We start from the raw sequence: 40,556 nt of genomic DNA, 5'->3' as shown, positions 1-40,556 counted from the left end.
CGTCACGCTTACGGGAAATAGACCAGGTTGATACTTGGGCGCAGCGCTGCTTGGTCAAGGGATATCTGATCCATACGTAACTTGAGATTCTGGCCTGCAAGGCCGTTTACTCCGCACGCAATCGTACAATTTCTACAACTAATCCACTGACCGAACGCTTCTAAAAACCACGCTACCGCCCTAACGATGACCAAATACAGTCCCGCAATGCAGGCAGAGCCAGGGAGAACGGAGGAATTGAGATTGGAGGGGAGGATTCACCCAGCCTGGCTTCCGTTGCTCAGCTGACGATTTGCAATATTGACAATCAAAATACCGCACCGATACTCCCTTGGTGCCTTGAGCATAATGCCCAAAACAGGTCCAAGTTGAAAGGATAAAGGCCGCAGGGGCAAGGTTAAAGAAGCAACAGCACCGTAACCTGGTGCAATCCACACAGCAGTTGGCCCGAGCTTGCGTCAAATCTACATAGATCGCGGCCATGCGCTATTCGTGATTTGTCATGGCGGCGTACCGCCGCACGGTGCAATTCGCAAGCTCATTGACACCCTACCAAAGCCAGTGCTTATCTACCCCTTTACCACCAAGACATCAAAACGGCTCACACTTCCCCTTATGAGCAGAAAATTGCTCCTGCAATTTCTGGCTACCGGCCATCCATGGCCGTATGCCGGCGATCACGGGCATCATTGTGCGATAAGGCCCGCAGGGGCGAGGCAGGGGCTGTATCGACGCCGATTAGCAAATGGATGTACCGACTCTTTAACTTGAAGGCAGTACCACCAGCACAATGGCGGCAGAGCGCAGCGAAAAGGCTTCATCGGGGCGCATTCTTGAAGGTAAAAACCCAGTTCCCGATGGGCACGCTCCGCTTTGCCCATCCTACCAACTACCAAGGGATATCAAATCGTCGGGATTTAATCCAACTGACCACGTCAGTTCCGGTCACGGGCGCTCTCATGCAGGTTTGGTGGCGGCAACAACCAGTACCTCTGCTGGTGCTTCGAATCCTGTCGCAGTTTCAAAGGCCTTAAGGGTCTGCGCAACCTCGGTCCAGGCCGCAGCCCGAACCGCCTCAGGCGTATCGCTCAACACAGCCCGATAGGCGCCAAACGCCTCCTGCATCATTTCCAAAGCCTGCGTGACGGATGCCATCTGCAACGGAACATCAAGCGTGCGCTGCTCGACATCCACGAAGCCGCAGCCCGTAAACAGGCGCTCGATAACCCCGGAAGCACCCAGCGAAAAGATACCGGGTTGCCCCGGCGATGGCGGCGCCTTGCCGGCATGGCGAAGGAGAATCTGCATCGGCTTTGCCATGAACGGATTGCTCGCAGGTGTGGTGAACACCACAACGGCAATCTTTCCACCCGGTTTTACAGCGTCTCTCACCGCCGCGAGCGCTTTCGCAGGTTCCGCAAAGAGCATGAGACCGAGACGGCAAATGACCGCATCGAAATGATCGCGGCTCACTTCGAGATCCTCTGCGGCGCCCGCGAGCGTGGTGACATTGTCCAGGCCGGCAGCGCGGGCATTCTCCTGCACGCATTGCAGCATCGTTTCAGAAATGTCGCTGGCAACAACGTGCCCCTCTGGACCCACTCTGTGGGCCGCGCTCAGGGTCTGGCTCCCCGCGCCACTGGCGAGGTCAAGCACCCGAGCACCGAGTTTCATATCGGCCATGGCGAGCATGGCCATGGTGGCGGGCTCCATCCAGCTGGCCACCGTTGCTTCCCATTTAGCCCAGCCGGGAGCGGCGCCTTCCCACTGTTTACGGATGTCGACATTCTGCATGCTTGTTTTCCTTACCTGGGCCAGGTTCGCTCACGGGTCACCAACGGGTGATCAAGTCTTGCCTTTTGCCTCATTGATAATAGGACTTACCCGCGAACAGTGCCGGCCGAAGAACTCGCTTGTTGTCTTAATGCCATAGCCGCCGCTGGCCTCTGGTTGAACCCTACCGGGTCGCCGAGAGGCGATATACGGATTCGCAGAATACGGTAAGTGTTCTGTTGGCCGATTCGATCCGGGGTGGTCGTTTGCCTGGGCGTCGAATAATCCATCATGCCATCCGCTACGACCAAAGATGGGTTACGGCGCGCTCAAGGCTTCGTGCAATGCTAAAAGGCTTGTGCAATGCGCGCCTCACCACATCCTACGCACTGCCACCACCACTTGGCGGCGTACCGCCTGACGGTGCAATTCGCACGCTCATTGGCACCCTACCAAAGCCCGTGCCCCGCTTCCCGCTTACCGCCTATACATCAGAACGGCTTACGGTCGCCGAAAGGCGAACTACGGACTCGGGAAAATCAGCGGAGCTTCCGCCTACCAGCGCAATCCAAGCTTCACAGCGGCGTATTCTTCAAGGCAAAGCTCTGGCTAAAGCTGCGCAAAGCGATCCACCGCCACCGCTTCAGCAATGGCCTTATCGGCACTGCGCAGCGCCTCGGCCTCCTCCTCGGTAATCACCCCCTGCTCCTGCGCCGCTTCAATCGACTCAATGCCTGCACTGTGCAGCCGGGCCCGCAGGGGCTCTGTTGCCACCACCTGCACAAAGGCCTGCTCAACACGGTCAACCCCATCGCCTGGATTGCCGGGATAGACGCCTGCGGTAAGACGGTCCCGCGTGGGCGACGGCGCCAGCAGCAGCTGTGCACAGGCCTGTGTCACCTTATCGGTAACGGGCTGTTGCCAGCGACCCAGCGGGAAGATGCTCAGGCGCAGCAGCCATGACAAGGCTCGGTTGGGAAAGTTTGCAATCACCCCATGCAGCGACTGCTCGACCTGAAAAAGGCCACGCTGCATGCAGGCATCCAGTAACGGGCGATCCGCGGCGGGACGCCCATCGTCCTCGAAGCGCTTGAGCGCACAGCTGAGCAGGAACAGTTCGCCCAACACATCCCCGAGGCGGGCCGAGATCATTTCCCGGCGCTTGAGCTCGCCCCCCAGCGCCAGCAGCGATACTTCCGCCAGCCAGGTAAGCGATGCGCTGTAACGACTGACCTGGCGGAAATAGCCCGCATAGTCTCCCCGGTGGCGCGGAGCGGCCGCAAAACGGCCCAGTGTCAGGCCATGGCCGACACTGCGCAACAATGTCTTGAGCGCGAAACTGGCGTGCCTGCACAGCAGCGGATCAAACGCGGCGACAGCCTTTTCGTCATCGGGTTGCGCAGCAGCCTGCATCTCGTCCAGCAGATAGGGATGACAGCGCACCGCCCCCTGACCAAACACGATCAGGCTGCGGGTCAGGATGTTGGCACCCTCCACAGTAATGGCCACCGGAATGGCGCGATAGACGTTGCCCAGGTAATTCAGCGGCCCGTCACAGATCGCCTTGCCGCCGTGAATGTCCATGGCATCACTGACGATCACACGCATGCGCGCGGTCGCCTGCACTTTCATGATGGCGGACACCACCGCCGGTACCTTGCCTGCATCCAGCGCCTGGGTCGTCGCCAGGCGCGCCGCATCAATCAGGTAAAGATTGCTGGCCATGCGTCCCAGTCCTTCCTGCACGCCCTCGAACCGTCCTACCGGCAGGCCAAACTGATACCGCACACGGGCATAGGCGCCGGTCGTACGTGCGGCCAGCTTGCCGGTGCCCACACTGAGCGAGGGCAGCGAAATACTGCGCCCGGCCGCCAGCGCGCTCATCAGCATTCGCCAGCCCTGGCCGACGCAGTCTACGCCACCGAGTACCCAGTCCATGGGCATAAACACTTCGTGCCCTTCATTGGGGCCATTCAGAAACGCCTGCAGCGCCGGAAAGTGTCGCGCACCGATGGTGATTCCCGCCGTGTCGGTAGGCACCAGCGCAACGGTAATGCCGATGGATTCGACATCCCCCAGCAGGTGATCGGGGTCATAGAGCTTGAATGCCAGCCCCATCAGGGTCGCAGCGGGGCCCAGGGTGATGTAACGCTTGCCCCAGCTGACCCGCATGCCCAGTGTTTTCTCGCCGTTATGCTCGCCATAACAGACGATACCCCGGTCCGTCATGGATGCGGCATCGGAGCCGGCCTCGGGGCTGGTCAGGGCAAAACAGGGGATCTCCCGCCCATCGGCCAGGCGCGGCAGGTAGTGGTTCTTTTGCGCATCGGTACCGTGGAGCAGCAGCAACTCGCCAGGGCCTAAAGAGTTGGGCACCATCACGGTCACGGCGACCGCCGTACTGCGGGTAGAGATGCGCATCACCACGGCGGAATGCGCCGAGGCCGAAAAGCCCAGACCACCGTACTGTTTGGGAATGATCATGCCGAAAAAACGCTGCTGCTTGAGGAAATCCCAGATGGCCTGGGGCACAGCGCGCTGCTCAACGGTAATGGCCCAGTCATCGATCATCGCACACAGCGCGTTGACCGGCCCTTCAAGAAACGCCTGTTCCTCTTCCGTCAGGTGCGGTGGCCCCGACGCCAGCCATTCAAACCAGTCCGGCTTGCCGGACAGCAGCTGGGCATCCCACCACAGGCCGCCTGCCTCCAGCGCTTCGCGTTCAGTGTCGGAAATGGGCGGCAGCAGCGTTCTCATGCGCCGCAGTACCGGCCCGCTGATATAGCGCCGGCGCCAGCGTCCGATCGAGCTATTCACCCCTGTAGTGTTCTCCCGGTCGCCGCTCATGGCCGACATCCTGGCTGGTTGCTGTGCTGCATGCTCCCGCTCCCGCGCTGTCGAAAGGTCTGCTAAGCATAGCAACCTGTCGATGCACGGCAGCGTGGCACGTCGTCACAAACAGGCGGACTTGCTCATACCTCCTAGTCCGTGACCATCTCCTGCAGCTTTGTCACTATATGGGCACCGATCGGAATGGCGGATGTGGCCGCCGGCGAGGGTGCATTGCAGACGACCAGCGCCCGCGCGGTGCTCACGAACAGGAAATCATCCACCAGGGATCCGTCCGGCGTCACAGCCTGGGCGCGAATACCGGCCGGGTAAGGCGTCAGATCATCCAGGGTCAGCGTTGGGCAGTATTTCTGTACCAGCTTCAGGTAGCCGCGCTTGCTCAGAGAGTTGCGAAATTCGGCCAGACTGGCGCGAAAGTTCTTCATCAGCACGCGACGCAGACCCGAATAGCAGAGCATTTCCAGGCTGTCCCTGAGACTGATATCGGTCTTGCGATAGCCCTCGCGCTTGAACGCCAGCACCGCATTGGGCCCCACCGTCACGGTGCCATCGATCATGCGTGTCAGGTGGACCCCCAGGAACGGCAGCTCGGGGTCCGGAATCGGGTAGATCAGATGATTGACGATGCGGTTGTGCTCCGGCGGCAGCAAAAAGTACTCGCCGCGAAACGGCAGTATCTTGAAGTCCGGCTCCAGTCCCAGCAGGCGCACGATGCGATCCGCCATAAGCCCGGCGCAGGCGACAAGATAGCGTCCCTTGAAGGTGCCACCCGACGTATTCACCTCAACGCCGGCGGCGGTTTCATTGATGGCGGTCACCTCGGTGGCAAAGCGCAGGGTACCACCGGCCTGCTCCACCAGCGCGCCCATCTGCATCGTAATCTCGGTGAAGCTGACAATACCGGTGGATGGAACAAAGATGGCCCCTACTCCGCTGATATTGGGCTCGCGTTCATGCAGCTGCGTCTCGGACAGCACCTCGATCTCGATGCCGTTGTCCTTGCAGCGGGACACCAGCCCGAGCATGCGTTCGTACTCAGTCTTGTTGGTGGCCACCAGCAGCTTGCCGCAATTATCGTACTTGATACCGTACTGGTCACAGAAGGCGCGGGTCGCCGCATTGCCTTCACGACAGAACCGCGCCTTCAGGCTGCCGGGTTTGTAGTAGACGCCGGCGTGAATCACACCGGAATTGTGACCCGTTTGATGCTGCGCCGGCCCGCGCTCCTTTTCGAGCACCAGAACCGAACGCCCGGGATAGGCCTGTTGCAGTTGCCATGCGGTGGACATGCCCAGAATGCCGCCGCCGATGACGATAAAATCAAAGTTGTTGTTCATGCCATGTCCTGTTACGTCTGGGGAAAACCCTGCTCTCGCACATCCCTGTGCCCGCAGGATGACCGCCAAGGAGGGTGGAAATCCGAACGCGGCCCGCCTGAAAACGCAGGAGCGGTATTTCAGTGAAGTACATCCCTGATCAACCCTGCTCTCGCACATCCCTGTGCCCGCAGGATAAGTACGTCCCTGTACAAAAGGCCGGATTTCGGACGAAACCGGCCTTGATCAATGCATCGCCTTGTTAAAAAGACATCGGCTTACACGGTCGCGCCCGCTGCAGCGATATTGCGCCGGCTGTACATGAAGAGCGCGACAAAGACCGCCAGGCCCGCCAGATCCACCGACCACATGCCATGCGGCCAGAGCATGGCCAGCCCCGCTGCGCCGCACACCAGGCGCAGCAGCAGGTTCAGCTTGCTCTCCAGGTAGCCTTCCATGAAGCCGACGAAGGCATAGAGACCAAAGAGCGCGAACACGAACACCCGCAGCACCTCTTCCGCCGAGCCACCAATCAGGCTGGTATAGCCAAACAGCAGCGGCACCACATAGAGGCCCTTGGCGATCTTCCAGGCCGTAAAGCCGGTTGCCATCGGCGGCGTCTTGGCGATGGCCGCCGCGGCAAAGGCCGTGAGGCACACCGGCGGCGTGACATTGGAATCCTGCGACAGCCAGAAAATGATCATGTGGGCCGACAGCAGCGCCATGGACAGCACCACCGGATCCACGGCCTGGGTCATCAGCTGTCCCAGGAAGTCCGGCGGCACCAGCGCCAGCAGGGCCCTTGCATCGGGCTCGGACATCGGCGACGCCAGCAGCGCTACCTTCTCCGGGTCCACCAGCATGAAGATCATGCGCGCCGCTTCCGGCAGGCCACCGCTGACCATCAGTTCTATCAGCTTGGTTTCGGCGATCAGGTTGTACAGCGCCGGCGCCGACAGGGTAGCCAGTACGATATAGGCCGCGGTCACTGGCAGGCCCATGCCCAGCACCAGGGACGCCAGCCCCACCAGCAGAATGGTGATCAGCAGGCTGCCACCGGCCCAGTCGGAAATCATCAGCGAAAAGGTATTGCCGATGCCGGTCATGGCCACCACGTTGACCACCAGCCCCACGGCCACCAGCAGCATGGCCGTCGTTGCCATGTTGCGCGCCCCCTGTGCCAGGGCATCAAACACGGCTATGGGTCCCATGGGGTTCTTTGACAGCCAGGACGCCACCACCACGGAAATGATGGAGATACCGGCGGCATAGGTGGGCGTAAAGCCATAGATCAGCAGCCCCACCAGCACGGCGAGCGGCAACAGGAAATGCCAGCCTTCCTTCATCACCTCATTCAGCGGACGGGTATCCAGCTCAACGGAATGGGCATGACTGCGCATGGCCTCCACCCGCACGTAAAACCCTACCGACATGAAGTACAGCAGCGCCGGCAAGGCCGCCATGGCAACAATATCGACATACGGAATCTGGGTATAGGACGCCATGATGAACGCACCCGCCCCCATGACCGGCGGCATGAGCTGCCCGCCGGTGGACGCAGCCGCTTCAACGCCGGCGGCGAAGCGTGCCGGGAAGCCTGCGCGGCGCATCAGCGGAATGGTGATCACACCGGTGGAAACGGTATTGGCCACCGAGGACCCGGATACCGAGCCCATCAGACCCGATCCCAGCACCGCAACAAACCCTGGCCCACCCACAAAGCGGCCGGCGGCACAACGCGACAATTCAATGATGAAATCGCCGGCACCGGAGCGCACCAGGAAAGCGCCAAACAGGATAAACATGAAGACAAAGGTCCATGATATGCGGGCAATGGAGCCGAACATGCCATCGGAGCCGAAATAGGAACGGTACAGCAGGGTTTCGAGGCTCAGGCCGGCAAAACCGAACATGCCTTCAATAAAGGGCCCCCACCAGAAGACATAGGTCAGCGCCACCACGATCAGGCTGGGTATAAACCAGCCCGTGGTACGCCGTGCCATTTCCAATGCAAGAAAGATGGCCAGCAGGGAAAAGACCCAGTCCAGGGTGACAAACTCAACGCCGCGGTCATACAGGGCGTCTTCAAACCCGATCAGATACAGTGCACAGGCGATCGCCGCCAGCCCCACCAGAATATCCAGCAGCAGCACGGTGCGCTGACCGGCCAGTGTCTTGCTTTTGAACCCCGGTACCATCAGGGCGCAGATCAGCGTAAAACCACCGAAATGGATGGCCGAGACGTACAGCTCAGACCAGGTACCCAGGGTATTGAAATAGATGTGGGCCAGCGAAAACAGCACGCCGATCCAGTAAACGAAACGGCCGACGGTAGACTCCGCAGGACGCTGAGCCAGCTCAAGGCTCTTGAGTTTGTCCGCGGTTTCCTGATCGGTATCCGGGGTTACAGTGCTCATAGGACGTATCCGTAGACTAACAACCAAAAACGGGAAGTGTCGCAGGCAGAGCCTGCGACAGGCGCAACGTTAGGGGCACGGGGTCGATACCCGGTGCCGGTGGATCCCTTAGTTGGCGATCAGGTGCTCAGGAATCTCGACGCCCACTTCCTTGTAGTAACGTGCAGCACCGGGGTGCAGCGGCACCGGCAGACCCGCAATGGCTTTTTCCAGCGCCATGTCCTTGGTGGCCTTGTGAATACCGTTCAGGAACGCCAGGTTCTCGTACACGGTTTTAGTCAGCTGGTAGACATCTTCTTCGGGAATGTCGTCGCGCACCGCCAGGAAGTTGGGCTGTGCCATGGTCTGCACATCCTGAGTCTGGCCGGGGTAGGTGTTGGCGGGAATGGTGAAGCGCGTCCAGAGCTTGTAGCGGCCATTGGCCTTGATGATTTCCTCATCGGTAAAGTCCAGAATGCGGATGTCGTCGCCCAGTGCCGCAAAGGCACGGGTGATGGCAGAGGTCGGCACGCCGGACGGTATGTTCATGCCATCCACGGTGCCGTTCTGCAGCGCATCGGCGGACGGGCCATAACCCATGTAGGCCATGTCCATCTTGGACGCATCCAGCCCCAGATTACCGATAATGGTCAGACCCGAGCCCTCGGTGCCGGAGTTTTTCGGCCCGATGGAGAACTTGCGACCCTCCATGTTCTTGAGGTCCATGATGGTGCCGTTGGGCGCGTACTCGTTCTTCACCACGAACTGCTCGACGTTCTGCCACAGCATGGTCACCGAGCGCAGGCCTTTCTGCGGGCCCGAGCTGGCCAGATCGCCCTCGCCTTCCCAGGCCCAGGCACCGTAGAGTCCCTGCAAAATGGCAAACTGGGCTTCGTTCTCGCGCATCAGCTTGATATTTTCGCCGGAGCCGGCTGAATTGATGGCCGACATGGCCATGCCGATGGTTGGCTCAAGCTTGACCTTCGCCAGTGTGGCCAGTGCCACACCCACCGGATAATAAGTCCCGCCAGTGGAAGCGGTTGCCAGGATATAGGAGCGATTCTCGGCCGCCTGGCCCGTCGTGGCGACAACACCCAGGGTGCTGGCGACCAGTGCCATACCGAAACCTTTGAGAAGCGTGCGTTTTGTCAGACTCATATCGGTGTGTTCTCTTGTCATTATTGGGGAAACTCTATGCCGAATGTCTTAAAGCAATCTTGATACCAACATCAAAAAATATTTTAAGCTGTTGTTATTCAAAACTTTTATAAGATGACAGGGACGACAAAAGAGTAAACCAGCAGTTTTTCGCCTATCTATAGACTCATCGTCGGCAATAAATGGCCTATTGCAGACGAAACCAGCCTTATAGCGTTGCTCGGGGCCTTATTTGGCGATCCGTACAACAGGTATAGGCAAAAAACCGCCGAGTGCCCATGACAAGGCAACAATCAGACGCAGAATGCGTTCAGAAATAACAGGAGTGGAAGCCAACAGATGCAATCGGTACTGCCAGTCAGTGCCCAGTAATGCAGTACTGACTAGCAACCTGTCGGACTTAACACTGATCTACTGCGGAAAAGCCGATTTTCTCCGGTAAAGAGGGGTTATTTTTCGTACTCTTTATTACTCGTCGCCGGCTCCTCGGTCTGCGACCCCGCTAAAGCGGTTCTTTCCACTGCGTTCCAAGTGTTAAATAGAACCACTATTTGCCTCAAAAGAGTCCAAAAACTAACTCAAATCGGTCTTTCCCTCGCTACGACCGGCCAAGCCCAACAGGCTGCTGGGTGCTCAGTCCTCGGCGCTGCCTGGCACAAACTCGCTGCGGTTGATGCGATAGCGGGTCATTTTCTGATTCAGTGTGCGACGTGGCAGATCCAGCTCATCCATCACCGCCTTGATCGAACCGCCATGTCGGCCCAGAGACTGGCGTATGATCTCTGCCTCAAAGGCGCCCACCTGCACGGACAGTGGCTGGCAGGTCAGCTGTGTTGCTGGCTGCGAGGCACGCAACCCTTGCATGGGCGTTACCGCCGGAAACAGCAGATCGGCCAGCTGCACCCGGGCGTCAAGCGAGAACCGCAGGGCAATATTCTTTAATTCGCGCACGTTGCCCGGCCAGCTGTAACGCTGCAGGGTGCGGCGCTCCAGCTCCGTCATGGCGCGCGGCTCACGCTCATGCTGCAGCGCGCAGCGCTCGACGTAATACTCAAACAGCAGCGGAATATCGTCCGACCGGTCTCGCAGGGCCGGTATATGCAGCTGGGAGACATTCAGGCGGTAATACAAATCCTCGCGAAAGCCCTCTTCAACCCGCAGGTCCGCCTTGGCCGCCGCGACCACCCGCAGGTTGACGGCGATAGAACTGTTGCCTCCCAGGCGCTCAATAACGCCTTCCTGCAAGGTACGCAGTAACTTGATCTGCAGATGGGCCGGCATGCTTTCAATTTCATCGAAGAAGAAAGTGCCACCATCCGCATATTCGAATTTGCCGATACGCCTTTTCACGGCACCGGTGAACGCCCCCGCTTCATGACCAAACAGCTCGCTCTCGATCAGGGATTCCGGAATCGCACCGCAGTTGACGGGCACAAAGTTGCGCGAGCGCCGGTTGCTAAACTCGTGCAGACACTGGGCCACCAGCTCCTTGCCCGTACCGGTTTCACCGTAAATGATCACGTTGGTATCAATGGCGGCCAGCGACAGGATGTCCTGCTTCAGGCGCGCAATCGCCGGTGACAGGCCGATCAGGCGCGCATCAATACCGGACTGGGAAGCCAGGTCATGCTGCAGGCGGTCGTTTTCCAGCATCAGGCGACGCTTGTCACAGGCACGCTGCACGGTGGCGACCAGCCGTTCGGGCGCAAAAGGCTTCTCAATAAAGTCGTACGCACCCTCGCGCATGGCACGGGTTGCCATATCGATATCACCGTGACCTGTCACCAGCATGACGGGCAGGCCCGGCACCCGTGATAACGCCTCCCGCATCAGTGCGGTGCCATCCATGCCCGGCATGCGTACATCCGTCACGAGCACGCCAGCAAACCCCGGCTGCAGATACTCAAGCGCGCTCTTGGCATCACTGCAACTGATCACCTCATAGCCTGACAAACGCAGCCACTGCTCGGTCGCCTTGCGCACCATGGCTTCATCGTCCACCAGCAACACCGTACCCAACTCATGCATCGATCACGTTCTCCACCCTGTCTGTACCTTGTCCGTCAGATGTCACTCTGCATTCGCCATGGCGTGTGCATACTGCGGCAGGCGCAATATGAAACAAGCGCCACCGGCGGTCGGGTTCTCGGCGCGGATCTCGCCGCCGAGATCCTGCACAATGCTGCGCACGATCGACAAGCCGAGCCCCAGTCCACTGCCAATCTGCTTGGTGGTGAAAAACGGCTCGAACAACTTGCCAAGCGCCTCCTCGGCAATGCCGGGTCCCTGATCCGCCACCTGCAACTCCAGCCAGCCGTCCTGGGCCGACAGTCGCAATGCCAGCCGGCGTGGCGGACTGCTGTGCTGCATGGCGTCACACCCGTTCTTGATCAGATTCACCAGCACCTGCTCAAGCCGCGCACCGTCGCCGGCCACGCGATCGTCCGGGATATCGGGACTGAAGTCCACCTGCACCTTTTCTTCGGCAAAGCGTCCGCGGAAAAGCGCCAGCGCCTGCTCGATGGCCCCCAGCAGCGACACCACCTCGGTGCGCTCAGGCTTGCGATAGGCAAAGGTTTTCAGCTGGCTGGTAATCACCGCCATGCGGCCCACCAGGCCATCCACCTCATCCAGGCTTTCGTTCAGCAACAGGGGCTGCTGCACCATTTTCCGGCAAATGGCGACATAGGTGCGCATGGCCGTGAGGGGCTGATTGAGCTCATGTACCACCGCGCTGGCCATGCGACCGAGTGCCGCCAGTTTTTCGGCCTGCAGCAACTCCTGCTGCATGCTCTTTATTTCCCGGGTGCGGTCTTCCACCTTGGCTTCCAGGGTTTCATTGGCTTCCTGCAGCGCCCGTTCGAGCCGCTTGCGCCGCGATATATCGATCACCGTCACCAGGTATTGAGAGGCTTCCTTCGCCCTGCGTGCCCCCTGCATGGCACGGATCGAAACGAGCAGCGGAAACTCGCTGCCATCACCGCGCACCCCGACCGCTTCCTGCCCGATCAGAGGCGCAAATCCCGGCGTACCCAGGCGCCCCAGTGCGGCTTCGAGCACGTCGAGCGCCGCGGTTGGCGCCAGCAGCCGGCGCAGCGGCTGATCCAGTGCCTGCGCATCGGACAGGCCGAACTGCTGCAGCGCTGTACCGTTGAGAAACCGCATTCGGCCGCGTTCATCCACCGTGATGAGCCCCACCTGGGCGGTATCGATGATATCCCGCTGTTGCTGCTCGCTGCTGGCCAGCGTCTGCTGCGCCTGCTGTTGCGAACGCTGCTTCAGACGACGCTCGCGCAAGAACAGCAGCAGCAGCGCAACGGCGATGCAGCCCCCCAGTGCCGCCAGGATGGCGGAGCGCATGTTGCGTTGCGCGACAGCCGTGTCCTGCAGGATGGTGAGCGTCCAGCCAAGGTCATCCAGCGTCACCGACTGCGCCATTGACTCCCCGCCCTGCGGTGACGGCCAGAACTCAACCCGGGTGCCATCGTCCAGCGCATATGCACGCGATGCGGGCGCCAATGCGGTGACGGGCTGCTGCAGCCAGTCGGGTTCCGAGGCCGCAAACACGGTGCCATCAGCGCTGCTGAGCATCCAGGGCAGGCCTGCCCCCAGCCTTTCCTGCAACAGGTCCAGGCTGAGCCGCACCACGGCGGCGCCAATAAAGCGTTGCTCGTCATAGATTGGCGCCGACAGGTAAAACGCAGGTTGCTGCGGATCCGAATCAATGCCAAACCGCCGGCCCTGGTTGCCCTGACGGGCATCAACAAAATAGTTGCGTGAACTGTGGGAACGCAAATAGAAGTCGTGCTGATCGCGCCAGCGGCTGTAGGCCACGGCACGGCCGCTGCGATCAAGAATAAACAGTGCTGTGGAGCCTGCCACCAGACTGGTTTGCTCCAGATAGCGGCTGACACGCACCCCCATATCCTGGTTCGGGTACAGCAGCAGCGCCCGTACATCCCGGTTCTGTGTCAACAGAAACGGCAGATAGTCATAACTGTCGAGCCAACTGCGAATTTCACCAATACGGGTTAGCTGCACTTCGGTGCCCGAGCGTTGCAGCGTCTGCAGCGTCCAGTTGCGTGCCCGATCTGCCGCCAAAGAGGCCAACACGGTGGCAAGCACGAGCCCCGTGAGCCAGAACACCAGTCTGCGCCGGTTTCTGCCGGTGAATGCTATGCGCATGCCTCTCCTTTTAATGGGTTGTACAGGCCCAATGAACAAGGCCCCGCGTACGGGGCCTGTCTGTTACGCAATGGTCCTTACTGCGCCGCTTGCCACTGCAACGGCACAGCGCATCAGATCGCGATGATCTCGTAATCATCGCCCATTTTTGCAGCCCCGGCGGGATTGGTCACGACGGCAATACTGGCGTTATCACCGGTCAGGTAGCGCTCGGCCACCCGGGTGAGGTCTTCCAGCGTCACGGCCAGAATGCGCTGACGAAAGTCACGGCGCTGCTCCGGTGTGCGGCCAAAGAGCGCACTGTGATAGGCCTGTTTGGCCTCGCCTGCAGGAGAGCCCGGCTTGTCGATGGAGCTGACCACACCGAGGATCGCCTCTTCAAGCTTCTGCGGATCCTGCGGCGTGTCGAGCAGCCAGCGGACCGACGCATCGAAATCCGCCAGCGTTTCAGCCAGACGCGGGTCACGGTACGAGAAGAAACGGAACACCCCGTTGGACGAATCCTGCCCGGCGCCAGAGCCATAGGCGCCGCCTTTCTCACGAATGGCGCGGTGCAGATAACCGTTGCGCAGGAAGTCACCCAGCACGGTCAGCGCCGCCGCGTCTTCGTGCTCCACCGGCACCGTGGGATAAGCCTTGGCACAGAAGTTCACCTGGGTGCTGGTCGTCCAGAGCTGGCGCACGGATTCACGCACCGGCTCCAGCGCAAAAGCGCTGAACTCAGGTTGTACCGCAACGTCTTTCCAGCATGATTCAATCTGGCCCTGCATGCTCTCCAGCTGGTCGGCGTCTCCCACCAGCAGAAAGCGCCGCGGCGCGTGAAGGAACTTCTGCTTGATGGCTTCCATCTGGGCCGCCAGCTGTGCCAGCGCGCCGTCGTCCTTGAGGGATGCATCGAGCTCCTTGATAAAGCGAATGCTTTCAAGACCGCTGGATTCATGGCCCAGCTGGGCCGACGGGCTCATGCGGGCGACCGCTGCGGCCATCGCCAGTGAGTGCCCCTGACCGGTAATGCTCTGCTCCTTGCGGGTGCGGGTTTGGGCCACGATTTCACGCAGACGCTTAAGCTCGTCGAAGCGGGCATCTTGCAGTGTTTCGTGCATCAGATCAGCCAGCTCCTGCTGCTTGCTTGCCAGTGCCTTGCCGGACAGGACCAGGAACCCACTGACCTGCTGCTCATTATCGACGGCACCACGCACTTCGGTATAGGCGCCAATGCTGCCGCATACCTGGGACTGGTACTGCTGGTTCTGCTTGTAGTCACGCTCTCCGCAGCCCAGCTCCGTGAGGCAGTGGGTAAACAGCGGCAACAAACGGCGCTCCTGCGCATCCAGTACCGGCATGTCGATGATCAGCTGCTGGTACACCAGGCCGTTGGTGCCCTGAGCGTAACTGACCAGCGCCTGGGGCTGCTGCACCTGCGCCTGGGGTTGCGGAATTTTCATCTGCGCCGGCACATCACTGATACCGACCTTGGGCAGCATGCTTTCGTCGTCTTCCTGCATCTGGCGGGCTTCAAGTGCAGCGGTTTGTGCAATCAGCTGCTCTTTTTCGCTGTCGCTCAGACTCACGCGTATGGCCTCAAGCTGCGCCGCTTCCGCCGCTTCACGACGGCTCGCCAGGTGCTGGTCGGGGCGCAGTGTCAGGCGAACCTGGTGTGCATTGTCGAGTAACAGCTCACGCACCATTGTCTGAATGAAGTCCGGCTGCTTGATATCTTCGCGCAGCTTTTCCAGCACCGGGTCCAGGTTCAGCACGGCGATCGGGTCACCATTGTGGATGCCCGCCGAGATGGAGGACATGATCAGGTTCAGCCCGTACGGGTAACCATCACCGCTCAATTCACGCTGCGACAACTCCAGCTGGTGCAGCTGTGCCTCGAGCATTTCCTGCGGCACTCCGTTTTCAGCCACCGTATTCAGGGTGTCGAGCACCAGCTTTTCAAACGCCTCGGCATGCTGCGGATCACTGCCCTCGAGGCCGCACATGAAGCTCATTTGACGGTTGGAGTCTTCCAGCCCGCACAACGGCGACGGCGCACTCCCCAGCTCACTGGATTCCAGCGCATGGCGTAATGGCGAGGCGCTGTTATCGAGCAGAACACGGGACAGCAGGTGAGCCCGCAGCTGCGCTTCGAGGTCAATCGAATGCCCCAGCAACCAGCCCAGCACATGATGGGTCTTGCCGCTAAGGTCTTCTTCGTCCAGTGCGTAGGCTTCCTCGACACGGATGGGCGCGTACAAGCGTTTTTCGTCTGTTACCCGAATATGGCTGTCCAGCCGTTCGAACTGGGCCAGCGCCTGGGCATCAAAGCGTGACTGCAGCTCTTGCGCCGGGATATTGCCAAACGTCATGAAAACGGCGTTGCTCGGATGATAGTGGGTACGGTAAAACTCCAGCAGCTCGTCATAGCTGAGGTCGGTTATGCATTCCGGATCGCCACCACTGTTGTAGTGGTAGGTGGTGGTCGGGAACAGGTGCTTGCCGAGCGTCTGGTACAGTGTCGAGACGGCGGAGCTCATGGCCCCTTTCATTTCATTGAGTACCACGCCCTTGTAGACCAGCGGCGAATCCGGATTGCCGATTTCGCTGAACTCCATGCGATGACCTTCCTGGGCGAAGTCCAGCGGATCAAGCCGCGAAAAGAAGGTCGCATCCAGATAGACATCCAGCAGGTTGAAGTAATCCTTGCGGTTCTGGCTGGCGAACGGATAGGCGGTCCAGTCGGAGCTGGTAAACGCATTCATGAAGGTGTTGAGCGAGCGTCGCGTCATCATGAAGAACGGATCGCGCACCGGGTAACGCTTGCTGCCACACAGCGCCGTGTGCTCGAGCATGTGGGCCACACCGGTGGAGTCCATCGGCACGGTACGAAACGCCACCAGGAATACGTTTTCTTCGTTGTCGGCCGCTATGTGGTAATGCCGCGCGCCGGTTTGCTGATGCTCATACTCCGCCATTTCAATGTTCAATGACTCGATAACTTCACTGCGGAGAAAACGAAAGCTGGAATGACAGTTCTTTGTCTGCATGAAAGCGATGTGCCTCAACCTGTCCGTGGCCGTCACTGCGACCTTGATGAAAAAATGCAAACACCCATTCTATAGGCTCTGCGCGCGGTTTCAAAAAACTGTTGCATTGGAGTGCTAGATTGACACCGATGTTCCGTGCCAGGCAACGGTTTTCAACGTCCGCCGCCGCGTTGTTCGCATCTGCGTTCTGCATGGAAGGGGCACCCCGTAAAACCGGCATTACAGTCTCGGCCACAGGGACATCAGCACGTGTAAGACGCTCAAAAAATATTTTGTGCAGCGCAGCATTTTGGATTGACATACCGACACAGCCGCACTATATTTGATCTCAATTGCTGCAACGCACAAATTTGATTCCAGTGACCGCCGCCAATCTCACATTGAGGTAAAGAATATGTACAACGACGTGATGAAAGACCTTAAAGACAAGATGCAGCCTGTTGTTGATATCACCGAAATCAACAAGAAAGCGGCTGAGAAACTGTTCGCCCTGCAGTCTGCCTGCGTCACTGACCTGTTCAACAGCAGCATCGCTCAGATGACAGCCCTGACGACAGTGAAGGAGCCCAAGTCTGTCGTAGAACTGCAGGTTCAGTTCTTCAAGACTGTTGAATCCAAGCTGACCGACGTTGCTGAAAAAGAAATTGCTGCCCTGTCCGAAGCCAAGGACCAGGTGAGTGAAATCGTAGAGAAAAGCATTTCTGAACTGTCCGAAATGCCGGCTACCTACTTCACCGATTTCAGCAAGTTCGACATGGGCCAGTTCGCTGACTTCAGCAAATTCACCGATTTCAGCAAATTCGCCGATTTCAGCAAGTTTGCTGATCTGAGCGCCTTCACTGCCGCTCCGGTTGTTACTGAAGAAGCTGAAAAGAAAGCGCCTGCCAAGGCCGCGCCGCGCAAAGCCGCTCCTGCTGCTACCAGCGCCGCGTAATTATGTTCTCTGGGGATCCACGTCCCCAACCACTCGGGTCCGGCCCAGCCGGACCTTTTCAGGGCTACCCTCGGGTAGCCCTTTTTTTTATGTTCAGGATGAACGGTACGCCGTGAGCGCATGGATGCGCAGGAACGGCGAAACTCAAACGATCAAGCGCTATCCTGCGGGACAGGATGTGCCAGAGCAGGATTTATGTTCAGGATGAACGGTATACCGTGGGCGCAGGGATGCGCAAGAACGGTAATGTTCAGGATGAACGGTCCCTAAAACTGCGTCCTGCGTTTTCAGGATTCCCACAGTCCATGGCGGTATACCGTGGACGCAGGGATGCGCAAGAACGGTAATGTTCAGGATGAACGGTCCCTGAAAACTGCGTCCTGCGTTTTCAGGAATCCCACCGTCCATGGTAGTTACGCCGTGAGCGCATGAATGCGCAGGAACGGCGAAGCTCAAGCTATCAGGCGTTATCCTGCGGGCACCGGATAGACAATGTGGCGCTGGCAGTCGCGAAATTATCTATCGTGGATAATGGGCTCGCCACGTGCCAGTGCCGGCAGGTCGCCGTCAAGGCCCATCGCCAGCCGTATCGCCTTGCGCTTGGCAGGCCCCAGCCTTTCGGCCAGACCAAGCCCCACGTTACGCAACAGTTTTAACGGCAGATTGCTGTTGCTAAAGACACGATAGAACGAATCCATGATCTGCATCATCATCAGGTTATGCTGGCGCCGAGCACGTTCATAGCGCGCCAACACCTCAACCGCCTCAAACGGCTCCCCCGCATCATGGGCCTGTGTAATCACTTCTGCCAGGGCGGCCGCATCAAGCAAGCCGATATTCACGCCCTGCCCGGCCAGCGGATGAATCATGTGGGCCGCATCCCCGACAAGCGCCACCCCCTCTGCGACATATTGCTGGGCATGCTGACGCCTGAGCGGAAATGAACCGCGCGCAAAAACCGCGTCAATTTGCCCAAGGCAGTCAGGGAAGGTCTGCTGCACCTGCTGCAGAAAAGCCTCATCATCCAGTGCCATGAGCGCCTTGATCGTATCGGGCCTGTCATACCAGACCAGCGATGCATGGTTGCCACCCAGCGGCAGAAAGGCCAGCGGACCTGTGGGAGTGAACTGCTGCCAGGTGATGTCCTGCTGTCCATAACCGGTCTGCACGCTGGCCACCAGGGCATGCTGGTCATAGTCCCATTGGGTAACGCCCAGACCCGCTGCCTGGCGGACACGGGACTGGCCACCGTCAGCCGCCACCAACAGACGCCCCAGCACTTCACGCCCATCCGTGAGGCGCACCAGACTGCTGCCGGGCGCATATTCGATCTGTTCGGTGCGCGCCGGGCAGATAAGATCGACATTGGCGAAACTGCGCAGCCGCTCCAGCAGTGCCAACTGCACTATCCGGTTTTCAACGATGTGTCCAAGCTCGCTGCAACCAATCTCGTCGGCGTTGAATTCAGTTGCCGCGCGGGTTTCATCCGCCTCCCATACCTTCATGCGTCGATACGGACACAGACGCCGGCTGCTGATCCCCTCCCAGACACCCAGTGTCTGCAAAATGCTGCGCGACGCCGCACTCAGGGCCGACACACGCAGATCATAGGGCTGCTCGGGTTCGAACGGCGCCGCAAAGTCATGCTCGATCAGAGCAACCGACAGCGGGCTGTTACCAAGCGCACAGGCCAGGGTCGCACCGACCATGCCGCCGCCAACGATCAGAATGTCATAGCGCTGTTTCATAGGGGGCTCTTCAAAAACACTTCAGACGGGAAATGCACAACGGCAGGTACATACGAGAGCAGGCACGAACAGGTTACCTTGCAATAGCACGCCACGACCGGCCAGGCCGGTCGTGGTGCGGTTCCCTGGCGAACGTTTAGAGTTCGGTCACGCCGCCCATGTAGGGGCGCAGAACTTCAGGGACTTCGATGCTGCCATCGGCACGCTGGTAGTTTTCCAGCACTGCCAGCAGGGTGCGGCCCACGGCCAGACCCGAACCGTTGAGGCTGTGCAGCAGTTCAGGTTTGCCGGTTTCCGGGTTGCGCCAGCGCGCCTTCATGCGCCGCGCCTGGAAATCCAGCATGTTCGAGCAGGACGAAATTTCACGGTACTTGTCCTGCCCCGGCACCCAGACTTCAATGTCATAGGTCTTAGCGGCACCAAAGCCCAGATCGCCGCCACACAGAGTAATAACCCGATACGGCAGGTTCAGCAGCTGAAGGATCTTCTCGGCGTGGCCGGTGAGTTCTTCCAGCGCGTCCCAGGACTTTGCAGGCTCAACCAGCTGCAACAGCTCGACCTTCTCGAACTGGTGCTGACGGATCAGGCCACGGGTATCCTTGCCCGACGCGCCCGCTTCAGAGCGGAAACAGGGCGTATGGCAGGTAAAGCGCAATGGCATCTGCTCGGCCGGTACGATCTCATCCCGTACCAGGTTGGTAACCGGCACTTCGGAGGTCGGAATCAGGTAGTAGTCACGCTCGCCAAACGGCACCTTGAACAGGTCCGCCTCGAACTTGGGCAGCTGACCGGTGCCGTAGAGAGAGTCCGCATTGACCATGAAAGGCACATAGACTTCCGTGTAGCCATGTTCAGCGGTGTGCGTATCCAGCATCAGCTGAATCAGCGCGCGGTGCATGCGGGCGATCTTGCCCTTCATGACGGCAAAACGGGCACCGGTAAGCTTGGCGGCGGCCTCAAAGTCCAGCTCGCCATGCTGCTCGCCCAGGTCAATATGGTCCTTGGGCGTAAAGTCGAAGTTGCGCGGCTGGCCCCAGCGACGCACCTCGACGTTATCGTCTTCGGTCTCGCCTTCGGGCACGCTTTCGTGCGGCAGGTTGGGAACGCCCAGCAGCAGGTCATCCAGTGCCTGCTGCAGTTCGGCCAGCGTGACCTTGGCGGCATCCAGCTGCTCACCCAGCGCCTTGACTTCGGCTTTCAGCGGCGCGACATCTTCCTTGGCCGCCATGGCCTTGCCAATCTGCTTGGAGCGGCTGTTACGTTCACTTTGCAGGTTCTCGGTCAGGACCTGCACTTCCTTGCGCTGCTGTTCCAGTTCGCTGAAGCGTTCGACAGGAAAATCGAAGCCCTTTTTCTTCAACAGTTGTGCGACTTCTTCTGGATTGGAGCGGACGTATTTTGGGTCTAGCATGGGTTCTCAAAGCACCTTTCAGATCACAGCAGGCGGGTTAGCGACATGCCGACATACAGCGCGGCAAGGCATAGAATAACGCTCAATGATACATAGATTAAAGCGGACATGACATGCCCCTCCTGCAGCATCACCACCGATTCCAGCGCGAAGGTCGAGAAGGTGGTGAAGGCACCGAGGAAGCCAACCATCAGCAAGGGTCGCAGCTCGGGGCTCAGGCGTGCCTTTTCAAGCACCAGCACAAACAGGACACCCATGAGCAGCGAACCACCCACATTGCATGCCAGGGTGCCGAGAGGAAGCCGGCCCTGGGCATTATTGAGCAGCCCGCTGACCCAGTAACGCCCCAGGGCACCCAGGGATCCGCCAATGGCAACCGCTATAAGATGCAGCATGAATCATCCTTTATCATCACGGGCATTTAATTCAAATCACGTCAAAGCCATTACAGCGCACATCGCTGGCACTATTCAGTCCCGTAACGACGCCGCGCACTGCGCGCATCGAGATTCGCCAGGTGATCCAGCTTATCGGCAATTTTCTGTTCCAGACCGCGCCGGCTTGGCTCGTAATAGCGCCGTTGAGCAATCGCCTCCGGCAGGTAGACCTCACCTGCGGCATAGGCTCCCTCTTCGTCGTGGGCATAACGGTACTCTTCGCCGTAGCCCAGCTCCTGCATCAATTTGGTCGGCGCATTGCGCAAATGCGCCGGCACCTCAAGACTGGCATCGGCGGCGACGTCAGCACGACACTGATTGAAGGCACGGTACACCGCATTGCTCTTGGGAGCACAGGCGCAATAAATCGCCGCCTGAGCGATCGCCCTTTCTCCCTCAGAAGGTCCAACCCGCTCAAAGGCATCCCAGGCAGACAGCGCCACCTGCATGGCCCTGGGATCGGCATTACCGATATCTTCAGAGGCGATGGCCACCAGTCGGCGCGCGACGTACAGCGGATCACAGCCCCCATCGAGCATACGACAATACCAGTACAGCGCTCCGTCGGGGGACGAGCCGCGCACGGATTTGTGAAACGCCGAAATCATGTCGTAAAACAGGTCGCCCTGCTTGTCGAAACGCCGTCCGCCGGCACCGAGCACTTCCACCATCACCGACTCATCGATGCGTTCAACATCGCCGTCAGGCTGGGCCAGGTCGGTGGCGATTTCCAGCAGGTTCAATGCCCGCCTCGCATCACCATCTGCGGCCACGGCTATCTGCTCCAGCACGCCCCTGGCAACATCGAGCCGCCGCTTGCCCAGGCCGCGTTCGCTGTCTTTTAACGCGTGGTGCAGCAGGCTCAGCAGGTCTGCCGTCTCGAGGCTGCGCAGCAGATAAACACGGGCACGGGACAGCAGTGCGTTATTGAGTTCAAACGAGGGGTTTTCGGTGGTCGCACCGACAAAAATGACTGTTCCGTCTTCGATGTAGGGTAGAAAGGCATCCTGCTGGGACTTGTTAAAACGGTGTACCTCGTCAACAAACAGGATGCTCTTGCGCCCCGACTGAGCCTTGTAGGCCCGCGCCTCGTCTATCGCCGCCCGAATATCCTTAACGCCCGACAAAACGGCGGAGAGGGTAATGAAATGCGCATCGATCTGCCGGGCCATCAGGCGGGCCAGGGTCGTTTTCCCGACACCCGGCGGCCCCCAGAAGATCATCGAATGCGCAACGCCCTGCTCCAGCGCCAGGCGCAGTGGCTTGCCGGGTGCCAGCAGATGCTGCTGACCGGCGTACTCATCAAGATTGCGGGGGCGAATACGCGCCGCCAGCGGTTCGTAACCCGGCGTATCGTCAGCAAACAGATCGTCCATCAGGCACCCGGATCGACGATCAGATCGGCCCCCGCGGGCACGTCAAAACTGAACAGGTCAGCACTCAGTGACGGGTTCTGCTGCTGGTTGTGAAACGCAATGGTGGTGCGCTGCCCCAGCGAGTCTTCCAGCATCAGCTGCCCAATCTGCTCATCGACAAACAGCAGACGAATGCGGGTGAAGGTGCTTTCATCATCCCGTGGCAGCAGCTCAAACAGCGTTTCGCTGCCCGACTCGTGCAGCAGCGTAATACTGAAATCATCCCCCAGACGATCGATCTGTCCATTCAGGATCAGCGCCGGTGCACTGTTGCCATTGGCATCGAAGGGCTTGCGCGTGACCTGCAGCAGATCGGGGTCGTATATCCACAGATAAGTGCCGTCGTTAACGATCACCTGGGGGAACGGCTCCTCACTGGTCCAGCGAAACAGGTTGGGCTTGCGCAGCACCAGGGTGCCATTGGTCGACTCGGTACGCTGACCATTGTCGGACACCGAATACTGCTCGAACTCGGAACTGAACGTCTCGTAGCCCTGCAGCATCTGTTGCAGCCGGGCATCGGCTTCCAATGCCCAGAGCGGCGCAGAAAATAATGATAAAAGACCTGCAAAACCGACAGCAACTAACTGTTTCATAATCAATCTCTCGGTGGCGGCGGCGCGAGAACTTCACGCTGACCGTTACTGCCTGCCGGCGTCACGACCCCGGCAGCTTCCATGGTTTCAATCATCCTGGCGGCGCGGTTATAGCCGATTTTCAGCTTGCGCTGAACACTTGATATTGACGCCTTGCGGCTTTCAAGTACAAAGGCCACGGCTTCATCGTACAGCGCATCCTGCTCGTCATCGAACAGACCGGCAGAAGGTGCGCCCGCTTCAGAGGGGTCGGACAGAATGTCATCGATATACTCGGGCGCGCCATACAGTTTCCAGGCCTCAACGATACGATGTACCTCGTCGTCACTGACAAAAGCACCGTGTACACGGTTGGGCACGCTGACACCCGCCGGAAGATAGAGCATATCGCCGTTGCCCAGCAGGTTTTCAGCGCCCGACTGATCCAGGATGGTGCGCGAGTCAATCTTGGAGGACACCTGGAAGGCGATGCGCGTCGGCACGTTGGCCTTGATCAGGCCGGTAATAACGTCCACCGAGGGGCGCTGTGTTGCCAGGATAAGATGAATACCCGCCGCCCTCGCCTTCTGGGCAATACGCGCAATCAGCTCCTCAACCTTTTTGCCGACGATCATCATCATGTCAGCAAACTCGTCGATCACCACCACGATGTACGGCAGGGTATCGAGCTCCGGCGCCGGCGTGTCGAACGGCAGGCCTTCCTGCTCCGGGTTCCACAGCGGATCCTTTATCGGTTGTCCCTGTTCTCGCGCGTTAAGCAGCTTTTCGTTAAAGCCCGCCAGGTTACGCACCCCCATCTTGGCCATCAGGCGGTAACGCCGTTCCATCTCGGCCACACACCAGCGCAGACCGCCCGCGGCCTCTTTCATGTCCGTAATGACCGGCGTCAACAGGTGGGGAATGCCCTCATAGATGCTCAGTTCCAGCATCTTTGGATCCACCATCATGAGACGGACTTCATCGGGCGTCGCCTTGAACAGCAGACTGAGCAGCATGGCATTGACGCCCACCGACTTGCCCGAGCCCGTGGTACCGGCTACCAGCAGGTGGGGCATCTTGGCCAGATTAACCACCACCGGATTGCCGGCGATATCGTTCCCCAGCCCAAGGGTCAGCTTCGATGAAGCCTCGCGGTAAGGTTTGGAATTCAGTACTTCACTCAGACGCACGGTCTGGCGGGATTCATTGGGTATCTCGATGCCCACCACCGACTTGCCCGGAATAACCTCGACCACACGCACGCTGAGCACCGCCATGGAGCGGGCCAAATCCTTCGCCAGATTGGTAATCTTGCTGGCCTTGACACCGGGCGCGGGCTGCAGCTCGAAACGGGTGATGACGGGGCCCGGGTTGACTTCAACGACCTCTGCAACCACACCAAAATCCTTCAGCTTGTCTTCCAGCAGGCGCGACATCATTTCCAGCTGATCGTCGGTATAACCCTGCTCCTGGTGCAGCTCAGGCGGATCCAGCAGATCCAGCGAGGGCACTTGCTGGCGCGGCCGGCGCGCACCGCTGTGGGACGTATTGTGATCGAGCCCCAGGTCACTGTCCTGCATCGGCTTGTGAGCTTCAGCCAGGGGCACAATGCGCACACCTTTGCGCGCGGCATCCTGCACCGTGGGAGCAGCTGTATCGCCCTGTTCCACCAGACGACCCGCCGTGTGATCCAGCAACTCCGATACAGCAACAGGCCCGGATGGTGCTGCTGGCGCTACAAAAGGCACATCAGCGGTACGCATGTCATTGCGTGCAGATTCCTGCGGCCGGGCAACCGGCGTCGAGTCCTGCTCAAATGAAAAACTGGGTTCTACCCGGGCAGGCTTCCCTGCCGGTTTGGCGACTGCAGTATCATGGACGTCAGGTGCCGCACCAATGCCCTCGTCATCCGCAAGCTCCGGTGTTAAAAACAACGGCGCCTGCGCTTCATTCTCGGGCGCATTTTCAAGCGCAGATTCGGTGCGTACGCGCGCACTGGACACGCTGCTGCTGTAACCTGGTGCTGCAGCAACGGGCCTGGCCGTTTGCGGGCGCTTTACCTCAGGCTGCGCTGAGCGGCGCAAACGCACATTACCCAGTGATCGTACCCGGGCAAACGCCGCCAGGAGCGTACCGCCAACCCACTCCAGGGCCTGTCCAACCGAGACTTCGACATAACACGTCAATCCGACCAGCATCAGCGTCCATAGCACGACAGAGCCGCCCAGCACACTGAACCAGGAAACGATCCAGTCAGACAGTGCCTGGCCAATCAGGCCGCCCGACGTAAAGGGGTATTCAAACAGACTGTTGGACAAATGCAGCGAGGCCAGCGCACAAAGCCCGGCGACGAACACCAGTCCACCCGTGGCGCGCAGAATCAGGTAGGGTACACCCGCAATCAAGCTGACTTTGCGGCGCATCAGAAAGCGCAGCGACGGGTAAGCGAGCAAGACCGGCACCAGCCAGGCGCCAATGCCCACAAAGGATAACAGCCAGTCCGCAACCCAGGCCCCGGCTGTACCGGCGAGGTTCCTGACTTCAGGCTGATAGCCCAGATGAGACCAGCCGGGATCACGGCTGTCATACCCCAGCACCGCAATCATCAGATAAAGGCAGAGACCCAGCACCAACATCAGCGCCGATTCCTTGGCAATACGCAGCAACAGTTCCGTAAAAGACAGAGATGCTTTCAAATTCTGTTCACTCAAACAACAAGCCCTTAATCTAGCCCGATTTTTCAGGCCAACAACATACCACAATTGGCGGTTTGGGTTGACTCGCTATTGATGCAAAGACATGAATAAGCGATAGTTAGCCGCGATGCAGCACATATGGTTGCCAAATGCTCAAACCAACTGCAGTTCCCGGTTTCCAGCTTCAATGCCATAGACTATACAGGGCAATTCTGACAGCCGGCTGAACAAACGCCCGCACACCATTGCCCTGCGGCCGCATATCAGACACGGGATTGAATTTAGGCTCCGCCGCCCTCATCTTAGGGGCCAGCCAGGTAAATACCGATCTGTGACTGGCATGCTGACCGGCCTTCCCCGCGCTTTATTATTTGAAGCGCCGCATCACGGCCGGCACATGATCAGCCCAGACAGACGCCACGCGCGCAGCACAGCACAGCACAGCACAGCCAATTAAACATCGACACGGATCTAACATGAGCGAAGTCAAACACCACCGCCTTATTATTCTTGGTTCCGGCCCTGCCGGATACACTGCGGCCGTTTATGCCGCCAGGGCAAACCTTAACCCGGTGATCATTACCGGCATGCAGGCCGGCGGTCAGCTGACCACCACCACCGATGTCGATAACTGGCCCGGCGATGCCGAAGGTGTGCAAGGCCCAGAGCTGATGCAGCGCATGCAGGCTCACGCCGAGCGTTTCAATACTGAAATTCTGTTCGACCACATCAATGAAACCGACCTGCGCAACCGCCCGTTTCGCCTTAAGGGCGACATGGGCACCTACACCTGCGACGCACTGATCATCGCCACGGGCGCATCCGCCCAGTACCTCGGCCTTGAATCCGAAGAAGCGTTCATGGGCAAGGGGGTTTCAGCCTGCGCAACCTGCGATGGCTTTTTCTACCGTGGTCAGAAAGTCGCTGTTATCGGCGGAGGCAACACGGCCGTTGAAGAAGCGCTCTATCTGTCCAACATCGCTGCTGAAGTAACATTGGTACACCGCCGCGACACCCTGCGTTCTGAAAAAATTCTGCAGGACAAGCTGTTCGAGCGCGCCAAGAACGGCAACATCAAGATTATCTGGGATCACACCCTGGACGAAGTTCTTGGTGATCAAACCGGCGTAACCGGTATGCGCGTGCGCAGCACGAAAGACGACAGCACCCAGGAGATCGAACTGGCCGGCGTCTTCGTTGCCATTGGTCACAAGCCCAACACCGACATTTTTGAAGGTCAGCTGGACATGCGTGACGGCTACTTGCGAATCCGTTCAGGCCTTGACGGCAATGCAACAGCCACCAGCGTTGCGGGTGTATTCGCCGCCGGCGACGTCAGCGATCACGTCTACCGCCAGGCTGTTACATCGGCGGGCTTTGGTTGCATGGCGGCACTGGATGCCGAGCGCTACCTGGACGACCTGGAAAAATAAGCCACACAACCGGCTGCACCCGGGCAGGCTCTCCAGCCTGCCCGTTGACTCAAATTCGGGGAAACCTTGATGATTTCCTGGCTTTCTCGCAGCTCCCACCAGTTTCCACCCGCTTCACAGGCGCTCAAGGATCCCAACGGCCTGCTCGCAGCAGGCGGCGACCTGAGCCCCGAGCGGCTGCTCAACGCATACCGTAACGGTATATTCCCCTGGTACAACCCCGGCGAGCCCATCCTGTGGTGGAGCCCGGATCCACGCTGTGTGATCTATACAGACCGGCTGCACATCTCCCGCAGCCTGCGCAAACGCCTCAAACGCAATGACTATCAGGTGACGTTCGACCAGGCATTCAGTGACGTCATGGATGGCTGCGCCGCGCCACGCGCCGGCAGCTCGGGCACCTGGATCAGCCAGGAAATGCATGCAGCGTACAACAGGCTACATCGTAATGGGCATGCGCATTCCGTAGAGGTGTGGCAGGATGGGGAACTGACGGGTGGGCTTTACGGTATCGCTTCAGGCTGCATGTTCTTTGGCGAATCGATGTTCAGCCGGCGCACAGACGCATCCAAAATAGCCTTTGCGTGGCTGGTCGAACAACTCAAAAACTGGGGCTATCCTTTAATTGATTGCCAGGTTCACAATCCGCATCTCGTCACGCTTGGCGCAGAAGAGATTCCACGGGAAACCTTTCTTCAGGAACTGGATCGAAATGTCGAGACACCCTGTAATCCGACCTGGAAGTTCGATATCGATATGAGCGTATTTTAGAGGCTAAGACTCCGTGACTACTCTGCGACAGCTGCATTTTTATTCCACACCGGAACACGAATGCAGCTATATTCCCGGACGCATGGCCCGCACACTCTTTGTGGATCCGCAAGCCATCATCAGCACGGACGCCTATAGCCAGCTGTCAGAGCTGGGATTTCGCCGCAGCGGCAAACATATCTATCGTCCGCATTGCGAAGGCTGCCAGGCGTGTGTTTCAGTGCGTATTCCCGCGGACAACTACCGCCCCAGCAAGAGCCAGAAACGCATCCTGAATCGCAACCGAGACCTGTCCTGCCAGCGCGTCGCACCGGTAATGAGCGATGAGCATTACGCTCTGTACGCGCGTTATATTAATGCCCGCCACGCCGATGGCGACATGTACCCGCCCTCCATTGAACAGTTCCGGGCATTTCTGGTGGAGGGCCATGACAGCAGTTTTTTCTTTGAGGTGCGTCTCAACGACCAGCTGCTTGCCGTTGCCGTAACGGACCAACTGACCCAGGGGCTGTCTGCGATTTACACCTTCTACGATCCGGACATGCCCAAACGCAGCCTCGGCACCTATTGCATCCTCACCCAGATTGAACAGACCCGCCAACTGGGCTTGCCCTACCTGTATCTGGGCTACTGGGTAAAGCAATGCCAGAAAATGAGCTACAAGATTGGTTACCGCCCGCTGCAATTGCTGATCGACGGCCACTGGAGCGCATTGCGCTAGCAGCCTGTCGGGTTTGACCGCTCGTAGCGAGGGGAAGACCGTTCTGAATCAGTTTTTTGAGCTCTTTTGCGACGAATAGTGGTTCTATTTAACAAAGAAGAGCTCAAACAATGGCCAGAATCGGCTTTTCCGCACGACTGCATGGATGCAGGAGGTAGGGCGAAGCAGGATGCCCGAGCCGAGTGGATCAGTGTTAAGTCCGACAGGCTGCCAGACCCTGCTAACGCTGCGCATGCGCCCTACTGCCGTTAAAACGCCTCAGACGATGCAACGGACGCCACAGTCTTAACGCTACAATGCTCGAATCTCTTTGATATAACACCGCTTTTAAGGCAGAATACTGCGCTTCACTGGGAAGCGCTGGTTAATTTCGCATTAATTCGGCGCGGAAGACTGGGTTAGCAACAGCTTTACAAGGTAGGTACTGAATGGCCAAAGAAGATAGCATTGAAATGGAAGGCACCGTTATCGATACGCTGCCGAACACTATGTTTCGCGTAGAACTCGAGAACGGTCACGTTGTAACAGCGCACATTTCCGGCAAAATGCGCAAGAACTACATCCGCATTCTGACCGGCGACAAAGTCAAAGTAGAATTGACACCTTACGACCTGAGCAAGGGTCGCATCGTTTACCGCGCTCGCTGATTGCACGCCATACCCAGCTTTCTTCCGCTTCATCAGCTTCAGTGGCAGCACCCTCGCTGTCACTGTGCTGCGCACGCGACTCTGAAGCACCTCCTCCCCTGACCGACGCTGAAAGCGCCTTAATTCTGCGCGGGAACGCCTGACATCTGCACTGCCACTCGCCTTAATACACACTCAGGCAAGCGGGCACCGTAAAAATATTCAGGCACGCCTAAAGTGCGGCCGATATGGCACCTGTTGAACGGCATGTCAGGGGATTAAACAGAGAAACGCGCAAACCGAAAGCGGTACAGCAATTTCAACACGCGAAGCACTTCACCTCATGAGAGGCGCCGGTCAATTGCGGCAAGATACATCACCTCAATTGACCTGCACCCTTATCCCAAAAGACGACCTCATACGGCCAGTTCCTGCATAACCGGCTCAAAAAGCCGATCCGGAACCCGCCTCCGTGATCAGTGACACCCTTCCGGCTGTTCAGAAACCACATGTAGTACCAGATTACCGTCGTCACCGGCACTGATCTCTACCGTTCCGCCATCCTCAGCCAGTTCGCCGAACAGAATCATCTCGGCCAGCGGCTTCTTCAGCTGTTCCTGAATCAGGCGTTTCATCGGTCGGGCACCCATGGTGTCGTCGTACCCCTTCTCCGCCAGCCATGCGCTGGCAGAATCATCCACATGCAGCACAACTTTCTTTTCATCCAGCTGCGCCTGCAACTCGGTGAGGAACTTGTCGACCACACCGCGAATAATCTCCGGCGACAGCGACTTGAACTGAATGATCCCATCCAGGCGGTTGCGGAACTCCGGCGAGAACATGCGACGAATTGCCGCCATGCCATCGCTGGCATGATTCTGGTGCGTAAAGCCAATGGACGGCCGACTCATGGCCTCGGCGCCCGCATTGGTGGTCATCACCATGATCACGTTGCGGAAGTCTGCCTTGCGTCCGTTGTTATCGGTCAGGGTACCGTTGTCCATGACCTGCAACAGCAGGTTAAACACCTCCGGATGCGCCTTCTCGATCTCATCAAGCAGCAGCACGCAGTGTGGTGACTTGGTCACCGCTTCCGTCAGCAAACCGCCCTGATCGTAGCCAACATAGCCAGGAGGCGCACCAATCAGACGCGACACGGTGTGACGTTCCATGTACTCGGACATGTCAAAGCGCACCAGCTCAATACCAAGAATCCTCGCCAGCTGCGTTGTAACCTCGGTTTTACCAACCCCTGTGGGTCCGGCAAACAGGAAGCAACCCACCGGTTTGTTCGCTTCCTTGAGGCCCGCACGCGACAGCTTGATCGCCGAGGACAGCGTATCGATAGCCTGTTCCTGACCCAGCACAACCATTTTCAGATTGGTGTCGAGTTTTTTCAGCAGATCCTTGTCGGAAGCGGAGACGCTTTTCGGCGGTATGCGCGCAATCTTGGCCACCACGACCTCGACCTCAGGCACATCAATCAGCAGTGTGCGATTGTCCTCCGGCATCAGGCGCTGATAGGCGCCCGCTTCATCAATCACATCAATTGCCTTGTCAGGCATGTGCTTGTCGTTGATATAGCGATCCGCAAGCTCCGCAGCTGCACGCAACGCGGCATCGGTATACTTCAACTGATGATGCTGCTCGAAGCGATTCTTCAGCCCTTTCAGAATCTGATAGGTATCCATAACGCTGGGTTCAAGCACGTCAATTTTCTGGAATCGACGCGCCAGCGCACGGTCTTTCTCGAAAATACCGCGAAACTCCTGATAGGTCGTCGAACCTATGCAGCGAATCTCACCCGAACTCAGCATCGGCTTAAGCAGGTTGGACGCATCCATGGAGCCGCCAGAGGCTGCTCCCGCACCGATGATGGTATGAATCTCGTCGATGAAGAGAATCGAGTGTTCCTGACTGCGGATCTCGCCAAGCAGTGCCTTGAGACGCTTTTCAAAGTCGCCACGGTACTTGGTGCCGGCCAGCAAGGCCCCCAGATCCAGTGAATAGACAACGCTGTCAGCAATCACAGAAGGAACCTGCCCCTCAACAATCAGCTTGGCAAGCCCTTCGGCGATCGCGGTTTTACCGACACCGGCCTCGCCGACAAGCAACGGATTGTTCTTGCGCCGACGCGACAGGATCTGGATAACGCGCTCTACCTCTGCATCCCGGCCCACCAGCGGATCAATACGCCCCTGCTGCGCCAGAAGATTCAGATTGACCGCATATTTGGCCAACGCGCTCTTGTCCTTGTCTTCACCGCTCTCGGAATCCACCGAGACTTCGTGATCCTGGGATTCGTGATCCGATACGCGGGAAATACCGTGGGAAATGTAATTGACTGCATCAATGCGCTCTACGCCCTGCTGCTGCAACACGAAAACAGCCTGGCTTTCCTGCTCACTGAAGATCGCCACCAGCACATTGGCGCCGGTTACCTCGTGCCGCCCGGAAGACTGCACGTGGAACACAGCGCGCTGCAGTACACGCTGAAACCCCAGCGTGGGCTGGGTTTCCATGTTGGGGATATTCTCCGGCAACAGCGGAGTCGTCTCGTCAATAAAGGTGGTCAGCGACTGACGCAATTTCGCAATATCAGCGCCACAGGCGTTCAAAACCCCCTGAGCTTCGCGGTTATCTAGCAACGCGAGCAACAAATGCTCAACCGTCATGAACTCATGCCGCTTGTCCCGGGCTACCCGGAAGGCTGCGCTGAGGGTCTCTTCCAACTCTCTGTTAAGCATGGCGGACTCCTGATCAGACGCTCTCGACTTCACACAACAAGGGATGTTTATTTTCCCTTGAATATTGATTCACTTGCGCGGCTTTAGTTTCAGCCACGTCACGCGTGTATACACCACAAACGCCCTTACCCTGAGTATGGACGGCCAACATGATCTGTGTCGCCTTTTCCTGATCCAGGGCGAAAAAAATCATCAACACCTCAATGACAAAATCCATGGGGGTGTAATCATCATTCATTAGCACCACGCGATACATGGGCGGGCGCTTCAGTTTCGGCTTCGCCTCCTCGGTGGCCAACCCTGAATCATGATCACCGTGCTGCTCGTCATGCCCTTCGTTGTCACTATCAGACGAAAGCCTGATTGATACGGAACTGCTCATGCCTGATTGTTAGCCTTTACTTTGGTCAGTAGATGAAATTGGGGACTGACAATTAGCGTCCCGGATTGCCGGTGCTATACTGCCGTGACGCAGGATGGATCCAGTATCTGCAGTACCTGCCTCAATGTAAAGAAGTCGCCCGGGACTCACTTCACCATTGTAGCAAGTCAGCGTCTGGGAGTTGAAGCTTGTTTCCTGCAGACGAGTTTCAGGACAGAAATCAAGGGGAATTCGCGCATGCAGACAGGGAAAGTAAAGTGGTTCAACAATGCGAAAGGATATGGATTTATTCTTTCGGATGACCACAACGAGGACTTGTTCGCCCATTACTCGGCGATCCAGTCAGACGGATATCGCAGCCTCAAGGCGGGACAAATGGTTGAATTTGAAACCCAGCCGGGCCCCAAAGGCACCCATGCCGTCAACATCAAACCGCTCGGCACGAACTAACCCCCACCAAGATACCGAGACAACAGCACAGCGCCGCTACCCTGTTGAACCCGCAAGACGGCGCTACTGTCCGCGTGTTCAGCCGACTTAAGCCACAGCCAGCAAAAAACCAGCCTTGAGGCTGGTTTTTTTTATCACTTACCGGCACCTGCTTGGCACTCGGCGCAGCCCGTTACATATTGGCGATGATCGCATCGCCAAATTCCGAACTTTTCAGCAACGTGGCACCGTCCATCAGACGCTCGAAGTCGTAGGTTACGGTTTTGGCTGCGATAGCACCATCGACCCCCTTGATGATCAGGTCAGCCGCCTCGAGCCAGCCCATATGGCGCAACATCATTTCAGCCGACAGGATCACCGAACCGGGATTGACCTTGTCCTTGCCCGCATACTTGGGCGCAGTGCCGTGCGTTGCCTCGAAAATTGCCACCTCGTCGGACAGGTTCGCCCCGGGCGCGATGCCGATTCCACCGACCTCCGCGGCCAGGGCATCGGAAAGATAATCGCCGTTTAGGTTCAGGGTGGCCACCACATCGTACTCGGCCGGACGCAACAGGATCTGCTGCAGCATGGCATCGGCAATCACATCCTTGACCACAATCTGCTTGCCGGTCTTGGGACTCTTGAAGCTCATCCAGGGACCGCCATCCAGCGGCGTGGCACCAAACTCTTCCTGGGCCAGTTCGTAGCCCCAGTCCTTGAAGGCGCCTTCGGTGAACTTCATGATGTTGCCCTTGTGCACCAGGGTCACCGAGTCACGGTTATTGTCGACCGCGTATTGCAGCGCCTGGCGCACCAGTCGCCGCGTACCCTGCCGGGAAACCGGTTTGATACCGATACCGCAATCCGTGTCGAAGCGAATCTTGGTAACGCCCATTTCCTCTTTCAGGAAACGGATTACCTTGTCCGCCTCCGGCGATCCGGCCTTCCATTCGACCCCGGCGTAAATATCTTCGGAGTTTTCACGGTAGATCACCATGTCCACATCCTGGGGATTGATCACAGGACTCGGCACCCCCTTGAACCAGCGCACCGGCCGCTGACAGACATAGAGGTCAAGTTCCTGCCGCAACGCCACATTGAGCGAGCGAATACCGCCGCCAACCGGCGTCGTCAAGGGGCCCTTGATACCGACAACGAAGTCCTTGAACGCCTGCAGGGTCTCCTCCGGCAGCCAGGTATCCTGATCATAGATCTGCGTCGCCTTCTCGCCGGCGTAAACCTCCATCCATGAAATCTTGCGCTGGCCACCATACGCCTTGTCAACGGCAGCATTCACCACCTTGATCATCGGCGGTGTAACATCGACACCGATGCCGTCGCCCTCGATATACGGAATGATAGGGTTTTGGGGGACGTTCAGGGAAAAGTCAGCATTGACAGTGATCTTTTCGCCCTGAGTTGGCACCTGAATCTTCTTGTATCCCATTCTCTACTCCACTGAATACATTCGTAGTAGTATCGCCGGACTGAGTTTGCACAAAGCCACTTTTGCCTCTATCGCACTATAGCCCATCAGGTCCAATGTCCAAGCTGATCCTGTTTAACAAGCCCTTCCAGGTACTCACCCAGTTCACCGACGACCAGGGTCGCATAACGCTGGCCGACTTCATTCGCGAGAAAGAGGTCTATGCCGCCGGCCGGCTGGATTATGACTCCGAAGGCCTGCTGCTGCTGACCGACGATGGCGTGCTGCAACATCAGCTTAGCCATCCGCGGCACAAAATGGAAAAGACCTATTTGGCCCAGGTGGAAGGCAATGTGAGCGAGGCGGCGCTGGCAGCACTGCGCAAAGGTGTTGAACTCAAGGATGGCATGACCGCACCGGCTCAGGCCAGGCGCATCGAAGACCCGAATCTATGGCCGCGCAATCCGCCCATACGGGAACGGGCGCAGATCCCTACGAGCTGGATTGAGCTGTGCATCACTGAAGGCAGAAACCGGCAGGTCCGGCGCATGACCGCAGCCGTGGGCTTCCCTACCCTGCGCCTCATCAGAACCGCCATTGGCCCCTGGACACTTGATGGCCTCGCCCCGGGACAGTCGCGCAGCCTCGACGTGCCAACGCCCAAACCGGCGACGCGCCCTCAGCGCAAGGCAGCGCACACGCCCGGCAGGCCCGAAAGGCGCAATGCGATCAAAAGCTCGAGATCGAATAAAACCAGCACCACCCGAACAAAGCCGGGGCGACGCCCACGCTAGCGCGAAGCCTCGGCTGGAGGCCGGCATGGCGCCGCTACCACTTGCTGGCTGCGTCCAGGTCACTGCCCTTTTGCTCGACCCAGCGGGCATCGCTGTCCAGCAATTCCTTTTTCCAGAACGGGGCATCGCGCTTGAGGTAGTCCATGATAAATTGCGCCGCTTCAAAGGCCGCCACCCTGTGGCGCGACGAGACCCCGACATAAACAATATTGTCGTTACCCATGAGCTCGCCAACGCGGTGAATCACGCTCACCTGTCCGAGTGACCAGCGTTCCCGCGCCTGGGCCACAATTCTGGCCAGCGCCTTTTGCGTCATGCCGGGGTAATGCTCAAGGAAAATGCCCCGCAACCGCTCGGCGCCTTCAAGCTCGCGCACGATACCGGTAAAGGTCACAATCGCACCGCAGCTGGCATCCTCGGCACGCAGCTGCTCATGCAGGCTGGCAATGTCGAAGTCTTCGGTTTGAATACTGATAAAATCGGTCATACACGACTCCTGTTGCGGGCGGGAAAAATCATAGCATTAATGCTATCTTGTGCACCCCTTGATTTGGCGGATACGAAACCGATGTGCTGGACGCCCCATGCAACCGTCGCCACCCTCGTTGAACGGGACGGCCGATTCCTGATGGTTGAGGAACATGCCGACAACCTGCGGGTCTTTAACCAGCCTGCGGGTCATGTCGAGGAAGACGAAACCCTGCTGGCGGCCGCACGGCGCGAAACGCTGGAGGAAACCGGCTGGCACGTGCGCCCTGAATACCTGGTTGGTATGTATACCTACAAAGCACCCTCCAATGGGGTAACCTATTACCGTTTCTGTTTTGCCGCCTCCGCGCTGGAACGCGAGCAGGATTACCCGCTGGATGAAGACATCATCGCGGCCCATTGGCTTACGCACGACGAGCTTGTACAGCGCGCCGATCAGCTACGCAGCCCCCTGGTACTGCGCTGCATCGATGACTACCTGGCGGGCCGGCGTTACCCGCTTGATTTTGTGACCGAATATTCTGCCCTGAGATCCGACCCGACTACACCATGAGCGAACACACAAACACCAAAGTAATCGTCGGCATGTCCGGCGGCGTCGACTCCTCCGTTTCAGCCCTGCTGCTAATGCAACAGGGGTATCAGGTCGAAGGCCTGTTCATGAAAAACTGGGACGAGGATGACGGCACCGAATACTGCACGGCACTGGCAGACCTCGCTGATGCGCAGGCCGTATGTGACCGCCTGGGTATCACGTTGCACAAGGCCAACTTTGCCGCCGAGTACTGGGACAACGTGTTCGAACACTTTCTGGACGAGTACCGCGCCGGCCGCACACCCAATCCCGATATCCTCTGTAACCGGGAAATAAAGTTCCGCGCCTTTCTCGATTACGCCTGTGAGCTGGGGGCCGACTTCATCGCCACCGGCCATTACGTCCGGCGACTGGATCAGGACGGTCGAACCCGACTGCTCAAGGGACTGGACAACAACAAGGATCAGAGTTATTTCCTGCACCAGGTGGGCGAAGCTGAACTGGCAAAAACCCTGTTCCCGATAGGCGAGCTGGAAAAGCCCGAAGTGCGCCGCATTGCCGAAGAGCATGACCTGGCTACCCATGCCAAGAAAGACAGCACTGGCATCTGTTTTATCGGCGAGCGGCGTTTTGCAGACTTTCTGCAGCAATACCTGCCTGCCCAGCCAGGCAATATTGAAACCCCCGAGGGCGAAGTCATCGGCCAGCACGCAGGCCTCATGTACTACACCCTGGGGCAGCGCCAGGGGCTGCGCATAGGCGGCCTTAAAAACCATCCAGAAGAACCCTGGTTCGCCGCCATCAAGGACCTGGAGCGCAATGTGCTTGTCGCCGTGCAGGGCAAGCAGAATGACCTATTGTTCACCGACTGGCTTACCGCCGGCGATATTTTCTGGATTAATGGCCAGAGTCCAGCCCTGCCGCATCGCTGCAAGGCCAAGGTGCGCTACCGCCAGGCCGATCAGGACTGTGTCATAGAGGCCTGCGGCGATGCCGGCTATCGGGTTCGCTTCGATCAGCCGCAGCGCGCCGTCACACCCGGTCAGTCCGTGGTGTTCTACGACGCTGAGACCTGCCTGGGTGGCGGGGTAATTGAAACCACGGGTAAAACCGGCTCGGAGTAAGTGCTTAAAATGTCACGCCAACAGGATGAACAAGCCATTGCCCTGGCGGCAATGTGCCAGGCCGCAGCCCTGGTCGACCAGATCGCCACGCGCGGCATGATCCCGCAGAACAGTTTTGAGTCCAGCCTCTACAGCATCTTTGTAACCGACCCCAAGCGCACCGAAGATATTTACGGCGGCGCCCATGACCTGCCCCACAACCTGAGCCTGGGCCTGAAAACGCTCAGCGATCTGATAGAGAAACGCAGGGGCGATCAGAACCGCAACCTGATCAACTACGTGCTCAGCATGATCACCCTGCAGGCCAAGCTTGCCTCCAACAAGGAGATGCTCGACACCCTGGGCAAGCGCATCGTCCAGATCCGTCAGCAGGCGCAGTATTTCAACGGCCAGGACGGCGATGCACTGGATAACCCGGCGGTTTTCACCCATACCAATGTGGTGGCCAATATCGCCAGCCTGTACCAGGAAACCATCAGCACCTTCAGCTTTCGCATTAACGTTGGAGGCGATCCGCGTCACCTGCAAAATGCCGACAATGCCGCCAAGATCCGTGCCCTGCTGCTGGCCGGCATCCGTGCCGCAATGCTCTGGCATCAGGTGGGTGGGCGTCGCTGGCAGTTGCTGTTTTTCAAACATCGGGTACGCCCGTCGCTGCAGCGCCTGCAAGTCCCTCAATAGATCGCAGCGCGACGGCCGGGTAGCGCAAAATGCATGCATACCCGGGGTTTCCGCATCACAGCTGCGCATAAGTCATACGCCGGCGCCGCATTTCCGTTATAATGCGCGCACTTTTTTAACCCTACAGTCACAGCGAGACGTTTCATGGAGCTCTCTGCCCTTACCGCCATTTCTCCCATCGACGGACGCTACGGCAGCAAAACTGCTGACCTGCGCCCCATATTCAGCGAATTCGGCCTGGTTCGTTTCCGCGTCGAAGTGGAGATCCGCTGGCTACAACAGCTGGCCAACCACCCCGGCATCGTCGAGGTTCAGCCGTTCAGCGTCGCTACCAATGCGCAGCTCAACGCCATCGTCAGCGACTTCAGTGAAGCCGATGCACAGCGCGTCAAGGACATCGAGCGCACCACGAACCACGACGTCAAGGCCGTTGAATATTTCATCAAGGAAAAATTCGGCAGCAACGACGAACTGGCCAAGATTAGCGAGTTCGTGCATTTTGCCTGCACGTCCGAGGACATTAACAACCTCTCCCACGCCCTGATGCTGAAAAACGGCCTGGCCGTCATGCAGGATCAGATGCAGCAGGTGAAGGATGCCATCGCTACCCTGGCACGCGATTACGCCGCACAGCCGATGCTGTCCCGCACCCACGGCCAAACTGCTTCGCCCACGACCCTGGGCAAGGAAATGGCCAACGTTGCGCACCGCCTGCAGCGCCAGCTCAAACAGCTGGACCAGATGGAGTTCCTCGGCAAGGTGAATGGCGCCGTCGGCAACTATAACGCCCACCTGTCCGCCTACCCCGACGTCGACTGGCAGGCCTATGCCGAATCTTTCGTCACCAGCCTGGGCCTGGACTGGAACCCGTATACCACCCAGATCGAACCGCACGACTATATCGCCGAGCTGTTTGATGCAATCTGCCGTTTCAACACCATCCTGATCGACTTTGATCGCGATGTATGGGGTTACATCTCGCTGGGTTACTTCAAGCAGCGCACCATTGCCGGTGAAGTGGGCTCGTCCACCATGCCGCACAAGGTCAACCCGATCGACTTCGAAAACTCCGAAGGCAACCTCGGCATCGCCAACGCAATCATGCAGCACCTCGCAGCCAAGCTGCCAATCTCCCGCTGGCAGCGCGACCTGACCGACTCCACGGTACTGCGCAACCTGGGTGTTGGCTTTGGTCACAGCCTGATTGCCTACCAGTCAGCCCTCAAGGGCATCAGCAAGCTGGAACTGAATGCTGCACGCCTGGACGCCGACCTCGAGAACGCCTGGGAAGTACTGGCCGAGCCGATTCAGACCGTGATGCGCCGCTACGGTATCGAAGAGCCGTACGAAAAGCTCAAGGCACTGACCCGCGGACACACCATGAACCGCGAAACAATTCAGAACTTTATCGATACGCTGGACATGCCGGACGATGCCAAGGCTTCGCTCAAGGCACTCACGCCGCAGAATTACATTGGTAATGCTGTGGCGCAGGCCGAATCGATCTGATTGATCCGGGCTGAACGAACGGGGCCCCAGGGCCCCGTTTTCAATGGTGATCGACAGCGGCACAGCCCGCGCCAGCGATAGACGTACAAACCGATCCGCCTTCGGAACTGCCATGCTCAAGAATATCCGCATCGTACTGATCAACACCTTTCACCCCGGCAACATAGGCGCCGCCGCCAGGGCCATGAAGAACATGGGCCTTACGCAGCTATGGCTGGTGGAGCCGCGGGAATTCCCCCACCCCGATGCCGACTCCCGCGCCGCCGGCGCCAAGGATGTCCTGGACGCTGCCCGCGTTGTAGGCAGCCTGGATGAAGCCATTGCCGACTGTCAGCTGGTCATCGGCACAAGCGCTCGCAACCGGACCTTCGATCTGCCTCAGCTGGATGCCAGGCAGTGCGGCATCAAGTGCGCGGCCGAGTCAGCCGACGGCGAGATCGCCATCGTGTTCGGACGTGAAACCATGGGGCTGCACAACGACGAACTCAAGCGTTGCAACTTTCATGTCTATATTCCGGCCAATCCGGAATACCCGGTGCTCAATGTAGCCCAGGCCATACAGCTGCTGAGCTATGAAGTCTGGATGGCGCACGAACAGCCGGTAATCCAGACCGAAGGCGCCCAGTACCCGCGCCAGGGCGAAATGAAGCTGTTTTACGAGCATCTTGAGCGCGTGCTGCGTCTTACCAACTTCATCATTCCGCAGCACGAGGGCCGCGTGCTGGACAAGCTGCACCGCTATTTCAATCGCAGTCGCCCGGAAAGGGCCGAGCTTGGCATGCTGCGCGGTATCCTCGCCTCAGTTGAAGAAGTGCTCGGCAAGCAGAAGAAATAACCCTAACCACAGCGACCCCGAACACTCGGGGCTCGGCATGCTGCGCGCTTTCTTCGCCTCAGTCGAAGAAGTGCTCGGCAAGCAGAAGAAATAACCCTAACCACAGCGACCCCGAACCGCGAAGC

The 40,556-nt window shown here is 58.5% G+C and carries 30 protein-coding genes and 2 pseudogenes; 12 read left to right on the top strand and 20 right to left on the bottom strand.

Annotated elements, in window-relative coordinates; translation table 11 throughout:
- Window positions 1–957: 957 nt before the first annotated feature.
- The 9 genes from F451_RS0106235 to F451_RS28060 form a co-directional block, all read right to left on the bottom strand.
- The gene (locus F451_RS0106235; protein ID WP_020680498.1) at window positions 958–1,794 is read right to left on the bottom strand and encodes a class I SAM-dependent methyltransferase; all 837 of its coding nucleotides are present in this window, start codon (window positions 1,792–1,794) and stop codon (window positions 958–960) included.
- A gap of 588 nt (window positions 1,795–2,382) precedes the next feature.
- The gene (locus tag F451_RS0106230; protein WP_020680497.1) at window positions 2,383–4,620 is read right to left on the bottom strand and encodes an acyl-CoA dehydrogenase; all 2,238 of its coding nucleotides are present in this window, start codon (window positions 4,618–4,620) and stop codon (window positions 2,383–2,385) included.
- A gap of 134 nt (window positions 4,621–4,754) precedes the next feature.
- On the bottom strand, window positions 4,755–5,960 hold the full coding sequence (gene lhgO, locus F451_RS0106225; protein WP_020680496.1) for an L-2-hydroxyglutarate oxidase: 1,206 nt from the start codon (window positions 5,958–5,960) through the stop codon (window positions 4,755–4,757).
- 257 nt (window positions 5,961–6,217) lie between these two features.
- Window positions 6,218–8,356: a TRAP transporter permease gene (locus F451_RS0106220; RefSeq protein ID WP_020680495.1), complete on the bottom strand. Its 2,139-nt coding sequence runs from the start codon at window positions 8,354–8,356 to the stop codon at window positions 6,218–6,220.
- A 108-nt stretch (window positions 8,357–8,464) separates the two neighbouring features.
- Window positions 8,465–9,493, bottom strand: a complete 1,029-nt coding sequence (locus F451_RS0106215; RefSeq protein WP_020680494.1) for a TAXI family TRAP transporter solute-binding subunit — start codon at window positions 9,491–9,493, stop codon at window positions 8,465–8,467.
- 633 nt (window positions 9,494–10,126) lie between these two features.
- Window positions 10,127–11,521, bottom strand: coding sequence for a sigma-54-dependent transcriptional regulator (locus tag F451_RS0106210; protein WP_020680493.1), 1,395 nt, complete (start codon window positions 11,519–11,521; stop codon window positions 10,127–10,129).
- A 42-nt stretch (window positions 11,522–11,563) separates the two neighbouring features.
- Window positions 11,564–13,678, bottom strand: a complete 2,115-nt coding sequence (locus tag F451_RS0106205) for a sensor histidine kinase (RefSeq protein ID WP_020680492.1) — start codon at window positions 13,676–13,678, stop codon at window positions 11,564–11,566.
- Window positions 13,679–13,791: 113 nt separating this feature from the next.
- Window positions 13,792–16,710 carry an insulinase family protein gene (locus F451_RS0106200; protein WP_040879476.1) on the bottom strand — a complete coding sequence of 973 codons (2,919 nt, stop codon included), beginning with the start codon at window positions 16,708–16,710 and terminating at the stop codon, window positions 13,792–13,794.
- A complete protein-coding gene (locus F451_RS28060; protein WP_169434455.1) occupies window positions 16,664–16,903 on the bottom strand; it encodes a hypothetical protein in 240 nt (79 codons plus the stop codon). Before F451_RS28060 ends, F451_RS0106200 begins: the two co-directional genes overlap by 47 nt.
- 201 nt (window positions 16,904–17,104) lie before the next feature.
- On the opposite strand from F451_RS28060, the gene F451_RS24940 reads away from it, so the two are divergent.
- Window positions 17,105–17,644, top strand: a complete 540-nt coding sequence (locus tag F451_RS24940) for a phasin family protein (protein ID WP_020680490.1) — start codon at window positions 17,105–17,107, stop codon at window positions 17,642–17,644.
- Between the two features lie 515 nt (window positions 17,645–18,159).
- Here the strand turns inward: F451_RS24940 and F451_RS0106190 are convergent.
- The 7 genes and pseudogenes from F451_RS0106190 to F451_RS28760 form a co-directional block, all read right to left on the bottom strand.
- Window positions 18,160–19,392, bottom strand: a complete 1,233-nt coding sequence (locus tag F451_RS0106190; RefSeq protein ID WP_020680489.1) for a UbiH/UbiF/VisC/COQ6 family ubiquinone biosynthesis hydroxylase — start codon at window positions 19,390–19,392, stop codon at window positions 18,160–18,162.
- 136 nt (window positions 19,393–19,528) lie between these two features.
- Window positions 19,529–20,803, bottom strand: coding sequence for a serine--tRNA ligase (serS, locus tag F451_RS0106185; protein WP_020680488.1), 1,275 nt, complete (start codon window positions 20,801–20,803; stop codon window positions 19,529–19,531).
- Between the two features lie 23 nt (window positions 20,804–20,826).
- A complete protein-coding gene (gene crcB / locus F451_RS0106180; RefSeq protein ID WP_020680487.1) occupies window positions 20,827–21,198 on the bottom strand; it encodes a fluoride efflux transporter CrcB in 372 nt (123 codons plus the stop codon).
- Window positions 21,199–21,269: 71 nt separating this feature from the next.
- Window positions 21,270–22,616: a replication-associated recombination protein A gene (locus tag F451_RS0106175; RefSeq protein ID WP_020680486.1), complete on the bottom strand. Its 1,347-nt coding sequence runs from the start codon at window positions 22,614–22,616 to the stop codon at window positions 21,270–21,272.
- Complete coding sequence (gene lolA / locus F451_RS0106170; RefSeq protein WP_083928359.1) at window positions 22,616–23,251, bottom strand: outer membrane lipoprotein periplasmic chaperone LolA; 636 nt, start codon at window positions 23,249–23,251, stop codon at window positions 22,616–22,618. The genes F451_RS0106175 and lolA overlap by 1 nt, the downstream gene beginning before the upstream one ends.
- A gap of 2 nt (window positions 23,252–23,253) precedes the next feature.
- Window positions 23,254–24,741 (bottom strand): annotated as a pseudogene (locus tag F451_RS28765) (DNA translocase FtsK); the annotation flags it as partial.
- 636 nt (window positions 24,742–25,377) lie between these two features.
- Window positions 25,378–25,896: pseudogene (locus F451_RS28760) on the bottom strand (DNA translocase FtsK 4TM domain-containing protein); the annotation flags it as partial.
- A 506-nt stretch (window positions 25,897–26,402) separates the two neighbouring features.
- On the opposite strand from F451_RS28760, the gene trxB reads away from it, so the two are divergent.
- The 4 genes from trxB (at window position 26,403) to infA (ending at window position 29,498) form a co-directional block, all read left to right on the top strand.
- Window positions 26,403–27,359 (top strand): thioredoxin-disulfide reductase, encoded by a 957-nt coding sequence (trxB, locus tag F451_RS0106160; RefSeq protein ID WP_020680483.1) that lies wholly within the window; start codon window positions 26,403–26,405, stop codon window positions 27,357–27,359.
- Between the two features lie 69 nt (window positions 27,360–27,428).
- Window positions 27,429–28,130, top strand: a complete 702-nt coding sequence (gene aat / locus F451_RS0106155; RefSeq protein ID WP_020680482.1) for a leucyl/phenylalanyl-tRNA--protein transferase — start codon at window positions 27,429–27,431, stop codon at window positions 28,128–28,130.
- Window positions 28,131–28,143: 13 nt separating this feature from the next.
- On the top strand, window positions 28,144–28,851 hold the full coding sequence (locus F451_RS0106150; RefSeq protein ID WP_026291547.1) for an arginyltransferase: 708 nt from the start codon (window positions 28,144–28,146) through the stop codon (window positions 28,849–28,851).
- Between the two features lie 428 nt (window positions 28,852–29,279).
- Complete coding sequence (infA, locus tag F451_RS0106145) at window positions 29,280–29,498, top strand: translation initiation factor IF-1 (protein ID WP_007019821.1); 219 nt, start codon at window positions 29,280–29,282, stop codon at window positions 29,496–29,498.
- Window positions 29,499–29,953: 455 nt separating this feature from the next.
- Here infA and clpA read toward each other — a convergent pair whose 3' ends face one another.
- Both clpA and clpS read right to left on the bottom strand, forming a co-directional pair.
- Window positions 29,954–32,224 carry an ATP-dependent Clp protease ATP-binding subunit ClpA gene (clpA, locus tag F451_RS0106140; protein ID WP_020680480.1) on the bottom strand — a complete coding sequence of 757 codons (2,271 nt, stop codon included), beginning with the start codon at window positions 32,222–32,224 and terminating at the stop codon, window positions 29,954–29,956.
- Window positions 32,225–32,237: 13 nt separating this feature from the next.
- Window positions 32,238–32,606: an ATP-dependent Clp protease adapter ClpS gene (gene clpS / locus F451_RS0106135; RefSeq protein WP_020680479.1), complete on the bottom strand. Its 369-nt coding sequence runs from the start codon at window positions 32,604–32,606 to the stop codon at window positions 32,238–32,240.
- Window positions 32,607–32,843: 237 nt separating this feature from the next.
- Between clpS and cspD the strand changes: the two genes are divergently transcribed.
- A complete protein-coding gene (gene cspD, locus F451_RS0106130) occupies window positions 32,844–33,056 on the top strand; it encodes a cold shock domain-containing protein CspD (RefSeq protein WP_020680478.1) in 213 nt (70 codons plus the stop codon).
- A gap of 172 nt (window positions 33,057–33,228) precedes the next feature.
- Here cspD and icd read toward each other — a convergent pair whose 3' ends face one another.
- On the bottom strand, window positions 33,229–34,485 hold the full coding sequence (gene icd, locus F451_RS0106125) for an NADP-dependent isocitrate dehydrogenase (protein WP_020680477.1): 1,257 nt from the start codon (window positions 34,483–34,485) through the stop codon (window positions 33,229–33,231).
- Between the two features lie 95 nt (window positions 34,486–34,580).
- On the opposite strand from icd, the gene F451_RS0106120 reads away from it, so the two are divergent.
- A complete protein-coding gene (locus F451_RS0106120) occupies window positions 34,581–35,258 on the top strand; it encodes a pseudouridine synthase (protein ID WP_020680476.1) in 678 nt (225 codons plus the stop codon).
- Window positions 35,259–35,292: 34 nt separating this feature from the next.
- Here the strand turns inward: F451_RS0106120 and moaE are convergent, their stop codons facing one another.
- Entirely contained in the window at window positions 35,293–35,745 is a 453-nt protein-coding gene (moaE, locus tag F451_RS0106115; protein WP_020680475.1) for a molybdopterin synthase catalytic subunit MoaE, read from the bottom strand.
- An 81-nt stretch (window positions 35,746–35,826) separates the two neighbouring features.
- Between moaE and F451_RS0106110 the strand changes: the two genes are divergently transcribed.
- The 5 genes from F451_RS0106110 to trmJ all read left to right on the top strand — a co-directional run bounded on the left by F451_RS0106110 (window position 35,827) and on the right by trmJ (window position 40,431).
- Window positions 35,827–36,300 (top strand): NUDIX hydrolase, encoded by a 474-nt coding sequence (locus F451_RS0106110; protein WP_020680474.1) that lies wholly within the window; start codon window positions 35,827–35,829, stop codon window positions 36,298–36,300.
- Entirely contained in the window at window positions 36,297–37,406 is a 1,110-nt protein-coding gene (gene mnmA, locus F451_RS0106105) for a tRNA 2-thiouridine(34) synthase MnmA (RefSeq protein WP_020680473.1), read from the top strand. Before F451_RS0106110 ends, mnmA begins: the two co-directional genes overlap by 4 nt.
- Window positions 37,407–37,415: 9 nt before the next feature.
- Window positions 37,416–38,087, top strand: coding sequence for a high frequency lysogenization protein HflD (gene hflD, locus F451_RS0106100; protein WP_020680472.1), 672 nt, complete (start codon window positions 37,416–37,418; stop codon window positions 38,085–38,087).
- Window positions 38,088–38,231: 144 nt separating this feature from the next.
- Window positions 38,232–39,596 (top strand): adenylosuccinate lyase, encoded by a 1,365-nt coding sequence (purB, locus tag F451_RS0106095; protein WP_020680471.1) that lies wholly within the window; start codon window positions 38,232–38,234, stop codon window positions 39,594–39,596.
- Between the two features lie 112 nt (window positions 39,597–39,708).
- A complete protein-coding gene (gene trmJ, locus F451_RS0106090) occupies window positions 39,709–40,431 on the top strand; it encodes a tRNA (cytosine(32)/uridine(32)-2'-O)-methyltransferase TrmJ (RefSeq protein WP_026291546.1) in 723 nt (240 codons plus the stop codon).
- Window positions 40,432–40,556 lie beyond the last annotated feature (125 nt).

Source organism: Marinobacterium rhizophilum DSM 18822 (assembly GCF_000378045.1).
Lineage (GTDB): Bacteria > Pseudomonadota > Gammaproteobacteria > Pseudomonadales > Balneatricaceae > Marinobacterium_A > Marinobacterium_A rhizophilum.
The sequence above is the reverse complement of the archived record's forward strand: the minus strand, read 5'-3'. Positions and strand labels throughout refer to the sequence as shown.

Bases quoted from the DNA above. Each gene is read 5' to 3' on its own strand.
- F451_RS0106235 (WP_020680498.1), bottom strand. From the start codon at position 1,794: ATGCAGAATGTCGACATCCGTAAACAGTGGGAAGGCGCCGCTCCCGGC.
- F451_RS0106230 (WP_020680497.1), bottom strand. From the start codon at position 4,620: ATGAGCGGCGACCGGGAGAACACTACAGGGGTGAATAGCTCGATCGGA.
- lhgO (WP_020680496.1), bottom strand. From the start codon at position 5,960: ATGAACAACAACTTTGATTTTATCGTCATCGGCGGCGGCATTCTGGGC.
- F451_RS0106220 (WP_020680495.1), bottom strand. From the start codon at position 8,356: ATGAGCACTGTAACCCCGGATACCGATCAGGAAACCGCGGACAAACTC.
- F451_RS0106215 (WP_020680494.1), bottom strand. From the start codon at position 9,493: ATGAGTCTGACAAAACGCACGCTTCTCAAAGGTTTCGGTATGGCACTG.
- F451_RS0106210 (WP_020680493.1), bottom strand. From the start codon at position 11,521: ATGCATGAGTTGGGTACGGTGTTGCTGGTGGACGATGAAGCCATGGTG.
- F451_RS0106205 (WP_020680492.1), bottom strand. From the start codon at position 13,678: ATGCGCATAGCATTCACCGGCAGAAACCGGCGCAGACTGGTGTTCTGG.
- F451_RS0106200 (WP_040879476.1), bottom strand. From the start codon at position 16,710: ATGCAGACAAAGAACTGTCATTCCAGCTTTCGTTTTCTCCGCAGTGAA.
- F451_RS28060 (WP_169434455.1), bottom strand. From the start codon at position 16,903: ATGCAGAACGCAGATGCGAACAACGCGGCGGCGGACGTTGAAAACCGT.
- F451_RS24940 (WP_020680490.1), top strand. From the start codon at position 17,105: ATGTACAACGACGTGATGAAAGACCTTAAAGACAAGATGCAGCCTGTT.
- F451_RS0106190 (WP_020680489.1), bottom strand. From the start codon at position 19,392: ATGAAACAGCGCTATGACATTCTGATCGTTGGCGGCGGCATGGTCGGT.
- serS (WP_020680488.1), bottom strand. From the start codon at position 20,803: ATGCTAGACCCAAAATACGTCCGCTCCAATCCAGAAGAAGTCGCACAA.
- crcB (WP_020680487.1), bottom strand. From the start codon at position 21,198: ATGCTGCATCTTATAGCGGTTGCCATTGGCGGATCCCTGGGTGCCCTG.
- F451_RS0106175 (WP_020680486.1), bottom strand. From the start codon at position 22,616: ATGGACGATCTGTTTGCTGACGATACGCCGGGTTACGAACCGCTGGCG.
- lolA (WP_083928359.1), bottom strand. From the start codon at position 23,251: ATGAAACAGTTAGTTGCTGTCGGTTTTGCAGGTCTTTTATCATTATTT.
- trxB (WP_020680483.1), top strand. From the start codon at position 26,403: ATGAGCGAAGTCAAACACCACCGCCTTATTATTCTTGGTTCCGGCCCT.
- aat (WP_020680482.1), top strand. From the start codon at position 27,429: ATGATTTCCTGGCTTTCTCGCAGCTCCCACCAGTTTCCACCCGCTTCA.
- infA (WP_007019821.1), top strand. From the start codon at position 29,280: ATGGCCAAAGAAGATAGCATTGAAATGGAAGGCACCGTTATCGATACG.
- clpA (WP_020680480.1), bottom strand. From the start codon at position 32,224: ATGCTTAACAGAGAGTTGGAAGAGACCCTCAGCGCAGCCTTCCGGGTA.
- clpS (WP_020680479.1), bottom strand. From the start codon at position 32,606: ATGAGCAGTTCCGTATCAATCAGGCTTTCGTCTGATAGTGACAACGAA.
- cspD (WP_020680478.1), top strand. From the start codon at position 32,844: ATGCAGACAGGGAAAGTAAAGTGGTTCAACAATGCGAAAGGATATGGA.
- icd (WP_020680477.1), bottom strand. From the start codon at position 34,485: ATGGGATACAAGAAGATTCAGGTGCCAACTCAGGGCGAAAAGATCACT.
- F451_RS0106120 (WP_020680476.1), top strand. From the start codon at position 34,581: ATGTCCAAGCTGATCCTGTTTAACAAGCCCTTCCAGGTACTCACCCAG.
- moaE (WP_020680475.1), bottom strand. From the start codon at position 35,745: ATGACCGATTTTATCAGTATTCAAACCGAAGACTTCGACATTGCCAGC.
- F451_RS0106110 (WP_020680474.1), top strand. From the start codon at position 35,827: ATGTGCTGGACGCCCCATGCAACCGTCGCCACCCTCGTTGAACGGGAC.
- mnmA (WP_020680473.1), top strand. From the start codon at position 36,297: ATGAGCGAACACACAAACACCAAAGTAATCGTCGGCATGTCCGGCGGC.
- hflD (WP_020680472.1), top strand. From the start codon at position 37,416: ATGTCACGCCAACAGGATGAACAAGCCATTGCCCTGGCGGCAATGTGC.
- purB (WP_020680471.1), top strand. From the start codon at position 38,232: ATGGAGCTCTCTGCCCTTACCGCCATTTCTCCCATCGACGGACGCTAC.
- trmJ (WP_026291546.1), top strand. From the start codon at position 39,709: ATGCTCAAGAATATCCGCATCGTACTGATCAACACCTTTCACCCCGGC.